This is a genomic window from Fodinibius roseus, assembly GCF_900129315.1.
GTDB classification, from domain to species: Bacteria; Bacteroidota; Rhodothermia; order Balneolales; family Balneolaceae; genus Fodinibius; species Fodinibius roseus.
The window spans coordinates 1-57,671 of the sequence record NZ_FQUS01000017.1; the positions used below are offsets into that span (position 1 = coordinate 1).

47 protein-coding genes and 1 tRNA gene are annotated in these 57,671 nt (G+C 49.5%); 17 read left to right on the plus strand and 31 right to left on the minus strand.

The genetic code is table 11. The features are described 5' to 3' along the window. The 4 genes from BUB16_RS14755 to rpsL all read right to left on the minus strand — a co-directional run. A partial coding sequence (locus BUB16_RS14755) for a GTP-binding protein (protein WP_139240183.1) occupies nt 1-95 on the minus strand: 95 nt, incomplete at its 3' end. A gap of 21 nt (nt 96-116) precedes the next feature. Beyond that, the gene (fusA, locus tag BUB16_RS14760; protein ID WP_073066104.1) at nt 117-2,261 is read right to left on the minus strand and encodes an elongation factor G; all 2,145 of its coding nucleotides are present in this window, start codon (nt 2,259-2,261) and stop codon (nt 117-119) included. A gap of 27 nt (nt 2,262-2,288) precedes the next feature. Further along, nucleotides 2,289-2,756: a 30S ribosomal protein S7 gene (gene rpsG / locus BUB16_RS14765; RefSeq protein WP_073066107.1), complete on the minus strand. Its 468-nt coding sequence runs from the start codon at nt 2,754-2,756 to the stop codon at nt 2,289-2,291. A 37-nt stretch (nt 2,757-2,793) separates the two neighbouring features. Further along, nucleotides 2,794-3,165: a 30S ribosomal protein S12 gene (gene rpsL, locus BUB16_RS14770; RefSeq protein ID WP_073066110.1), complete on the minus strand. Its 372-nt coding sequence runs from the start codon at nt 3,163-3,165 to the stop codon at nt 2,794-2,796. A gap of 195 nt (nt 3,166-3,360) precedes the next feature. On the opposite strand from rpsL, the gene recG reads away from it, so the two are divergent. Then, complete coding sequence (gene recG / locus BUB16_RS14775; RefSeq protein ID WP_084088324.1) at nt 3,361-5,430, plus strand: ATP-dependent DNA helicase RecG; 2,070 nt, start codon at nt 3,361-3,363, stop codon at nt 5,428-5,430. Between the two features lie 160 nt (nt 5,431-5,590). On the opposite strand, the gene BUB16_RS14780 is transcribed toward recG, so the two are convergent. Together BUB16_RS14780 and typA are read right to left on the minus strand one after the other, a co-directional pair. After that, nucleotides 5,591-6,061: a DUF4112 domain-containing protein gene (locus BUB16_RS14780; protein WP_073066115.1), complete on the minus strand. Its 471-nt coding sequence runs from the start codon at nt 6,059-6,061 to the stop codon at nt 5,591-5,593. 168 nt (nt 6,062-6,229) lie between these two features. Beyond that, nucleotides 6,230-8,050, minus strand: coding sequence for a translational GTPase TypA (gene typA / locus BUB16_RS14785; protein WP_073066118.1), 1,821 nt, complete (start codon nt 8,048-8,050; stop codon nt 6,230-6,232). A 589-nt stretch (nt 8,051-8,639) separates the two neighbouring features. Between typA and BUB16_RS14790 the strand changes: the two genes are divergently transcribed. The 7 genes from BUB16_RS14790 to BUB16_RS14820 all read left to right on the plus strand — a co-directional run bounded on the left by BUB16_RS14790 (nt 8,640) and on the right by BUB16_RS14820 (nt 16,434). Then, complete coding sequence (locus tag BUB16_RS14790) at nt 8,640-9,416, plus strand: SDR family oxidoreductase (protein WP_073066121.1); 777 nt, start codon at nt 8,640-8,642, stop codon at nt 9,414-9,416. Between the two features lie 89 nt (nt 9,417-9,505). After that, nucleotides 9,506-9,928, plus strand: coding sequence for a secondary thiamine-phosphate synthase enzyme YjbQ (locus BUB16_RS14795; protein ID WP_073066125.1), 423 nt, complete (start codon nt 9,506-9,508; stop codon nt 9,926-9,928). A gap of 16 nt (nt 9,929-9,944) precedes the next feature. Beyond that, nucleotides 9,945-10,607: a class I SAM-dependent methyltransferase gene (locus tag BUB16_RS14800; protein WP_084088325.1), complete on the plus strand. Its 663-nt coding sequence runs from the start codon at nt 9,945-9,947 to the stop codon at nt 10,605-10,607. A gap of 7 nt (nt 10,608-10,614) precedes the next feature. After that, entirely contained in the window at nt 10,615-12,921 is a 2,307-nt protein-coding gene (locus BUB16_RS14805; RefSeq protein ID WP_073066128.1) for an FUSC family protein, read from the plus strand. A gap of 361 nt (nt 12,922-13,282) precedes the next feature. Then, complete coding sequence (locus BUB16_RS14810) at nt 13,283-13,909, plus strand: carbonic anhydrase (RefSeq protein WP_073066131.1); 627 nt, start codon at nt 13,283-13,285, stop codon at nt 13,907-13,909. A gap of 430 nt (nt 13,910-14,339) precedes the next feature. After that, nucleotides 14,340-15,506, plus strand: coding sequence for a 3-hydroxyacyl-CoA dehydrogenase NAD-binding domain-containing protein (locus BUB16_RS14815; protein WP_073066134.1), 1,167 nt, complete (start codon nt 14,340-14,342; stop codon nt 15,504-15,506). A 166-nt stretch (nt 15,507-15,672) separates the two neighbouring features. Beyond that, a complete protein-coding gene (locus BUB16_RS14820; RefSeq protein WP_073066138.1) occupies nt 15,673-16,434 on the plus strand; it encodes an enoyl-CoA hydratase/isomerase family protein in 762 nt (253 codons plus the stop codon). Nucleotides 16,435-16,755: 321 nt separating this feature from the next. Here BUB16_RS14820 and BUB16_RS14825 read toward each other — a convergent pair. The 8 genes from BUB16_RS14825 to BUB16_RS14860 all read right to left on the minus strand — a co-directional run bounded on the left by BUB16_RS14825 (nt 16,756) and on the right by BUB16_RS14860 (nt 23,960). Next, nucleotides 16,756-16,827, minus strand: a tRNA-Gly gene (locus BUB16_RS14825). Between the two features lie 192 nt (nt 16,828-17,019). Continuing rightward, nucleotides 17,020-17,481 carry a cupin domain-containing protein gene (locus tag BUB16_RS14830; protein ID WP_073066141.1) on the minus strand — a complete coding sequence of 154 codons (462 nt, stop codon included), beginning with the start codon at nt 17,479-17,481 and terminating at the stop codon, nt 17,020-17,022. Between the two features lie 7 nt (nt 17,482-17,488). After that, nucleotides 17,489-18,598, minus strand: a complete 1,110-nt coding sequence (locus BUB16_RS14835; RefSeq protein WP_073066144.1) for a RuBisCO large subunit C-terminal-like domain-containing protein — start codon at nt 18,596-18,598, stop codon at nt 17,489-17,491. A gap of 95 nt (nt 18,599-18,693) precedes the next feature. Further along, nucleotides 18,694-19,968, minus strand: coding sequence for an adenylosuccinate synthase (locus BUB16_RS14840; RefSeq protein WP_073066147.1), 1,275 nt, complete (start codon nt 19,966-19,968; stop codon nt 18,694-18,696). Nucleotides 19,969-20,036: 68 nt separating this feature from the next. Continuing rightward, complete coding sequence (locus BUB16_RS14845) at nt 20,037-20,381, minus strand: STAS domain-containing protein (RefSeq protein WP_073066150.1); 345 nt, start codon at nt 20,379-20,381, stop codon at nt 20,037-20,039. 169 nt (nt 20,382-20,550) lie between these two features. Then, nucleotides 20,551-21,462 (minus strand): protein translocase subunit SecF, encoded by a 912-nt coding sequence (gene secF, locus BUB16_RS14850; protein WP_073066153.1) that lies wholly within the window; start codon nt 21,460-21,462, stop codon nt 20,551-20,553. 43 nt (nt 21,463-21,505) lie between these two features. Further along, nucleotides 21,506-23,332, minus strand: a complete 1,827-nt coding sequence (gene secD, locus BUB16_RS14855) for a protein translocase subunit SecD (RefSeq protein WP_073066157.1) — start codon at nt 23,330-23,332, stop codon at nt 21,506-21,508. Nucleotides 23,333-23,411: 79 nt separating this feature from the next. Beyond that, a complete protein-coding gene (locus tag BUB16_RS14860; RefSeq protein ID WP_139240328.1) occupies nt 23,412-23,960 on the minus strand; it encodes a hypothetical protein in 549 nt (182 codons plus the stop codon). Between the two features lie 526 nt (nt 23,961-24,486). Between BUB16_RS14860 and dusB the strand changes: the two genes are divergently transcribed. Beyond that, on the plus strand, nt 24,487-25,479 hold the full coding sequence (gene dusB / locus BUB16_RS14865) for a tRNA dihydrouridine synthase DusB (protein ID WP_073066161.1): 993 nt from the start codon (nt 24,487-24,489) through the stop codon (nt 25,477-25,479). A 370-nt stretch (nt 25,480-25,849) separates the two neighbouring features. On the opposite strand, the gene BUB16_RS14870 is transcribed toward dusB, so the two are convergent. From BUB16_RS14870 to serS, 3 genes are all read right to left on the minus strand, one after another. Further along, entirely contained in the window at nt 25,850-26,722 is an 873-nt protein-coding gene (locus BUB16_RS14870; RefSeq protein WP_073066163.1) for a mechanosensitive ion channel family protein, read from the minus strand. Nucleotides 26,723-26,735: 13 nt separating this feature from the next. Next, nucleotides 26,736-27,518 carry a DUF432 domain-containing protein gene (locus tag BUB16_RS14875; protein WP_073066166.1) on the minus strand — a complete coding sequence of 261 codons (783 nt, stop codon included), beginning with the start codon at nt 27,516-27,518 and terminating at the stop codon, nt 26,736-26,738. A 221-nt stretch (nt 27,519-27,739) separates the two neighbouring features. After that, nucleotides 27,740-29,017: a serine--tRNA ligase gene (serS, locus tag BUB16_RS14880; protein WP_073066170.1), complete on the minus strand. Its 1,278-nt coding sequence runs from the start codon at nt 29,015-29,017 to the stop codon at nt 27,740-27,742. 203 nt (nt 29,018-29,220) lie between these two features. Here serS and BUB16_RS14885 point away from each other — a divergent pair, with 203 nt between their 5' ends. Together BUB16_RS14885 and BUB16_RS14890 are read left to right on the plus strand one after the other, a co-directional pair. Next, entirely contained in the window at nt 29,221-29,697 is a 477-nt protein-coding gene (locus tag BUB16_RS14885) for an Lrp/AsnC family transcriptional regulator (protein ID WP_073066173.1), read from the plus strand. 15 nt (nt 29,698-29,712) lie between these two features. Then, on the plus strand, nt 29,713-31,233 hold the full coding sequence (locus BUB16_RS14890) for a hypothetical protein (protein ID WP_073066177.1): 1,521 nt from the start codon (nt 29,713-29,715) through the stop codon (nt 31,231-31,233). Here the strand turns inward: BUB16_RS14890 and rpoN are convergent. The 5 genes from rpoN to accD all read right to left on the minus strand — a co-directional run bounded on the left by rpoN (nt 31,226) and on the right by accD (nt 38,317). After that, the gene (gene rpoN / locus BUB16_RS14895) at nt 31,226-32,746 is read right to left on the minus strand and encodes an RNA polymerase factor sigma-54 (protein ID WP_073066179.1); all 1,521 of its coding nucleotides are present in this window, start codon (nt 32,744-32,746) and stop codon (nt 31,226-31,228) included. The genes BUB16_RS14890 and rpoN overlap by 8 nt on opposite strands. A 275-nt stretch (nt 32,747-33,021) precedes the next feature. After that, nucleotides 33,022-34,182, minus strand: a complete 1,161-nt coding sequence (dprA, locus tag BUB16_RS14900) for a DNA-processing protein DprA (RefSeq protein ID WP_244545708.1) — start codon at nt 34,180-34,182, stop codon at nt 33,022-33,024. Next, the gene (gene obgE / locus BUB16_RS14905; protein ID WP_073066182.1) at nt 34,142-35,167 is read right to left on the minus strand and encodes a GTPase ObgE; all 1,026 of its coding nucleotides are present in this window, start codon (nt 35,165-35,167) and stop codon (nt 34,142-34,144) included. Before obgE ends, dprA begins: the two co-directional genes overlap by 41 nt. A gap of 2 nt (nt 35,168-35,169) precedes the next feature. Beyond that, nucleotides 35,170-37,356, minus strand: a complete 2,187-nt coding sequence (locus tag BUB16_RS14910) for a S9 family peptidase (protein ID WP_073066185.1) — start codon at nt 37,354-37,356, stop codon at nt 35,170-35,172. A gap of 109 nt (nt 37,357-37,465) precedes the next feature. After that, nucleotides 37,466-38,317 carry an acetyl-CoA carboxylase, carboxyltransferase subunit beta gene (gene accD, locus BUB16_RS14915; RefSeq protein WP_073066188.1) on the minus strand — a complete coding sequence of 284 codons (852 nt, stop codon included), beginning with the start codon at nt 38,315-38,317 and terminating at the stop codon, nt 37,466-37,468. 206 nt (nt 38,318-38,523) lie between these two features. On the opposite strand from accD, the gene BUB16_RS14920 reads away from it, so the two are divergent. Then, the gene (locus BUB16_RS14920; protein ID WP_073066191.1) at nt 38,524-38,712 is read left to right on the plus strand and encodes a hypothetical protein; all 189 of its coding nucleotides are present in this window, start codon (nt 38,524-38,526) and stop codon (nt 38,710-38,712) included. Here the strand turns inward: BUB16_RS14920 and tsaB are convergent. The 5 genes from tsaB to BUB16_RS14945 all read right to left on the minus strand — a co-directional run bounded on the left by tsaB (nt 38,682) and on the right by BUB16_RS14945 (nt 44,662). After that, entirely contained in the window at nt 38,682-39,347 is a 666-nt protein-coding gene (gene tsaB, locus BUB16_RS14925) for a tRNA (adenosine(37)-N6)-threonylcarbamoyltransferase complex dimerization subunit type 1 TsaB (RefSeq protein ID WP_073066352.1), read from the minus strand. The two genes, BUB16_RS14920 and tsaB, sit on opposite strands and share 31 nt — an antisense overlap. Nucleotides 39,348-39,511: 164 nt before the next feature. Then, nucleotides 39,512-41,485, minus strand: a complete 1,974-nt coding sequence (locus BUB16_RS14930; protein WP_073066195.1) for a DUF3858 domain-containing protein — start codon at nt 41,483-41,485, stop codon at nt 39,512-39,514. Nucleotides 41,486-41,549: 64 nt separating this feature from the next. Next, nucleotides 41,550-42,845, minus strand: a complete 1,296-nt coding sequence (locus BUB16_RS14935; protein ID WP_084088327.1) for a dihydroorotase — start codon at nt 42,843-42,845, stop codon at nt 41,550-41,552. A 586-nt stretch (nt 42,846-43,431) separates the two neighbouring features. After that, nucleotides 43,432-43,737, minus strand: coding sequence for a hypothetical protein (locus BUB16_RS14940; protein ID WP_073066198.1), 306 nt, complete (start codon nt 43,735-43,737; stop codon nt 43,432-43,434). A gap of 121 nt (nt 43,738-43,858) precedes the next feature. Next, entirely contained in the window at nt 43,859-44,662 is an 804-nt protein-coding gene (locus BUB16_RS14945) for an SDR family NAD(P)-dependent oxidoreductase (RefSeq protein ID WP_073066200.1), read from the minus strand. 600 nt (nt 44,663-45,262) lie between these two features. Here BUB16_RS14945 and BUB16_RS14950 point away from each other — a divergent pair. Beyond that, nucleotides 45,263-48,730 carry a PAS domain S-box protein gene (locus tag BUB16_RS14950; RefSeq protein WP_073066203.1) on the plus strand — a complete coding sequence of 1,156 codons (3,468 nt, stop codon included), beginning with the start codon at nt 45,263-45,265 and terminating at the stop codon, nt 48,728-48,730. A 12-nt stretch (nt 48,731-48,742) separates the two neighbouring features. After that, a complete protein-coding gene (locus BUB16_RS14955) occupies nt 48,743-49,123 on the plus strand; it encodes a response regulator (protein ID WP_073066205.1) in 381 nt (126 codons plus the stop codon). A gap of 32 nt (nt 49,124-49,155) precedes the next feature. Here BUB16_RS14955 and BUB16_RS14960 read toward each other — a convergent pair whose 3' ends face one another. Both BUB16_RS14960 and BUB16_RS14965 read right to left on the minus strand, forming a co-directional pair. Continuing rightward, nucleotides 49,156-50,505 carry a Gfo/Idh/MocA family protein gene (locus BUB16_RS14960; RefSeq protein ID WP_073066208.1) on the minus strand — a complete coding sequence of 450 codons (1,350 nt, stop codon included), beginning with the start codon at nt 50,503-50,505 and terminating at the stop codon, nt 49,156-49,158. A 109-nt stretch (nt 50,506-50,614) separates the two neighbouring features. Then, nucleotides 50,615-51,955, minus strand: coding sequence for a Gfo/Idh/MocA family protein (locus BUB16_RS14965; RefSeq protein ID WP_170864420.1), 1,341 nt, complete (start codon nt 51,953-51,955; stop codon nt 50,615-50,617). A gap of 455 nt (nt 51,956-52,410) precedes the next feature. Between BUB16_RS14965 and xseA the strand changes: the two genes are divergently transcribed. Together xseA and BUB16_RS14975 are read left to right on the plus strand one after the other, a co-directional pair. Further along, nucleotides 52,411-53,613 carry an exodeoxyribonuclease VII large subunit gene (gene xseA / locus BUB16_RS14970; RefSeq protein WP_073066214.1) on the plus strand — a complete coding sequence of 401 codons (1,203 nt, stop codon included), beginning with the start codon at nt 52,411-52,413 and terminating at the stop codon, nt 53,611-53,613. A 120-nt stretch (nt 53,614-53,733) separates the two neighbouring features. After that, nucleotides 53,734-54,207 (plus strand): hypothetical protein, encoded by a 474-nt coding sequence (locus tag BUB16_RS14975; RefSeq protein ID WP_073066217.1) that lies wholly within the window; start codon nt 53,734-53,736, stop codon nt 54,205-54,207. 98 nt (nt 54,208-54,305) lie between these two features. Here BUB16_RS14975 and BUB16_RS14980 read toward each other — a convergent pair whose 3' ends face one another. After that, nucleotides 54,306-55,346 (minus strand): aldo/keto reductase, encoded by a 1,041-nt coding sequence (locus BUB16_RS14980; protein ID WP_073066220.1) that lies wholly within the window; start codon nt 55,344-55,346, stop codon nt 54,306-54,308. A 293-nt stretch (nt 55,347-55,639) separates the two neighbouring features. Here BUB16_RS14980 and BUB16_RS14985 point away from each other — a divergent pair, with 293 nt between their 5' ends. Further along, nucleotides 55,640-56,599, plus strand: a complete 960-nt coding sequence (locus BUB16_RS14985) for a protein NO VEIN domain-containing protein (protein ID WP_211483197.1) — start codon at nt 55,640-55,642, stop codon at nt 56,597-56,599. A gap of 26 nt (nt 56,600-56,625) precedes the next feature. Here BUB16_RS14985 and BUB16_RS14990 read toward each other — a convergent pair whose 3' ends face one another. Next, nucleotides 56,626-57,510 (minus strand): phosphorothioated DNA-binding restriction endonuclease, encoded by an 885-nt coding sequence (locus BUB16_RS14990; RefSeq protein WP_073066223.1) that lies wholly within the window; start codon nt 57,508-57,510, stop codon nt 56,626-56,628. Nucleotides 57,511-57,671: the final 161 nt, after the last annotated feature.

Below are 57,671 nucleotides of genomic sequence, written 5' to 3' on the forward strand. Positions count from 1 at the left end.
ATCGCGGCCGTCAGCGTCGTCTTCCCGTGGTCCACGTGACCGATCGTTCCTATGTTTACATGAGGCTTATTGCGTTGAAATGTCTCTTTTGCCATAATTCTTTTTGTTAATGATGTTTATGCTCTGGATTCTATAATTTCTTTTTCGAGATTTTCGGGTACTGCCTTGTATTCAGCAAACTCCATTGAAGAAGTAGCACGGCCCTGAGTCATTGAGCGAAGGTCCGTTGTATAACCGAACATTTCGGATAATGGCACTTTAGCCCTGACTACTGAGCCCTCTTTGTTGTTATCCATCTTACCGATGATTCCACGCCGTCCATTCAGGTCACCAATCACGTCTCCCATATACTCTTCGGGAGTGATCACTTCTACATCCATAATGGGCTCCAGAATAGCCGGGCTGGCTTTTCGTGCTGAATTTCGAAACGCCAGCTTAGCACATAGCTCAAAGCTGAATGCATCCGAATCGACGTCGTGATAAGAGCCGTCAAACAAACGAACTCCGATATTCTGAACGGGATAATCAGCCTGAATTCCACCGCTCATGGCCTGTTTGAAACCCTTTTCCACGGAAGGAATGAATTCGCGGGGAATATTACCGCCAACAATCTCATCAACAAATTTAAACCCTTCACTTACAGAAACATTATTGTCTTCCTCGTCATATTCATCAAAATGATCGAGGGGACCAATTTCAAACTCCATATCAGCGAACTTACCGCGTCCACCGGACTGCTTCTTATAAATTTCGCGATGCTCTATGCTGGAGGTAATGGTTTCGCGGTACGACACCTGCGGTGCTCCCACATTAGCTTCGACCTTAAATTCACGCTTAAGCCGGTCTACAATAATTTCGAGGTGAAGCTCTCCCATACCGGCAATGGTTGTTTGCCCGGTCTCTTCATCCGTCTTTACCTCAAAAGTCGGGTCTTCCTCCGCAAGCTTAATAAGTCCCGTAGTCAGCTTTTCGGCGTCAGCCTTCGACTTGGGTTCAACGGCCAGTTTTATGACCGGCTCGGGAAAGGTAATCTCTTCGAGGAGAATAGGCTCATCAATATCGCAGAATGAATCTCCGGTGCGGACCTCCTTCACGCCAACCGCGGCCGCAATATCCCCGGCCCGGACAATGTCGAGATCCTTTTTGTCATTGGCATGCATCTCCAGGATACGGCCAATACGCTCTTTATTGCCGGTCGTGGCGTTATAGATATACGATCCTTTTTCAAGCGTTCCGGAGTAGACTCTGAAGAACGTCAGCTTCCCTACATAGGGATCCGACATAATCTTAAATGCGAGCGCCGAAAACGGCTCTTGCACGCTGGGCTTGCGCTCCAGCTTTTCATCATGATTTTCAGGATTCTTACCTACAATGGGAGGGATATCATAAGGACTCGGCATATATTTTATAACCTTGTCCAGCAGCGTCTGTACCCCCTTGTTCTTGAGTGCAGACCCACACATGACCGCCGTAATATCGCGATTCAAAGTAGCCTCACGAATGGCCTCTTCAACTTCTTCTTCACTAATTTCTTCATCCATAAGATACTTTTCCATCAAAGCATCATTATGGTCGGCAATAGCTTCAAGCATAATCTTGCGATACTCTTCAGCCTTTTCCTTCAAGTCTTCAGGAATGTCAATCTCCTCATATTCCATCCCAAGCGACTCTTCGTCCCATATAATACCGCGCATCTGGATAAGATCGACAACACCGCGGAACGTTTCCTCCACACCAATGGGAATCTGAATAGGAATAGGGTTCGCTTTCAGCTTCTCCCGCATTTCATCTACAACATTAAAAAAGTCGGCTCCCGTACGATCCATCTTGTTGACAAATGCCATACGGGGAACGTTGTATTTATTGGCCTGCCGCCAAACCGTCTCCGACTGGGGCTGTACCGCACCGACGGAATCAAAAACGCCGATTACGCCGTCAAGTACACGCAGAGAACGCTCGACCTCCACTGTAAAGTCAACGTGACCCGGGGTATCAATGATATTGATACGGTGATCCTTCCAGATACAGTGGGTGGCCGCAGAAGTAATGGTAATACCTCGTTCCTTCTCCTGCTCCATCCAGTCCATCTGAGAAGCGCCGTCGTGCGTTTCGCCTATGCGGTGGGTAATACCCGTGTAATAAAGGATGCGCTCGGTAATCGTTGTCTTACCGGCATCTACGTGTGCGGCAATCCCGATATTACGCGTCCGCTTTATCCGGTCTACAATTTCTGGATCTGTTTTCGTCTTCGTTTCAGCCATTACTATAAATTAATCTCTGTAAATCTTTTAGAATCTAAAATGGGCAAATGCCTTATTCGCTTCTGCCATGCGGTGTACCTCGTCTTTTTTTCGTACCGCGCCGCCTTCGTTATTGGAAGCATCCAACAGCTCCCGGGACAAACGCCGGGCCATTGACTTGTCATTGCGTCCCGAGGATGCATTAATAATCCATCGCATGCCCAGGGCCGTACCACGATCGGGACGCACTTCAACCGGCACCTGGTAAGTGGAACCGCCCACGCGCCGGGACCGAACCTCAACGACCGGCGATACATTGCTAAGGGCATTTTTAAATACTTCCATACCCTCTTCACCGGTCTGTTCTTCAATAATTTCAAAAGCCTGATAGAGAATTTTGCGGGCTACGTTCTTCTTGCCGTCTCTCATCAGATTATTTACAAACCGCGTGACCAGCTTGTCGCCAAAAACCGGGTCCGGCTGAACATCACGCTTATCTGCTGTTTTTCTTCTCATATTCCTATCGGTTTAATTCCCACTCAACAATAACTGCTTAATTCGGTTTTTTGGTACCATAGAGACTACGGCCCTGTTTGCGATCTTCTACGCCGGCCGTATCGAGGGTGCCGCGCACGATATGATATCGCACCCCGGGCAAATCCTTCACCCTGCCTCCGCGAACAAGCACAATACTATGCTCCTGCAGGTTATGTCCCTCTCCCGGGATATAAGCCGTTACTTCATAACCATTTGTTAACCGCACACGGGCCACCTTGCGCAAAGCCGAATTTGGCTTTTTAGGCGTAGTAGTGTAAACTCGTACACAAACCCCGCGTTTTTGCGGACAGTTTTCCAAAGCAGGAGACGTGGTTTTACTCTGCTTGGTTTTTCTACCTTTACGAATAAGTTGTTGTATTGTAGGCACTATTTAAACGCTTAATTGATTTTTCGGTCGAACAAGAGTTGCCAATGATAAGGAATTATGCGGTAATATTGCAAGAAAAAACCACCTTTTTCTTTTCTTTTTTCCGTCAGGGATTCATTTCTTTAGATGAGCGGGTCAAACCTGCTCAAGATCCCATAAATTAGTAGTATATTAATATATATCAGTATATCTATTTTGAAATTAATTGATCTGCCCGGCTTAAATACAAAACGGATAAAGGCTCTCTCTGAGAGCGGGATCCACAGCATCCTCGACCTGCTGAATTTCTTTCCCCGCAGGTATATCGACCGTACAACCGTCTCTCCCATCCAATCGCTCAGCGGCTCCGGGGAAGAGACTACGGTAGTGGGACGAATCAAGAAAATCCAACAAAAGGGCTATGGACGGAAAAAACGCCTGGAGGTTATTATTCAGGACAATACGGCTGCCCTGAAAGGCGTCTGGTTCAAGGGCGGACATTATATAAGGAAGCAGTTTTCAGAGGATCAACTGGTGGCGTTTTTCGGGAAGGCTAAACAATATGGGCGCTATCTCTCCATGGCCCATCCTGAGGTGGATACCCTTGGCGATGAATCGGAAGTAGAGAATCTCCAGCAAATTGTGCCGATTTACCCGGGAAACAAATCCTTCTCAAAGACCTATATTAACAGTAAACTGATCCACCGCTGGCAGCAGATGATTCTCAAGCACGAAAGCCCGCCGGAATTCCTGCCGGATGGCATACTCAAAGAGCATCAGCTTCCCGTCCGGCATAAAGCCTACCGCATGATTCATCTTCCTGCATCCGAGTCGGACTACAAAATGGCCTTTAAACGGTTTAAATTTGAAGAACTGTTCCTGTTTGAACTGAGCGTTGCCAAAATGAAACATGAGGTTATTGAAAAGCAACAAGGACACCTGTTCGCGGATCTCGGCAATTATACCCGTCGTTTTTTTAACGAAGAGCTGCCTTTTGAACTAACAGAGGGACAGGCTTCGGCGCTTTCGGATATCAAACAGGATGTACGGTCGGGCAAGCAGATGAACCGGCTGATCCAGGGCGATGTGGGCTCCGGGAAAACGGTCGTGGCGATCGGTGCTATCCTGATGGCCCTCGACAACGGCTTCCAGGCGGCATTCATGGCCCCTACCGAAATACTGGCGGAGCAGCATTTTCGCACGCTTTCGGAGTTCCTGGATCCGCTGGATATAACGATCCGCCTGCTGGTGGGCAAGCAAAAAAACAGCCTGCGAACCGATATACTGACCGATATTGAGGGGGGCGCCTGTAATGTGGTCGTGGGGACCCACGCCGTCATACAGCAGGAGGTCAGTTTTCACCGGCTGGGACTGGCGGTCATTGACGAGCAGCACCGGTTCGGGGTAAGGCAGCGGGCGGAAATCCTGACGAAAGGCTCTCATCCCCATGTGCTTGTGATGTCGGCGACCCCTATCCCGCGCTCATTGGCGATGACGCTGTATAGCGACCTGGATATCTCTGTTATCAAGGGACTACCCGGGGGACGAAAACCGGTGAGGACGGCCGTTCGTACCCAAAAGAAACACCAGGCTATTTACAATTTTATGGAGCAGGAGCTGGCCGACGGCGGACAGGCGTACGTGGTCTACCCGCTGGTGGAGGAATCGGAAAAGATGGATCTCAAGGACGCCACGGCCGGATATGAAAAACTCAAAAACCGTTTTGCCGATTTTAATGTGGGATTGATACACGGTCAGATGAAATCGGAAGAAAAGGATGCGGTGATGCAGCAATTTGTTGCAAACCAGATCCAGGTGCTGGTTTCTACAACGGTCATCGAGGTGGGAGTGGATGTCCCCAACGCCAGTATTATGATTGTTGAACACGCCGAGCGCTTTGGCCTCTCCCAGCTGCACCAGCTGCGGGGACGTATTGGCCGGGGCCAGCGCCAAAGCTATTGTATCCTGGTACACGGACAAAAGGTAAGCAAAGAGGGTCGATTCCGGCTGCGGAAAATGTCTGAAACGAACGACGGTTTTGAAATTGCGGAGGCCGATCTGAAGCTCAGGGGTCCCGGGGATTTCCTGGGGACCAAACAGAGCGGGCTCCCGGAATTTGAGGTGGCTGATATCATCGAAGACCAGTGGATCCTGGAGCAGGCTAAATCTGCGGCCTGGCAGCTGATGGCGGAAGATCCCGATTTAGCCCGGCCGAACCACCGGGAACTCAAAAAGGTATTTGTGCCCTACTATAAAGAGAGGAGCCGGTTTTACGGGATGGGGTAGATTTCAAAAATTTAAAATTGGGGATTGGAGGTGGCAATCAGCGCAGAAGTTTTTCAGAAATCTTTAGCTGTCGGTCTCATTTAAATAAATTCATGCAACATTGGATTGAAATTAAATCAGCGAGCAACCTTCCGCTAAAAGAGCGGCAAGGTCCCCATTTTTAAAAAATAGCTCCGAAAACAGCGGCAATCAGCCAGCCTATCAATACCAGCAAAGCGATGATCGTCCCTATCACGCCGATAGCGACAGCCCAAAGCATCCAGCGGCTGTGGCGTTCGGTGGCCGCGGCATCCTGCCGGTACTCTTCCAGGAGTTCGGCATTGCGGTTATTGGCCTTCCAGCCCACATCAAACAGGTCGCCCAGCAGTGGAATCGCCCCAATCACGACATCCAGCAATATATTAAATCCCATCCGGAGCAGTACCGGGGGCGCCAGGCGCGCATTCACGCCCATCACAATAAAGTAGGTGGAGATCATGCCGGCGATCCAATCACCCGCGCCGGGAATGAGACTGATAATCGGGTCCAAACCAAACCGGATATTGGTGCCCGGAATCGTAAAACGGCTGTCGAGCCACTCGGCGAGTTTCCGGGCATGAGGAGATTGTGATCGTTGTGTATTTTGGGCCATTTTAAAAATCCGATATAAGAATCTTTGAAAAACCAGGAGTTTTAGTCAGTATCAACCCCTGATCGTATTTAAAACCACACCATATACTGCCATATGTGAAGATTTTAAAAGCGCGAAAATGCAGAGATTGATCAAAAGTACCGTTTTGCAAAGGGCTCGATAACTTCCTTACGCAAACTCCTTCCGCTTCTCGGCCCGTTTTCGCTCATTGGGATCCAGGTACATTTTGCGGATGCGCAGGCTCTTCGGAGTAACCTCCAGCAGCTCATCGTTGTCAATAAATTCAATATGCTGCTCCAGGCTCATCTTCCGGGCCGGGGCAATCTTCACGGCATCCGCACTTTGGGTCGCCCGGTGGTTAGTAAGATTCTTTTTCTTCACCACATTCACCACCATATCATCCGACCGGTTGTTGATCCCGACCACCTGTCCCTGGTACACCGAGTCGCCCGGCTCCACCAGAAACACCCCCCGGTCCTGCAGTCCTTCAAGAGCATAGCTGGTTACCTCTCCCTTTTCCAGGGCAATAAGCACTCCGCTGTTACGGCCCGGTATTTGGCCCGCAAAAGGCTCGTAGCTGTCAAACTGCTGGTGCATGATGCCCGTGCCGCGCGTTTCTGTCAGCATCTCGCCGCGGAACCCGATAAGTCCCCGGGAAGGGACCTTGAACGTAAGACGGTTGTTTTCCCCTTCCTGGGTCATCGAGGTCATAATACCCTTGCGCTGCTGCAGGTTGTCAATCACGCGGTTGCTGTAATCCTGGTGTACATCCACCACTACCTCCTCAAAAGGTTCGTGGCGCTGTCCGTCCACTTCTTTGTACAGCACTTCGGGACGCGAAACGGCAAACTCATAGCCTTCCCGCCGCATGGTCTCTGTCAGTATCGCCAACTGAAGTTCGCCGCGACCGGAAACTTTGAATATGTCCGGATCTTCGGTCTGTTCCACCTGTATAGATACATTGGTGCGAATCTCGCGCATCAGGCGGTCTTTAATCATATTCGAGGTTACATACTCGCCCTCCAGTCCCGCAAAAGGAGAATCATTCACGCGAAAGAACATCGCCATCGTCGGCTGGTCGATATCGTAATAGTCGATGGACGTCATATCGGATACATCCGTAAGGGTATCGCCGATATCCACTTTCTCATATCCCGCCAGGGCAAAGATATCCCCCGCCACGGCTTTATCCACCGGCTCGCGTTTGAGTCCTGTGAAGGTAAACAGTTTGGTCGCGCGGGCTTTTTCCTTGAGTTCCCCGTTGCGATTCAGCAACGCAATCTGCTGGTTCACCTCGATGGTGCCCTGCTCCACACGCCCGATCGCAATACGTCCCACATAGTCGTTCCAGTCGATACTGCTGACCAGCATCTTAAAGGGAGCGTCCACATTCTGCTCGGGGGGCGGAATTCGCTCTATAATGGTTTCAAACAGCGGCACCAGGTCTTCGTTGTCATCCTCAAGCTCATACTTCGCAATGCCATTGATGCCTTCCGCATAGATGATGGGAAAATCAAGCTGCTCATTCGTAGCATCCAGCATCACAAAGAGGTCGAAAATTTCGTTTAATACGGCATCGGGACGCGCATCCTTTCGGTCAATCTTATTGATCACGACAATAGGCTCATATCCCATCTGCAGCGACTTCCGGAGCACGAATTTAGTCTGGGGCAGCGGTCCCTCTGCCGCATCAACAAGGATGATGACCCCGTTGACCATCTTCAGGATCCGCTCCACTTCCCCGCCGAAATCGGCGTGGCCGGGCGTATCCACGATATTAATTTTGGTATCATCCCATTTAACGGCCGTATTTTTGGAACTGATGGTGATGCCTTTTTCCTTCTCCAGATCCCCGGAGTCCATCACCCGTTCGGCCACTTCCTCATTTTCACGGAACGTGCCGCTCTGCCTCAGCATTTGATCGACCAGCGTCGTTTTACCATGATCAACGTGAGCAATGATGGCAATGTTTCTAAGTTCCTGATACATAAAAAATAGATATTGTTTTAATATGGCTGTATTAAGCGTCCTTTTAACCGGGATTAACCTTCAGGCGAGACGGGTATTACAGCGCACGAAAAATAGTGGTTTGATTCTCGAAGCGAAGACTTCCGTCTATAGTTTCGAGCGTGCAAAGATACGGTTTTATTTGCATAATTCATTATATCGATTGCTTCTTTTTTTATGGCACCGCGTCTGCTACGCCCGTTCCGGATGAATTCCAGCAAGTTCTGTGCTCCATTGCCTGTATTTCGGGCAGCGCGTTAACGCTAAGCCTTTTAATACTAATGAATTATGATTATTTATAGATATACGCTAACCTGATCCCCTTTATAGGGGCTTTGGGGGACCGCTGCTATAAGAAGCAACGTAATGATATGCTCGGTATTGCAGCGCCGGTCGAATCCGGCAAGTGGGCTAGCGGATAGTGCATCAGGAGGCGGAGGGTCCAGGGGATCGCTCCGGGAGGCTGACAAGGGGTTTCCTGACTCGCTAACCCGTTTTCTGGCATGAATGGCGTGGAACAGTTACCTTAATAATCTTCGCCAGAAATAAAAACTTCATTATTATCACCACCATGGATTTAGAAATTAATAACCAACGATTTATCGTATGTGGAGCCAGCAGCGGGTTCGGACGCGCTATCGCTGAACGGCTGCTCCGGGAAAATGCTTCGGTTATTGCCGTAGCCCGGCGCGAGGAAAAACTGCAGGAGTTACAAGATGATTTCGGGGACCGGGTCGTCATTGTAACAGGAAACCTGCTGCAGGAAAGCACGCATAATGATATTGAAGGCGCAATCGGCAATAATCCCCTGCATGGCGTGGTATTCAACGCCGGCGGTCCCCCGGCCCTCACCCCCCTTGAAACGGCAATGCCCGACTGGGATAAAGCATATGAGAATGTGACCCGCTGGAAAATCGAGCTCTCCCAACGACTGGTCTCTTATTTTACCAAAGAGCATTACGGCCGTATGCTTTTTGTTGAAAGCAAGTCGGTTAAGCAACCGATTCCCAGCCTTGTTCTGAGCAACGCCTTCCGTGCCGCGGTAGTGGCGTACGCAAAATCACTCTCCACTGAAATCGCCAGGCAGGGTATCACGGTCAATGTACTGGCCCCCGGCTCGCACGACACGCCCGCAATCGAACGCGTGATCCGGAAAAAAGCTGATGAATCCGATCAATCCTTTGATGAGGTCAAAGAGGCTATGGAAGCCAGTGTGCCTGTGGGACGTTTTGGCAAGGCAGAAGAAATTGCTTCTCTGGCAGCATGGCTGCTTTCTCCACACGCCGGCTACGTAACGGGGCAGACGATCAGCCACGACGGCGGCAGTATCAAAGGCATTTTCGGCTGATGCAGTTATAAGTTATCAAAACCAACTAATACTGCCTGCCTGAGACAAAATTAATTTCTAATTTTGCATTTTTAATTTTTAATTAAAAAATGTGGTTCCAACAACAGATAACGCTTTCTCCCAAATCAAGAGGATTCCATATCATTACGGATGAAATACTCGAAGAGATTCCCGAGATCAAACAGATCCGGGCGGGACTTGCGCACATTTTCATCCAGCATACCAGCGCCAGCGTGACGATTAATGAGAATGCCGACCCCTCTGTGCGGCGAGACTTTGCCTCCCATTTCAAACGGATGGTGCCGGAAGATACCTCCATGTATGAACACACCCTGGAAGGTCCCGACGACATGACCTCGCATATCAAAAGCTCACTGCTCGGCTGCTCGGTCAGTATTCCTGTCACCGGGGGGACCCTCAACCTGGGTACATGGCAGGGCATCTATCTGTGCGAACATCGTAATAACGGAGGGCCTCGAAAATTGGTGGTGACACTGCAGGGCGAATCATAATATTAAAATTTAACCGATGAAAGAATTGAGCGAAGCTGAAATACGGGAGCTTGCGGGGCAGTTACGGTCGCCGCAAGGCGAACAAGGGATTGATGTCGGCCAAAAAATGCATGAAACCAATATCAATATGACCATGGCCGGGGTCGATGCCCTTAAACTTGTCAAGGGTGATATATTGTTGGAAATCGGTCATGGCAACGCCAGCCATGTAAAGCAAACGCTCAACCGGGACCACGGACTCCACTATGCGGGGCTTGACATCTCTGAGACCATGCATGAGGAAGCCCGGCGGATCAATTCCGCACTCATTGATCGCGGACACGCTTCTTTTCACCTATATGGAGGAGAGACATTCCCCTTCCCGGATAACCTTTTCCATAAGATAATGACCGTCAACACCATCTACTTTTGGGACCGACCCAGTGCTATTTTGGAAGAAGCTCACCGTGTTCTCAAGCCGGAGGGACTCCTTAGCATCGTCTTTGCACAGAAATCGTTTATGGAAGAACTGCCCTTCGTGGAATATGGGTTCCGGCTCTATGACAATAATGATATCGAACGACTGGTGGAACAAACCTTATTTGAAATTATCCATACTCAAACGGTAACTGAACAAGTTGAAAGCAAGGACGGATCACAAGTCGAACGAACGTTTACCACTATAACACTGAAGGGATAAACCATACGTGTCTACCCCCATACCGTCCAAATTCCGACAGGCCATCGCTTATCTTCGGGAAGTTTTCCGGGATGAACAGTTTTACCTGAGCCTGCGCCATACCATAGGCGCATTTATTCCCCTCATTCTCTGTGAGTTACTCGGGTATGAAACGATCGGGCTCGAAATGATGCTCGGCGCCTTCTTCGTATCAGCGGTTGATATCGCCGGAACCTTCCGCTCCAAAGCGACGGCGCTTCTCATCACAACCGCTATTTCGATCACCATCACCTTTACTGTTCTTATGGCCGGCAGCAGCCTATTGCTCATGCTGCCCCTGCTCTTCATATTTATCTTTGGACTTGCCTATATCTCCCCGTTCAGCCTGCGCTATACGCTGATGGGCGTCATGGGCTATATTGCTATTATCCTGGCGGTCAGCATGATCGATCGTTTTAACAGTGTTGAGGAAATTCTCCGGCACTGTTTCCTGCTACTCTGCGGGTCACTCTGGTACTTCCTTTTTGCCATGGTTATCCACTGGTTTGCACGAACACGGGAAATAAACCGGCGGATTGCCGAGTGCACACGGGAAACGGCGCAGTATTTTCAGCAGCGGCTGGCCCTGCTGGAATCCGGAACCGACCATGAACAGGGGCTGCTGGAATTGGCCCGGCTTCAACAAAAGCTCAGTGAAACCCAGGAAAGTGTCCGGGAGCTGTTGTTTAGCGATACCTCCCTGCTTTCCGGCCGGAGCTCCGAACGCCGGCGGTTTTATCTGATCTTTATTGAGCTGGTCGACATGCACGAGCTGGCAATGGCCACTCCTGTCGACTACCCTAAAATCCGGAAGCTCCTGCACCGTTATCCGGAGTATGATATTATTCGATCGATTATTGGCCGCGTCCACCAGGAAATGCAAAACCTGGCGGATATACTGCTGCGTGACGCAGAGTATGCCGGACATCTCCAGCCGGATGAGGAGCTGGACCAGCTTCATAATCAGCTTTTGGAGCTGAAGGAGCAGGTATTGCAGGAAGAAAGTGAGGAGGAGGAAGCCTATCACACCCTGCGGCGCATCGAGCTGTACCTGCATCGCCAGCTCCGGAAAGTGGAAGTGATTCAAAATGCGGTCCTGAACCGGAAAACGTATGAAGAAGAGGAAGAGATAAAGCAAGCCGCCTCCACCGATGTTTCTACCGGGGATCTTCCCCGCTTTGTAACTCCGAACCCGCTCAACTGGAGCAGTTTCATCGACAATCTGAGCTTTGAATCCAGCTACTTTCGATATGCCCTGCGTACGGCTACGACGGCTGTCGCCGGGTATGCGTTGGCTGACTTTCTTCAGTTCCAGAATGCCTACTGGGTACTTCTGACCGTGCTTGTGGTGATGAAACCGGGTTATGGCGTAACGCGCGAGCGTTTTTACCACCGCATTGCCGGAACGCTGATCGGGGCCCTCATAGCCTATGGACTCTACCAGCTGGATCCCTCTCATGTGATGTCGTTAATCATTTACGGGGTCTCCCTCACGCTCGCTTTTACCTTTGTGATCCGTAATTATATTGTAGCTTCCACCTTCTTTACGATCTTTGTGATCTTTTTGTACAGCTTTCTGAACCGGGAAATTCCCTCCATGGTGGTCTTTCGCGTGGTCGACACGCTTTTGGGGGCCGGACTGGTCATTTTAGCTATCCGGTACCTCTGGCCCTACTGGGAACACCAGCAGTTTCCGGTTCTGTTGCGCAAGTCCCTGCAGGCCAACAAAGTCTATCTGCAAAAAGTGCTTAACCATCTGTTTGAAGGCACGTTCCGGGAGACGGATTACCGGCTGGCCCGCAAAAAAGCATATGTGGATATGGCCAATCTGGTCTCCTCTTATTACCGGCTGATGGGCGATCCCGAGTCTAAACGACAAAATGCCGAATTTTCATATGATCTGGCCCTGCTGAGCTATATGATGCTCTCCACGACCACTTCGCTGGGGATTTTTGTGCAACAACACCGGCAGCAGTCCTTTGACTACCGGGAATTTCGGGTTATCGGAGAAGGAATTATCACCAATCTGGACTTTTCCATCAGTGGACTCGAGCAAGCAACAGAATTACAGCAGTCAGCGTCGGCAATATCCAAATCCGAAAATATAGAACAGGCTGGTAATGATCTGACGCGGCAGCTCCGGCAGCTCAAACAACAGATCAGCAAACAGCCACCCGACCGGCGGAACCAGACCTATATAAAATATGCTCAACTCAACTATCTGAGCCGGCAGCTGGGATGGATGCTTGAGCTCAGCCGCACGGTAGCCAAACATGCCAGACAGCCCGACGAATGAGCTCACCACCATTTTCTCTTGCTAAAAAGCGCTAAAATTAGTAGGCTTTTAGCCGAATATATCAGCGTGGATAGTGGATATAAGTTTTAGCCTGGATTATTCACAAAGAAATTTGATTGTGGGCAAGGCGGAGTGGAAATGGAGTCGGCAAGGTACTTTCCTGCCTGGAGTATCCTGAGCATCTATTTCAACTCCAACCCGGCACAGGAGCAAATATTGTAGTCGTTACTTTAATTATTCAAAAAGAAAACTTAGCTATATGCCAAGGCTTTAAAAAATAATAGGAAAATGAATGGCTCCTTATTATTCATGAATAATTCAGGTTAGCAGTAAACAAAAAGCACAAAAGAATAACATTACCATGGATATTGATCAAATTTTTGATAATAATCGCCAGTGGGTTTCGGAAAAACTGGAACGGGACGAACAGTATTTTAAAAATCTGTCTAAGGGACAAAATCCGGATATCCTGTACATTGGCTGCTCTGACAGCCGGGTGACTGCGGAACAGCTCATGGGCGCTCATCCCGGGGACGTTTTTGTACACCGGAATATTGCCAATATGGTGCCCAATACCGACCTGAGTGCCATGTCAGTCATAGATTATGCCGTTACCCACCTTGAAGTCGGTCACGTGGTAGTATGCGGACATTATTACTGCGGCGGGGTGAAGGCGGCTATGCAGCCCGATGATCTGGGTCCCCTGAATCCATGGCTGCGGAATATCAGGGACGTGTATCGCCTCCATAAGGAGGAACTTGACGGCATGGCCGAGGAGGAGGAACGGTACAAGCGGCTGGTTGAGCTCAATGTACAGGAGCAGTGTATTAATGTGCTGAAAACTGCTGAGGTTCAAAAAGCATATGACGAACAATCCATCCAGGTCCACGGCTGGGTGTTTGATATACACAGCGGCAAGCTCATTGATCTCGAGGTGGACACTGACGAAATATTGGAGGACATCGGGGAGATATACCGGCTTTCCTGATCAGCGGCGTAAACTATCTCCTGCTTTTCTATTGCTTTAGCTGCGTAGATCGCATCATTCAAGGTAATGGGTAAGGAAACAGACAATTCAAGCGCCAACTTTGAAATGTCTGCATATTCAACAATCCTATACAGGAGCTTATGTCTTTTTTTGTTTTCTGCTGATGCCTCATCTTTTAATGGGTATCTGTTTTGTTGGTTTTCGGATTGAAACCGTTATTTTGCAGCCAAATTTTAAAGAAGTCTTTGTAAAATTGTGCTTTTGGTCAATGTCGGAGTTATCGGCCGGTTGAAATTCTCGCATATGGGCGATATGCTGCAACGGCAATCTTCCGCTGGCCTCGATCCTGAACAAACCCTTTGGTTTTTCAAAGACTTCTTAAAAAGAAAATAAACTTCATATAGCAACATATAATATAATAGTAACTAGTATGGACAGGGAAATCATCGGAGTTGTGGGAGCCGGAACTATGGGACAGGGTATTGCACAGGTTGCAGCCGGTTGCCGTCATAAGGTATATCTCTACGATGCCTATCCCGATCAACTGGGAAAAGCCAGGCACGCGCTGCGAACAACGCTGCAGCGGCAGGTTAAGAAAGATCGCATGCTCCAACAAGAAGTGGACGACATTATGGATCGCATCCATTTTGTAGAAGACCTGACAGGCTACGGCCAGTGCAACCTGGTGGTTGAAGCTGTTGTGGAAGACCTGAAAATCAAGCAGGATACCTTTCGACGCCTGGAAGGTATTGTATCCCATGATTGTATCCTTGCCACAAATACCTCTTCCCTCTCCATTGCGTCCCTTTCATCGGTCCTGAAAAAACCGACCCGGTTCCTGGGCACGCACTTCTTTAACCCCGCCCCCCGTATTCCGCTTGTGGAAATTGTGCCCGGCTTGTCCACCACAGCCATGACCGTTAAAAAAGCCCGTACGGTGGTTGACGGTTGGGACAAATGCACCGTTTTGGCTAAAGATACGCCCGGATTTATTGTCAACCGGGTGGCACGGCCCTTTTACGGCGAAGCCCTGCGCCAGCTTGAAGAGGGAGTGGCCGATGTGCCTACCATCGACTGGGCAATGAAGGAGATCGGCGGCTTTAAAATGGGTCCCTTCCAGCTGATGGATTTGATTGGGAACGATATTAATTACAAGGTTAGCAAGACTATCTTCGAGGAGTTTTTTTACGACCCGCGCTTCAAGCCCTCTTTTACGCAAAAACGGATGGTTGAAGCCGGCCACCTGGGCAGGAAATCGGGCAAGGGATTTTATGAGTACGGCGACAACGCAATAAAGCGGGATCCCATTAAAGATCAGGACGTTGGCCAACAGGTCGTGAACCGCATCCTCGCCATGCTCATCAATGAAGCGGCAGATGCCGTTTTTATGAATATTGCCACCGTGGAAGAGGTGGACTTAGCCATGACCAAAGGCGTACAATATCCCAAAGGTCCGCTCGAATGGGCCGATGAACTCGGGCTCAGGAATGTGCTGGATCGCCTTACCGGCCTGCAGACAGAATACCGCGAGGACCGGTACCGTCCGAATCCGTTGTTGAAAAGAATGGTCAGGAATAATGAGCCGTTTTATGGATGAAATACCGGAATGCGGGAGTGCAGGAGTGTAGAATTTTGTAGTTTGAATCCGGACTTCTGCATTCAACATACCTAAATCGTTATATTATTGTTTCACGAAGAACCCCAAAAGATCACGGAAACACACCCTGTCATGTGTAACCTGTGGCCGATCATTCCATAAAACTATGCCTGAAACCGGAGAAATAACGACCCGCATTAAAAACAACATCGCAACCATTGCGTTTTACCATCCCAAAGGGAACGCTCTGCCCGGGAAGATGCTTCGAAACCTGGCAGAGGCCATTCGTCAAATGGAAGAAAAACCCGGCGCCCGGGTTTTGGTGCTTAAGAGCCGCGGCGAAGGAGCTTTCTGCGGCGGCGCCTCGTTTGAGGAACTGATGGCCATCGGCGACTACGAGGAAGGCAAGCGCTTTTTTATGGGATTTGCAAACCTCCTTAATGCTATGCGTACGTGCCCGAAATTGATTATTGTACGCGTACAGGGCAAAACTGTCGGGGGCGGGGTTGGTATTGCGGCGGCCGGTGACTATGTGGTGGCCCACCAATCAGCCTCTGTTAAACTGAGTGAACTGGCCCTGGGGATCGGACCCTTCGTAGTGGGACCTGCGGTCGAGCGGAAAATCGGGACCTCCGCATTCAGTACCCTTTCCGTGGATGCAGCCAGCTGGAATAGCGCCGGTTGGGCCGAGACGAAAGGACTTTTCTCCAGGGTTTGCGCAACATATGATCAGCTTGATGACAAGGTGGAAACGCTGGCCGGGCAGCTGTCGAAGTATAGTCCCGAAGCCATGAAAGAGCTCAAAACAATGCTTTGGGAAGGCACCGATGACTGGGAGCTGCTGCTGGAAGAACGGGCGGAAATAAGCGGACGACTGGTCCTCTCCGACTTTACCAGGGAATTTATCAAACAATTCAAAAACTCATAACCGGATCTATCCTCAAAATCTGACTGTGAGCATGACGAACCACAACAATGTCCATGAAATGCCAAGAACAATGCTCCGGTATGCCATCGAAAAGTTTCCTGACGACAAGCGCCGATATTATTTAAAGCGGTAGCAACCCTAAAAGAGGATATCACAAAACCATTCTTTGCTCCAGGGTCGGCGTTTCTCAGCTGAAATCATCACCTATGGCCATGTTGCAACTCCAACATCTCTTTGGCCTCAATCTTGAAAAATCCCTGATTTTGTAAAACTCTAATAGAAAAAGTCTTTGCAAACGAACCGGCTGCAAAAACTTTTTTGAGCGGGAAACCGGATTCGAACCGGCGACCCCAACCTTGGCAAGGTTGTGCTCTACCACTGAGCTATTCCCGCTTGGCACATTCCAAATCGTCTCATGGTTGGCTATAGCTTTTGCGGACCCCAACCCTGGTCCCCGGAATGCTTCTGCTTCCAGACTGCCCCCGTTTGCCAAAGAGTTCCAAATATAAGGCGATTAACCTATATATATCAACTCTATTTTTTAAAAAGAAGGAAGCGCAGAGCTCAGCTGCTTGGGCTGCTAATTCAGCGTTTGATCTTCCTCAACACTTCCCCCGAATGAATCACATCGGAAATATCTTCCTGTTCTGGCAGTGTTGGCCGGTCGCGATAGCGATCCACAATACAGATGAACCCGAGCGGCTCTCCCTTATCAGCGTGAAACTGGTGAAGCGTACCCGGTGAGATATAGATCACATCGTGCAGACTTATCTCATAAAGTTCATTTCCCAGGATAACGGATCCGTGTCCCCGCAGGATAATTACGGAATGCGGGTGCCGGTGATATTCAAAAGAGGTATAGCCGTCCGCTTCCACCTCAAAATAGCGTGTTTGAAAATTCAACTGCTGTTCATCCTCTTTTTCCCCGAGCAGCGAGTACCGGTGAACCCCTTTGTAGCAACGGTCCTCATTCTTGTACTCCCTGCGTTGGAGGCCCTCCCATGCGTAACCATCAGCTTTTATCACCTTCGAGTTATTTTTCTCCATGATAGTATTACCCCTTCTGGATCCGGGTTGCAAAGATTTTGGCTGCAGCTTCAATGCCGCCGGTATACCGGTACAAACTTCCTCCGATTAAAAAACACGTATCCGCTCCGTATTCATTCATCCACCGGCTTACATGTTCGACTTTTATACCTCCCCCCGGCATCGGAAGCGATGCTTTAAAAGGAGCATCGGAACGACGTGCTGCTTTGTTAATCGACCGGCACTGGGGAAGAGTAAACGAAAAACGTCCCCCTGTATTGGGATAAATCACAAAATCGGCTCCCAGGGCCCGCCATAGCTGTCCGTATAGAAAATCAGGTGCAAAACCCTGCGATTCATCCATTGTCAGTGATCCTGCAAAAGCCGGATGGGCGATAATCGGCAGTTCCCCCTCCATCCGGGCCAACCGGTGCATCACCGTCAGTCCGGCAATATGAGGGCTGAGCAGCACCCCGTCAGCTCCTGATTCCTCAGCCAGACGGTACCGGCTCTCAATTTCCCCGGCATCAGCCGTGATATTCGGGAAGTAATACGACCTTCGCCCCGTCCGCTGGGCAGCCTTTCGGACAGCCCCGACACAAGCGCGGACACGCTCTTCAAAAGGAGCATACATTTGGTTGGCGAGGCCGTGGTCGTCTTTAATAAGATCAATGCCGCCCGCTGCAAATTGAAAAGCCAGCTCAGCCAACGCCTTCGAAGAGCAGCCCAGCGGCTTAAGAGCCGTGGCGCTGAGTGGACGGGCAGTGATGTTATACCGTCTTCGAACTCCTTCTATTCCAACCCGGGGTCCTTTAAAAAGATTACCGGCCAGGGATGACCAATCGACCTTTGTGATTTTTATTCCCGGCTTCAGGGATATATTTCCGTAGAGGAGATTCAAGAACTGGGATATATCACTGCCCACATCCGCCAGCGGCCATGCTATGGTCACTTCATAGGCATGATCGCCTACCTGCTTCTTTTTGCGGGGACGACCAACTACTTGGTCGCGAATCCTTTTATCCAGCACCTCGGCCGGAAGCTCAACAGACTGCTCCAGGCACAAATTCCCGATCTTTTCATCGACCGCCTCTCCATCCGAAAGCGTTAGCTGATATGTAACCGTAAAGCTACTCATGAAGGATCGGTAAGGTAAAGGTATGTGTATTGGCTACAGGATGACTTCCAACGTGGCGGAGGCAAATTCCCGGGGAACGCTCCCGCCGTCGGCATCTAAATGACTATGGTCTCGCTGCGATCGGGTCCCTTGGACAAGATCGTCAAATCCACATTCAGGTACTCCTGGATGAAATCAAGATATTCTATGGCTTCAGCCGGCAGGTCTTCCATGCTCTCGCACTCCTCAAGGGATTGCTGCCAGCCCGGCATGGTGGTATACCGGGGTTCCAGTTCCTCTATATCCGGAAGATCTACCGGAAAAACATCTGTTTGCTCGCCATCAACCACGTAGCTCGTACACAGTTTTATTTCCTCAAAGTCATCGAGGATATCAAGCTTGGTGAGGGTCAGTTCATTTATGCCATTCACCCGAACGGCGTATTTCAGCGCAACAAGATCCACCCAGCCACAGCGTCTGGGACGTCCGGTGGTAGCCCCGAATTCCTGACCCGCCTCCCGCAGCTGCTTCCCGGCATCGTCCTGCAGCTCAGTCGGAAACGGTCCGTTTCCCACCCGCGTGCAATAGGCCTTGGAGATACCCATCACCTTGTCTATGGCCGTAGGCGGTATGCCGGATCCCGTACAGGCTCCGCCTGCAGTGGGACAAGAAGAGGTCACAAAGGGATAGGTGCCGTGATCCACATCCAACAGGCTTCCCTGGGCGCCTTCCAGTAAAATTTCCTCCCCGTTTTCAATAGCCTCATGCAACAGCGCACTGGTATTGGTTATGTAGGGACACAGCGCATCCGCCGCTGCCAGCAGTTCTTCAACGATAGGCTCCGCTTCAATGGCATCGTGCTTGTATACATGCTCCAATGCATCGTTTATGTCGGCTATATTGGACGTAACCTTCTGGCGCAGTTGCCGGGGATGAAAAAGATCCGACATGCGAATGCCCACCCGGGAAACCTTGCTTACATAAGCGGGGCCGATTCCGCGTCCCGTTGTGCCTATGGCATCATCCCCCCGGCGTTCTTCCTTGACCTGATCCAGGAGCTGGTGATAGGGCAGAATGACGTGAGCAGCGCTACTGATCTTCAGGCGATCCTCAAGATTACCGCCCAGAGCCTCCACCTCTTCAATCTCTTCCAGCAGGGCCAGCGGATCTATGACAACACCATTGCCTATCACACACGTGGCATCACCATTGAAAATTCCGGAGGGAATCAGGTGTAACACAATCTTCTTGCCGTCGAACTCCAGCGTATGCCCGGCATTGGCCCCTCCCTGATACCGGACGACGTAATCAGCCTCTTTACTGAGCAAGTCAACAATTTTACCTTTTCCTTCATCACCCCACTGGGCACCTACCACAACACGAATTGACATAGTATTGTATTAATTAGACATAAAAAAAGGGGTGAAGTCACCCCTCTTTCATAAAAGTTAAAATGAGTTTACTCCTCTGAATAAGACTTAACCGCTTCATCAAGCGATTTAAAATGCTTGAAAACCGTTATAAGCTTGGTAATAACCAGCAGGCTTTCAATCTTGTCGGTCGCATTGGCAATGCGAAGATCTCCCCCGGCTTTGCGCATGGTTGTCAATCCCCCGATAAGCATCCCGAGTCCAGAGGAATTCATAAATTTCACCTTTGCCAAATCGGCCACGACATTGGTCTTGTCCTCCTCAATAAGTTCATGCAACTTTTCGTTCAGGCTCACCGCATCCGGCCCACCCATCACATTACCTTTAAACTCGATTACCACACAATTATAACGTTCTGATACATTAAAATTCATATCTAAAATCTCCTGTTCATTTTTTTGGGAATTTATATTTATAGAAGGTCCTTAGCAACGGCCTCCTGTCGAGACCGTTATGCCCTGTTTAATTATTACGATTCCGACGCAACGTTGTTACAATCTCTTTGCAATATAATTCTTTGCAACAGGAAATTCCTCCGGAATTTTATGCATTTTTCTTCCTCTTATGAAGTTCAACAACCACAGAGCTGGCAATAAACAAGGAACTATAGGTACCAATAATGACGCCCAGCATCAAGGCAAAAGAGAAGCCCTTTAGCACTTCACCGCCAAAGATAAAGAGTATCGTCACCACAAAAAAGGTAGTAACCGAAGTGATAACGGTGCGACTAAGGGTATCATTGAGGCTTTTGTTGACCATTTCATCATGATCCATCGTTTTGTATAACAGGCTGTTTTCCCGGATACGGTCGAAAACCACCACCGTGTCGTTCAGCGAATAACCGACAATCGTCAGAAAAGCGGCGATAATCGCCTGGTCGATCTGCATGCTGAAAGGAGCAACTTCAGCAAACAGCGTAAAGATCCCCAGAACAATCAGCACGTCGTGAAACAGGGCCGCCACCGCACCGGCCGAATAAGTCCAGTTCTTAAAACGGATGAGGATATAGAGAAAAACGACAATCAGGGCAAAAATAACCGCGTTAAGCGCCCCGCGCTTCAGGTCTTCGGCAAAACGCGGTCCCACTATGTTGGTTTTAATAACCGTCGCCGAATTACCGGAGTACAGCTGTCCCACGGTCTCCATAATGGTAGACTGCACTGCCGAAATATCATCGGGGTTATCCGTTCGGATGAGGATTTCCTGCGGCGATCCAAAAAGCTTTACTTCCGGGGCTCCATCCAGCGGACCTGCAAGCTCGCTTCTCACTTCCGTTACGTCGACGGGCTCTTCGAACTCAAGGACGAATTCTTTACCGCCCCTGAAATCGATGCCGTACTGCAACCCGGTCGTTAGAATTCCGATGACAGCAGCCACTAATAAAATGCCGGAAACGACCTGGCCAATTTTATGGGCTTTCAAAAAGTTAAAGTCGGGTGTTTCAAACCATCTCATGGTAATAAATCCTTAAATTAATGTTAAAAGCTGTTCTAATGGATTAACCGAAGCTGAGTTCAGCGGACTTGTCGCGGGTAAGGTAATCGATGATGACGCGCGTAATTACGATTGCGCTGAACAGGGAGGCCACAATACCGGCCATCAGGGTAACCGCGAATCCCTTAATGGGTCCCACCCCAAAGCTGTAGAGGATAATGCCCACAAAAAAGGTCGTCACATTGGCATCCACAATAGCGCTCATAGCGTTGGAATAACCGCCCTCAATAGCGGCCCGCAGCGTTTTTCCGGTTCGCTGCTCCTCCCTTATCCGGTCAAATATCAGCACATTCGCATCTACCGCCATACCGATGGTCAGGACAATACCCGCGATACCCGGCAAGGTAAGCGTAGCCTTGAAAGCGGCCAGGATGCCGAGTATAAATATGATATTCAGCACCAGGGCCAGATCGGCAATGGCGCCTCCGGCATGGTAGTAAACAATCATAAAGATGGCCACAATAATCAAACCGATGAGCGTAGAATAGAAGCCCGCCTGGATGGAGGCCTCTCCCAGGGTAGCCCCCACCGTTCGCTCTTCGATAATATCAAGCGGGGCCGGCAGTGCACCGGAAAGCAGAATGTTCACCAGGTCTTCGGCCTCGGCAACGCTTTCCAACCCTGAAATAGATGAACGGCCGTTCGCTATTTTCGTTTCAACATTGGGATAGGAGTAGACATAGCCATCAAGGACAATCGCTATCGGCTTGCCGATATTCGCCCCGGTAATACGCGACCACTGTCGGGCCCCCTCTGCATCCATATTCATCGAAACCCGGGGCTGGTTGGTGGTCTGGTCAAAATTCACGCTGGCTTCTTCAATAACTTCTCCGGTCATTTCAACATCCGGTCGGACCCCGACCAGCTCATAAAACTCTTGTCCCTCGGGCGTTGTCTGGAACGGGCTGGCCCCCCACATGAGCTGCACGTTGCGCGGAATCAGTTCCTGCACTTCCGGATTTTGCAATAATTCATTAACGCGAGCCGTATCCCTTCCGGCCGCATAGCCAAACGCATACGCATTCCGCGTCTGAGTGCCCAATACTTCCGCCAGCGGATTTTGTCCGCCGCCCTGCTGCTGTTGCAGCGTGTCGGAGGTATCAGACGAAGCTTGCATACGGTAATAGTTCATGATTTTCTCGCGCGCGCCGTTGATCTGATTGGGTTCGGCGGCCAAACGAAATTCAAGACGGGCCGTACCTTTCAACAAACTGCGAATCCGTTCCTTATTCGACACGCCCGGCAGCTCAACAACCACCCGGTTATTTCCCTGAACAAAGATAGCCGGCTCCGTAACGCCGTAGCGATCGACCCGCGTTCGGATAATTTCCATTGCACGATCAACAGCGCTGTCTCGCTGCTGCTGCAGGTATGCTTCGACCTCTTCATTGGAAGAGCGGCGTGTAATATTTTCCGTATCCGACCGGAAATAGCGGCTCAGGCGCGCATCGGCATTGCCCTCCTCGAACTCCTCTACCATTTCACTTATGAAATCGGTGCCGTTTTCGATGGCCTGCTGTTCGGCTGTGTCTATAATGTTCAACAACGTCGAATCAGCGTATTCTCCGGCCAGTTCCCGGACAAGCTGGGGCGTTCCCACTTCCAGCGTCACGTGCATACCGCCCTGCAGGTCAAGTCCCAGTGACAGGGAGTTTTCACGCAGGTTTTGCAGCCGCTGTGCATTTTCCTCGACATACTCAGCGCGTTCGGCTTCGGGCAGGTTTTCAATGTAATTTTGCTCGAGCGTATTTGCGACTGTCGGCCATAAATAGTAGATGGACATCGCCAGAAAGGCTACAATAAATCCAATTTTTGTTCCATTACCTTTCATAATAAATCGTTTTGAAAATTTAGAGTTGTGTTTCAATAGCAGATTGTAGCTGAAAAAAAATACAAGAGAAAGGTCTGTCCTACGGAGCTCCAATGGCCACGCCGCCACTCATCGGTTCTGTCAAAATCCTTGTGGCCAGGCGTGAGACTGGTGCAATCCAATTCTTATCGACGTGCAATGCTCGAAGATACGGCCCGGCGGTTGTGGATGCCAGGCTTCCCGTTTTATTCACCTGCAGCATCAGAAGAGGCTTGACCGTCTGCTGCACGGGAAGACCGTCCATGGCGTTGCCGGTCTGAAATTGGTTCCATTCGATCAGCAACAACCGGTATAGGTCGGGGGAAGCCTCCTCCGTTGCAAAGGGAAAATCAAATTCGTCATTATTTTGCGTGACAATCTGCGAGGCCTGTTCAAGCATCTCCGCCAGCTGTCCCCCCGAAGCCTTCAAATCCTGCAGCTCTTTTTTCAGGCCGGGAGCATTCGAAGCCTCCGCCATCATACCCAGCCACCGTGCAAATTCATGTGATCTCTGTCCCGCCTGCGCAGGCTGAACCACATACAGGCTAAAGCCCGAACAGACCAGGAGCGTCACCAGCAATCGTGCAATATATGAACGGAGTCGTTTCATCAGTGGCTGAAAATAGTCAGAAACAGGCAACGGGACAAACACTTTTTATGGATTGGTATGATTTAACATGACACTGTTGACCAGCAGAGCTGTAACTGCCCGAACGCAAAATTGAATCTCCGGTCATTAAGCTCTCCACCGGTAAAAAAAGAAGTTGCCACGGGGCAGTTAAACAATCGACGTTCTGCAGGATTCTCCTTATATTTCAGGATGAGAGGTATTTGGAAAACAATAATTTTGGCCACTGTGTAAATTCACAACCACAACATATGCTATACAGGCCTGTGTGAGGATAGTGAATAAGCGAAATGAAGCAATTGGTGTAAAAAACGGTTTTGCAAAACTCTCTATGAGTGAACAAGATAGGCCTTTGGAAAACCAGGAGTTTTGTTCAATACCAACCCCTGGGTGATTTTTAAAACCGCAGTGCATGGACGATACATGAGAATGTTGCAATCGCAAACATGTAGCGATTGTAAAACAACGGTTTTATAAAGGCCTTCAAGAATAACAAAAATGTATCAGCGTGAACATAGCAAACATTGACTTGGGACATAAGCCGCTTCTGCTGGCTCCGATGGAGGATGTTACCGATTCTCCATTCCGAACCATCTGCCGCCGAAAAGGTGCCAATATTGTGTATACGGAATTTATCAGCTCAGAAGCGATTGTCCGGGACTCCGACCAGGCCTTGCACAAGATGGATTTTAACGAAGAAGAACGGCCCTTTGGTGTTCAAATATTCGGCGGACGCGAGGTTGCCATGGGAGGAGCTGCTCAGATAGCGGAATCAAACAATCCCGATGTTGTGGATATCAACTTCGGATGTCCGGTCTACAAAATTGTCAAAAAAGGGGCCGGTTGTGCCTGCCTCAAAGATATGGAACTTATGGAGCGGATGGCCGGCTCGGTCATCGATGCCGTTGAAAATAAGCCTGTTACGGTCAAAACACGGCTCGGATGGGACGACCGCACCATCCGCATCCGGGAAGTGGCTCTTATGCTGCAGGATCTGGGCGTAAAAGCGCTGACCGTCCATGCCCGCACGCGCAACCAAAAATACAAGGGAAACGCCCGGTGGGAATGGCTCAAAAAGCTAAAGAACACCCCCGGGCTCGAAATCCCGATCATCGGTAACGGGGATGTCACTTCGCCGGAGGATGCCAAACGGATGTTCGCCGAAACGGGCGTCGACGGTGTTATGATCGGCCGGGGAGCTATCGGAAACCCCTGGATATTTGAACGATCCCACCATTATATCGAGACCGGCGAGCTGCTGCCCGAGCCTACCGTGGAAGACCGCATCGACTTGTGTTGTGAACAGCTGCGCCGGTCGGTTCGGCACCACGGGGAGCATTACGGGGTGATCATTATGAAGAAGCATTATGCCCAGTACCTGAAAGGGGTCCGCAACAGCCGGCAGCTTCGGGCCGCCATCATGGAGGAAAAAGAGATGCAGCCTATTCTGGATCTGCTCTTCCGGTTTAAAGATCAAAAAATGTATGCCGTGGCTTCCTGATATCAGGTGTCAGAGACAGAAGCAGCCGATGCCCAAGCCCATGCCAAGGTTACCTGAGTTTTTTAATGGTTTCTTATTCGTTACTGGCTATTTGGTCCACGCTCTCTCCAGGGGATATTTCCTTAAAAGGCTTTAAAAAACCGGGAATTTGAGTCAATCCAATATCAACCCCGGGTAAATTCATAACCATAACATATGCTATGTAGGCCTGTGTCAGAATTTTGAACGCGCGAAGAGGCAGAAATTGACCAAAGAACGGTTTTTCTAAGAATTCCCTAAGTCTTAATCAGGTAGGTTCATACATTCTTTTATACATAATACTCCCTGCTTCTCACTAACACGCTGTGATCACCGTATAATGCTCACTGTCTTAATCCGCGGTCTCATCCGCCTCTTTTTGGAGAGTTGCTGCCTTTGTTACCATCTCAATAGGCAGCGGCTTGGATTCAGACCCGGCGTATAGAGAAACATGCGGGAAGGGAATCTCAATATCCTCCTCATCAAATCTCTTTTTTATCTCCTCCTGGATGGTGTTTTTAAGATGGATCCATTCATTAACCTGAGCCCATATTCGAAAATCCAGGTCGATGGATGACGTACCGAAAGCCTCAAAAATAATTTGCGGCTCCGGTTCACTGAGGGAGTACTTGTTTTTCTGGGCGACCTCCATCAGAATTTCACGGACTTTACCGATATCCTCCCGGTAGGCGACCGAAACTTTGGCATTAAACCGGCGAATCGGAAAGCGTGTCAGGTTAATCACCTCTGTTTTGATAATCATTTCGTTGGGAATGCGAACAAACATATTGTCAAAGGTCCGAAGTTTGACCGAAAGTACGTCAATAGACATGACTATACCGATCGTGCCGTTAACATTGATGATATCATCGACTTTGAAAGGCTGTTCGGCAATCAGAAAGAGCCCGCTTATAATATTGGACACGCTGGTCTGAGAGGCAAAGCCAAGGGCGACTCCCACGATACCGGCACCGGCCAGCAGGGGAGCCAAACTTATGCCCAGCTGACCCATAATCGTTATCAATAGTATGATAATACCGGAATAGAAAACCACTTTCCCGGCCAGCATCCCGTAGTGAGTGGAATATTTTTTTGTAAAAAGGGAACGAGCCCAGTTACGCAACATAAAAATAACAGGGATCGTAATTGCGATTATCAGAGCAACTCTGATAATCTGAAAAACGACTTCTTCCGATACGTAATTATAAATATTAAATAAATCCATAACGCTTCTGTGCTTAACTTCCTAAAATGGCTGCGTCCTCGAACAGACGCTTGAATGTGCGGGTGGTCAGGCTTGCATGGATCTGCCTCCGGGGTTTCGTCAGCTGCATCTGCTTGTTAATGCCTTCCGGCAGCTTTCCCGTCATGATCACATCACTGTGATGCTCCTCTCCGTGATAGGTAATCTGCGTCTCATCGGCCCATAATGTTCCATCATGTTTGTATATGCCCAGCCGTTCCACCCGGAAGCAAAAGCTTTCGAAATCAAGGGCCTCCGGTGATTTATTCGATATGGTGATGGGACAGCTCACCAGGTACGGTTCCGGTTTTAGCTTTGAAAGATCCCGTCGCGCCTTGGTCGTAGTATGATAACAGAGTTCCCCCTCGATTGGCGTCCCAAACCAGGTCTTGGACATTTTCAATACGGGCAGTTCAAGCAGCAGATAATCGTCGTGCGCAAGCGCTATCGTAATCCAGATCGGGATGCGACTAAAAACCTGTATGGTGGTATGGGGACTTACCTTCAGGGAGTATTCCGACTGGACGATAAGCGGCAGATCGGCAAAAGCAGGGAGTATACGCACACGGTCATGGCCGTTTTTATGGGCCCATCGTACCCACTGAACCGCATTCGGCGGCTCCTGTTTATCTATATCACCGCTTACCTCGTCCCTGTAACTGTAAGCGATACGAATCTCGTTGTCCTCGTATTTTATCCACAGGCAGAGATCTCCGATATCGATGAAGTGAATATTTTTGTCTTTCAGAGAAATCGTTCCCCAAATGTCATCTTCCATAATCGTCTGTATTTAAACTATATCAATATCAACATCAATCAAATACCCGGTAACGTATTCTGATAGCAACATCTGATTTTGCCACTCTTCATCCGCCCCACCTTCCACAAGATCGAACGGGCCCGCTCTTCACTCGGGTAGATCCGATCCCGGGGAAAAACCGCGGTGTTATTACCCTGAGCTATAAAGAGCGACCAACATACAGAATATAATACGATTTATCAGGGCTGAATCACTTCCGAGCCCATAAAAGGCTGCAGGACGTCGGGGACGACCACACTTCCGTCCTCCTGCTGGTATATCTCCAGTATGGCAGCCACAACCCGCGGCAGAGCCAACCCCGAACCGTTGAGCGTATGTAATATTTCGGTATCCTCCTCATCATTTCTAAACCGGAGCATCATCCGTCGCGCCTGGAAGCTCCCGAAATTGGAACAGGAGCTGACTTCCAGCCACCGCTTTTGTGCAGGACTCCAAACCTCGAGGTCATATTTCTTGGATTGAGTAAAGCCCATATCGCCGGTGCACATCAGCAGCGTACGATATGGGATATCCAGCTCCTCCAGCAGCGACTCCGCATAGAGGCGCAAGCTCTCAAGCTCCTCGTAGGCCGTATCAGGATGCACCATCTTTACCAGCTCTACCTTGTCAAACTGATGCAGGCGGTTAAGCCCCCGTACATCTTTGCCGTAAGAACCGGCCTCGCGGCGCCAGCAGGGGGTATAGGCCACATAATAAAGCGGCAACTGACCCCGGCTGATAATTTCATCGCGGTGGAAATTCGTTACAGGCACCTCTGCCGTTGGAATGGCAAACAGCTCATCCCGCGGAATTTCATACATCATATCTTCCTTGTCGGGTATTTGTCCTGTCCCCCTGGCAGAATCTTCATTTACAAAATAGGGAGCCTGGATTTCGGTATATCCCCGCTCCCCGGCCCTGTTCAGAAAATAGTTCACAAGCGCCCGCTGCAGCTTTGCAACAGGACCAATATAAAAAGGGAACCCTGCGCCCGTTACTTTTGCACCCCGCTCAAAGTCGATCCATCCCTGTTCTTTCACGAGCTCCCAGTGCGGGCGCTGCCATTCCGCAGCTTCAGCGAGCGTCCCCCATGTTTTAAACAGTTCGTTATCTTCCTCGGAATGCCCCACCGGTACCGAATCGTGAGGAACATTGGGGATCCGCAGCAGCAGCTCCTTTCGCTGCTCTTTTAAGAACTCCAGTTGTTCTTCCTTCTCTTTAATCTCCTCCTTCAGCGTGCTGGTATGTTTGATGATTTCCCGGGCTTCTTCCTTTCTGCCCTCTCCCATCAGCCGGCCGATCTTTTGAGCTTTCATGTTGCTGTCGTTTCGAAGATCGTCGGTCTGCTTCACCATCGAACGCCACTTTTCATCGACTTCCAGCAGTTGATCTACAATTTCGGGATGGTCCTCTCCCTTATTGCGCATTCCTTCTTTTACACGCTCAGTATTATCACGAATATAGGTGACGTCTAACATCTGTTTTGTTGCATTTTCCTTAATTAATCATTTTGCTAAAGATAAAAGAGTTTTACCAACCTATTGAACCTATTTTTTACTCCTTCAGGCAAATAAAATCAACCGAAATAAAGAAGCATTTACGGACTTATATTTCTTGATCTCCTTATTATTTTAGCTTATTTTTTATAAATCATAGAAAATTTAGGAAGTGGAGGATTATTATGGCTAAAGGATTGGACGAGATAGACATTAAGATTTTGAAACACCTGCAAAAAGAAGGGCGTGCACAGCGGAACCAGCTTGCCGAAATCGTGCATCTGTCCGTACCGTCGGTATCCGAACGCATGCGCAAGTTAGAAGAAAAAAAGCTTATTACAGACTATCGCGCCATCCTGGATGGCAAACTGTTTAACTTCGACATCACGGCCTTCGTTTTTGTAGAAGTGGACGGCTCGGATAACTACCCCAAATTCATCGAACGTACTACAAATGAACCGGAAGTGCTCGAATGTCACTCCATTACCGGCGACGGATCTCATATTCTCAAGATCCGCACCGAAAACACCGATTCTTTCGAGAAGCTTCTTTCGCGTATTCAATCGTGGGATGGCGTCAGCAAAAGCCGGTCAAACGTGGTGTTGAGCAGTTTTAAAGAGACAACAGAACTGCCTATTGAAAAAACGATCGACCCCAAGTAATATAACTGACCAATAGTGAGTAATCCGCTCCGGTTTGTGCTTCTGAGTACCTTTCTGCTTTCCATGGCATCCGGTACCGCTCAAGCGCAGCGCGTGCTTGGTGTGGTATGGGAACTTCCGGATGACGACACTCGGGCTGTTCAACAGCTTCAGCAATTCCAGGATCTGGGTATTACCGTCCTGGAACTGCAGCAGGTCCCTTCCGAGCGGCTGTGGAGCGAAATCAACCAGCGCAACCTGACCGTGTATGGGGACCTGCATATCCTGTTTCCCACAGCGCATACTTTTACAGGCGCCGACTCTACTTTCTTTAGACGGCTCGGAAAAAAAATAAGGGCTTTTGCTGCACAACCTTCGGTAAAAGTACTCAACCTGTTTGCCTACGGAGCTATTCACCGGGTATCATTCAATAAGGCCGCTTCTTCTTTCTTCAATGATTTTCGCGCCCTACAGTCGATCCGTACCACCTATACCGACAACAGAACAATCCAGAGCCCGGATACACCGGCCGATTTTTTCAGCTATGATATCCATCTGACTCCACAGAACATCCCATCCCCATCCTCATCCATTCCCGGCTCCTCACATATAGATAGCTACCGGTACAGCCCCTCCGCTGAGCTCCGGGAACGGTTCCTGCCGTTCAAACGGGTTATTCAAGCCACGGCAGCCCACCCTCAAAAACCATTTTTTTTGGAAAGCCGCTGGCTGTTATCGATGATGGAAAAATATCCCGAGTTAGAAACCATCTTGTCTTCCCTTGCTTCAGAATCCGATCCCGTTTTCCCGGTCCCCGATGAATCTCTGCCGTCGCCCGGCCCCTCCCCGCTCCCGATCGTAACGCTGCTGGTGGTCTGGGCCATACTGGCTTTCCATTACAATATGAGTCCCCTCTACAGAAAATCCCTCTTCCGCTATTTCAGCGGGCATAAATTCTTTCTCAATGATATTTTCAGGCAACACATTCGCTCTCCCTTCCCGTCATTTATTATTATCATTCAAAATGCCCTGTTGACATCAGCCGCTCTGTTTACCATGCTCATTAATTACTGGTCTGAAACCGGCCTGAAAAGCCTGTACTATCATTTTCCGGACTTGTTTTTTTTCACCGGAGAAGTCCATGATATTTTTATCGCCTCCGTTGGAATAATCCTTATCTTTTCCATGATCAGCATTTTTGGGCTCTACTTCCCCCACAAGTCGCTGCGTTCGATCACACAGATCATGACCCTTTTTGCATGGCCGCTGCAGATCAATATTGTGCTCGGCACGGTGGCAATCGGGCTGCACGTTTCGGGCGGGAGTGAAAATGCTGCGATGATAGCCCTGTTAACAGGCCTGATGCTGGTGGTATGCCTGGGAAGCTTTATGGTAACTTCCCTGGATGCCATGCAATCACTGAGCGGCAAGCGGCTGCGGTATATAAGCTCGACCGCCGGACTGTATCTGCTTTTACTTGCCGGGCTGGCCTTCTGGCTGGCCGCATTCAACGATCCCCTGTGGCAGGCCGTTGAGCTGAGCCTGAGCCTCAAATAATCTGCTTTCTGAGACGAGCAACCGGTATATTCAACTTCTCCCGGTATTTGCTGACTGTCCGGCGGGCTACTTTATACCCCTGCTCCTTCAGCAGGTCAGCTATGGCCTGATCACTCAGCGGTTTTTTCTTGTTTTCGTTATCAACAATTTCCTGAACCGCATTTTTAACTTCCCGGCTCGACACCTCCTCTCCGCTCTCTGTTTCCAGTCCCTCGCTGAAGAAATATTTCAGTTCAAAAACGCCAAAATGAGTTTGTACATACTTGCCGTTGACCACCCGCGAGATCGTTGAAATATCCAAATTCACCCGCTCGGCAATATCTTTCAGAATCATCGGCTTTAGTCCTTCGCCGTGTTTAAAAAAATCTTCCTGCAGCGCTACAATCGTTTTCATCGTATTCATCAGGGTATTCTGGCGCTGTCGAATCGAATCAATAAACCACTGCGCCGATTCTATTTTACTCTTGATAAACGATTTTGTCTCTTTGGTCTGTTTATTTTTGGTCTTTTTCTTCTTCAGGTCATCCCACATTTTTTTATACCGGGGAGAAATATGCAGCGGCGGTACATTGCTGTTATTCAGCGAAATTACAAAATCACCGGCTTCTTCCTCTCCATTTTCCTGGTTTTCGGCAGGCTGGTAGTAGACCTCAAAATCGGGTTCAATATAATTCTGGGTGTCATCCACCGCGCTGCCGTCCCCCCCCGGCTTGGGATCCAGTCCCGTTATACAATTGAAAGCAGCTTTCAGCTCCTCATTGTCGATATCAAGCTTTTTCTTAAGCTTGCTGAAATGCTTTTTTTCAAAAAGGTCCCAGTAGTCGCGCAGCATCTCTATCGCCGTAGACCTCCCCTCCGCATCGTAATCCATCATATCCAGCTGTGTCAACAGGCAATCCCGAAGATCACGCGAAGCAATGCCCGGGGGATCGAGCTGCTGAATCTTTTTACGAACCGCTTCTACCTCTTCGCGGTCGGTCAGCACTCCCTCATTGAAAGCAATGTTATCGACGACGGCTTCAATCTCACGGCGGAAATAGCCATCCTGGTCGAGGGAGCCCAATATTTGATCGGCTATCAGCTTTTCCTTTTCAGTCAGGTCGAGGAGTCCCACCTGCTGTTCCAGCTCCTCCAGGAACGACTCGTGATACGGATCGGGCAGATCGCGCCACTCTTCATTGCCTGCATAACCGGAGCCTCCACTGTAGTTATCCCCATCATACTCGGTATTATTCATGAACTCTTCCCAGTCCACCTCTTCATTCTGATCAACCGGTTCCAGCTCATCTTCCCGCTCGGGCTTTTCCTCCTCCCACTCCTGCGATTCAAATTCATCAAGCTCATCCGCAGGCTCCCCCTCCTCTAAGACGGGATTCACTTCCAGCTCCTCCTTAATACGCTGTTCCAGCGCAATGGTGGGAAGCTGCAGCAATTTGATATACTGAATCTGCTGTGGCGACAGACGCTGTTGCTGCGTCTGCTTCTGGTTCATCTGTTGGCCGGTTTTAAGCATATTTCAGTACTCCTTGTTCCTGGTTTTAACTTCCTTCAAAAAACAAATTATGACAGCTGACCCGTATTGCGTGCCCCGAAAGATCTATTCTCATACCTGTCAACACCCAGGGTTACAGGGACTGTATGCGGGCTGCCACCGCGGTATCACAGCATTCCAAAGCTCTCATAGATTCATCAAGATACTATTTCTTACAACGAATCGAAACGGCCGGATTTCGTACCCCGTAAAAAGCCAATCGCGATGATAACGGCTGACCAAGCCTTTTGGCAACATCAGAATCCAAGCTCAAAATTTTTGCCCGACATCTGACGAACGCACTCCTGCAGTTCCAGCTCCAGTAATGTCGGCAACAGCTTATGCGGTTCAACGCCCAACCGCTCAGCCAGATCATCAATATGAAGCGGGTTGCCCTGCAGTGTTTTACAAATATCCGCAGATAATTCATCCAATTCAAGGGATCTCCACCGGGGCGTGTCGTCAAGGTCCTCCCCCGGCTCCTCTTCTCTGCCCTCACTGTCTCTTTTGGAGATGTGCACCTCAATTTCCTCCAGGATATCCTCCACATCCTGTACTAACTTGCCCATGCCCCGCTGTATAAGATTATTGCATCCGATCGCATTGGGCGTGCCAATCGGGTGCGGCACCACAAACACCTCCCTGTTCTGGTCCAGCGCCAGCTTTGCGGTAATCATACTGCCCCCGGCAATACCGGAAGCTACGACCAGCGTTCCCAGGCTCAAACCGCTGACGATCCGGTTGCGTACCGGGAAATTACCCGCATCGGGATCGGTGCCCACCGGAAATTCTGAAATAATAGCGCCGCCGGTATCAATAATATCGGCGGCCAGCTTTTTATGCGCGGCGGGATAAATAATATCGATCCCGGAACCCAGGACCCCGACCGTGCACCCGCCGGCCGCTACCGTTGCCCGATGAGCCGCGCCGTCAATACCGTAGGCCAGCCCGCTGGTGATGGTAAGTCCCCGTTTCGATAACTCCCGGGCAAAAAGCCGGGCGGCATCCCTGCCGTACCGGCCCGCCTTGCGCGTCCCCACAATCGCCACGCTGTCGGTTTGCAGGGCCCGGCGGTTTCCCTTAATCCACAGCAACAGGGGTGAATCATAGATCTCGCGAAGCAGAGGAGGATAATCCTCATCCCATAGCGTCATAAGCACGGCGCCAATCCGCTCTGTCTTCTGCAGGATGCGATCGACTTCGGACCAGCCATCAAATGAAACGATCTGCTCTGCGGTCTTGGGACCGATGCCGTGAATAGACTGTAGTTCGCGCCGGTTCATCCGAAAGATATCCTGCGGGTGACCGGCCGCCTGAATAAGCATTCGAATACGCCGGGCCCCCAGGTTGGATATCAGGTGAAGGGCAATAAGTTCTCTAACCAGTGTTTTTTTCGGGGTCTTCTCTTGATGATTCAACGGTTTGTATCTGCTCCCAGATGATTTCTTTCAGTTCATCTATATGGTAATTGGTTGCAGCGGAAATTTCAACTGTGGGAATATCCAAATCGACCTTTTTTTCCGGGTCGAGCTCATAATTCTCCTGCAGATCCATCTTCGTGACGGCCAGAATGCGCGGTTTATCGAGCAAGTCGGAACGATACGCTCTGAGCTCATCCAGCAGGGCCTCGTACTCGTAGGCGATATCCTGCTGAGAGCTTATCATGAACAGCAGCACATTATTGCGTTCAATATGCCGCAGGAACTGTATACCCAGTCCGCGTCCCTCGTGGGCCTCTTCAATGATGCCGGGGATATCGGCCATCACAAAGGTCCGGTAATCGGGCATGGAAACAACCCCCAGGTTGGGCTGAAGCGTCGTAAACGGGTAGGAATCGATTTTGGGTTCAGCTCCTGACATAGCGGAAAGCAGCGTGCTCTTGCCCGCATTGGGAAACCCCACCAGTCCCACATCGGCAATCAGCTTCAGCTCAATTTCGATGGCCCGGCTTTCTCCTTCCTCGCCATCCTGCGCATGGTGCGGTGTCTGATTGGTGGAACTCCGGAAGTGCCAGTTTCCCAGTCCCCCTTTGCCCCCTTCCGCCACGACTATTTCCTGCTCATGTTCGGTAATTTCGCCCAGTCGTTCTTTGGTTTCAGCATCGTAGATCACGCAGCCCAGGGGGGTTTCCAGGACTTCATCCTCCCCGTCTTTTCCCTTGCGCTTACTCGATTCGCCGCGCTGTCCCTCCCCGGCATTCACATATTTCCGGTAGCGAAGATCCAGGAGCGTGTTCAGCTGCTGGTTACCACGGAGGATGACATCGCCCCCCGCTCCCCCGTCGCCGCCGTCGGGACCACCCCTGGGCACATATTTTTCCCGCCGGAAGTGCACCGCGCCGGCTCCCCCGTTTCCTCCCGCTACATAGACTTTGGCGTAATCCGCAAACTGAACTCGACCCATAATTATAGATGCTCTAAAATAAAATCATTTAACATGTTAAAAAGATGCTCGCGCGTATTCCCGCCGTAAATACCATGATTTCGGTTTGGATAGTACATCGTTTCAAAGGAAACCCCCGCCTCCACCATCCGGTTCACCATTTCTACCGTATTCTGAAAGTGAACATTGTCGTCGCCCGTGCCGTGAACCAGTAAATAATCGCCCTCGATTTGATCGGCATAGGTCAATACTGATCCCCTGCGATACCCTTCGGGATTCATCTGCGGGGTCTGCATAAACCGTTCGGTATAAATTGTATCGTAGAAGCGCCAGCTGGTCACGGGTGCGACGGCCATAGCAGCATCAAACAGATCACTGCCCCGGGCAAGCACCAGGCTCGACATGTATCCCCCGTAACTCCAGCCCCAGATCCCGAGCCGATCCTCATCAATAAAATCGTATTCACGGATTAAGTACTCAGCGGCATCGATTTGGTCTTCCACCTCGTACTGACCCAGTTTCTTGTATACCTGCTTTTCAAAAGCACGGCCGCGTCCCCCGGTCCCCCGGTTGTCAATACTTGCCACGATATAACCCTGAGCTGTCAGGTACCGGTGCCAATTGGAGCGATGACTCGATGTATAATTCTTCTTGACACTTTGGCTGCCGGGTCCCCCGTACACGTAAAACAACACGGGATATTTTTTGGACGGATCAAAATCATGCGGCTTCAACAGGTAGCCATTGAGAGTTGCCTGCTGCAGCGGGATCTTGATAAACTCTTTTTCCGGCAGCTGAAACTCGCTGAGATCCTGTTGCAGCCCGGCATTGTCCTCGAGCATTCGCAGCTGCTTTCCATTTATTTCGTGCAGGGTATACTGCGGCGGCAGCGTCGGCGTAGAAAAGATTTCGATATAGTACTTGTAATCGGGACTCATTTTAATCTCGTTCCATCCGTTCCCCTCCGTCAACTTCTTCTTGCCGGTGCCATCCCGTTTAATGCTGTACAAGTGACGCTGAAGCGGCGACTCTTCGGTACTCACATAGTAAAACCGGCCCGTATCCTCATTGAATCCGAGATAATTGGTTACCTCCCAGCTGCCCCTCGTCACCTGACGAATTTGCTCGCCTTCCATATCATACAGGTAGATATGATTGTATCCCGACTCCTCGCTGGTATAGACAAATTCCCGGCCGTTTTCGAGGAATTTCAGATCATCGTTCACATCAATCCAGGCATCGCTTCGCTCTGTTTTAATAATTTCGGTCTGCCCGGTCGTTACATTCGCCAGCATCAGGTCCTGTTTATTCTGCAGCCGGTTCATCCGCCGGATCGCCAGCATTTCCGGATCCTGTGTCCAGTTAATCCGCGGGATATACTGGTCATTTACGGAGCCGATATCCATCCACCTTGTCTGATCCTTCTCAAGATCGTAAACCCCGATTTTTACCGTCGAATTCTCTTCGCCGGCTTTGGGATACTTGAAGCGGGTAAGACCGGGATACAAATCCTTCCACTCCGTCATAAAGAATTCCTTCACGTCGGACTCATCGAACCGGTAAAAAGCTATTTTACGGCCGTCGGGGGACCAGTACCAGGCCCTGGCAATGCCGAATTCTTCTTCATAGACCCAATCGGTCGTGCCGTTGATGATGTTATTCAGCGACCCGTCGGTCGTAATAGCCGTTTCCTCGCCCGTCTCCAAGTCCACCCAATAGAGGTTGTTATCCTGCACAAAAGCCGCTTTTTCGCCCGATGGAGACAGTTGCGCATACTGCTGTTTCTGTTCGGACTGGGTTAGTTTTTGGGTTTTTCCCGTTTCAAAATTATAGATAAAATAGTTTTCGCGGGTGCTGCGCCTCCAGATGGCCTCAATATCGGTTTTCACCAGGAGCTTGCTTTCATCGGCCGAAAATTGATAATCCTGAATGATAATCGGCTTGTCGCGGTCCGGCACCTTCAGGTCGGAAGTAGACAGCAGCACTTCATAATCACCGGTTAAAATATCGTACTTCCGTATTTCGATATCTCCGTTAACCCGCTTCAGTGTGGTATAGTACTGGCTGTCTTTCATCCAGTTTACATTTTGGATACCTTCCGGCCGGAAGGTATCATCGAAGATATGCTCGAAGGCGAGCGCTTTATCCTGGGCCCGGACAGGCTGAACAATCCACCCCAAGACAAAAAGAAGTAAGAATAGTCTGTTCATAGATCCGAAGTCGTTACAACATTATTCCCCCATAGCTACCGCAGAGGTATATACAAAAACGCAAAACTTTTGTAAGAATTGCGGAAAGAATTTGCGCCTTAGTTGCTGATCATTCCTCAAACTTATGCAGCAGTATCTTAAGCAGCTTTGTCAGCTCCCCCTTCATCTGGTTTCTCGGGGTTATAAAATCCAAAAAACCATGTTCCAGCAGGTATTCCGACCGCTGAAATCCTTCCGGCAGGTCACGTCCGATCGTTTGCCGGATGACACGGGGACCCGCAAAGCCGATCAAGGCCTCCGGTTCGGCAATATTAAAATCACCCAGCATTGCAAAGCTGGCCGTGACCCCCCCGGTCGTGGGATTGGTCATCACCGAGATATAGGGAACCCCCTCTTCCTCCAGCTGAGCCAGCTTGGCCGAAGTTTTGGCCATCTGCATCAGGCTGAGCACGCTTTCCATCATGCGTGCGCCGCCCGATTGAGAAATGATAATAAGCGGGATTTTATGTTCCCGGGCGTGGTCGATAGCCATTGCCAGCCGCTCTCCGACCACCGATCCCATGCTGCCGCCAATGAAGTCGAAATCCATACAGCCAATAACGACATCCAGCTCATTCATTGTTCCGACACCCACCCGCACCGCATCCGAATGACCCGTTTTTTCCTGGTATTCCTCCAGGCGGTCGCTATATTTTTTACGGTCTTCGAAATTCAGCGGATCGGTCGGCACAATCTCCTGCCCGATCTCTTCAAACACGCCGTCATCAAACAGGAAAGAAAAGTACTTTTCACTGCCAATGCGAAAGTGGTACCCGCTCAGCGGATCCACCCACAGGTTATCCTCCACCTCCCGCCGGTGTACGGTCTCCCCCGTCTTGGGGACCTTTATCCATACCCCTTCCGGCATCTCTTTGCGCTGATCAGTTTGAATATTTTTATCCTTTCGCTTAAACCAATCCATGATAATGCTCTTTGTTTAAATGAATCTCAAAATAATGATTCTCCGGTGAAGCTAAAATCTTTTATTTTTTTGCCTCTTGTCCCAAGACAGGCCCCTGTAAACAACAAAGTACCTAATATGTTTCCCGTCTTCCCTTTCAACTGGTACCCTGATCACTGTCGTATTGTTCGATTTCAATAGGGTTTCAGGACCAGATAAAAATTCGCATGCTGCCCGGGCTGCTCCTCTTAACCGCCGGCTTTGTTGCCCTTGGCATGTACCGGACCCGCTCCCTCCCCTCCTGCAATGCTACGCTAAAACAGGCGGAATCCCGGCAGCCCGTCACTATCTACCGGGATATCTACGGCCGGCCGGAACCCGCCCGTCACCCGCCGTTCACCTGGTTCGACGTATAATATTTCGGCTCGAAAGCAGGAGGGGAGGCCGGATGAAAGAACGCCTCATATCCATGCCGGTAGAGTTTTACCAGCGATCTGGCCGTTATGGCCCCTGGTCCGCGGGTCACGGTTTTCGCTTTAATATCCTCACTGATACGATTCAGTCCGGTACCGGTAATGAGATCACCGCTCGCAACCATCGACTCAAACCTGTCAATCGGGAGCACCTCGACTTCGCTGCCAGCTGCCAGGGCGGTTCCGGAAACGTGAAACTGCTGGTGGTATACGTGCACGCGCCGGGCGTCGATAATGGCGTGAATCGTGCCCGCAGGGGAGGCATCGTCCACTGACCCCACAGCAAAAGAGGCCAGCGTATTCACACCATACAGCGGCACCTCCGTCTGGAAAAGCAGTCCCTTTACCGCACTGGCGCCGATGCGCAATCCCGTATAGGAACCGGGTCCCTCGCTGACCAGCAATGCCGACAACTCCGTAATCCGGAAATCATGCTCCTCCATCAGCTCCGCGATAAACAGAAATAGTTGCTCGGAGTGCGCCCCCCGTTTTTCAATCCTTTTTTCAAACAGGTCGCCATCATTGTCACAAAAAGCGACGGAACAGACGTCAGTTGCGGTTTCGAGAGCCAGAAGCATGGAATTCAAGGTTACGTCAAGGTTAATATTCAGGGTGAAGCCTGCTGTCTTTGCGCCAGCCGTTACGCCCCCGGTGGTAAGACTCTGCTATGATTGAAAGTGAAGCCATGGGCAAAGTATAGATTGAAATTCAGCGTGTAAGTGAAAATGAGGCAGCCTGTGGGTTAGGATTCAATGAGCCAATAACTGTTGCTGAGTTCCACCCAGCGTTCATACACGCGGTACAGCTGATCGAACTGCTCCACCGGAAAATGCTGCCGGCCGATATCAATGGTATATTCGTAGTTGAGCTTCCCCGTCTGCATGTCATACGACTCCTCGAAGACGGCCCCCGGCAGATCCAGGGTATGGCTTTCCCTCCCGCTTGCCGCGGCAAATCCCCGCGGCAGGGCAATGTCGTAGGATACCTGTACATGTTCAGGCGCATTCAGCGTAACGGGCAGGTCACGGTCGGAATCCTCAAAAGGATTTTCCATCTGATACCCCACCAGCATGGGACGAAACCGGAGTCCGTCGGTATAACTGGTTGCGTACCGCTCAATCTCAAAGCCTGCCCGTATTTCCACCGGCTCCTCATAGCTGTTCAGGTTCGTTATACGCACATCACTTACGCTCACCTGCGAGTAGCCGTCAAAAATGGTCTGCCTGAGCACTTCCGCATCCGACTGCCCGTCGGCTTTCTGCTGCCGGATAATCTGTGCGGGATACCCCCGCTGGTGCGAGACAATCGCTCCGCTCAGCGTACCGTTCGCCTGTAATTGTCCCTCTACTCCCACCTGTATCCCAACCATATTTTCCCCGGCCTGCATCGGCACCCAGCTAAACGAGTCATCGCGCAGCAGCAATCCCTCCCCGTTGTTCATCTCCACCGGGATCAGGTTTGGCTGTCCGTAGGGAAAACTGGCATCCATTATATGCGCCTCCCCTTCAATTTCGCTCCGCACCGCCAGGGCGTTAAACTGGTAGAACGAGGGAAACGCCCTGTTAATGGTGCCCGAGGAGCGTGTAGACGCCAGCAGCGGGTGAGCCTCAATGCCGGCCCCTCGCAGCATAGCCAGCAACGTCTGGTTGATGGCCGCCTGATCGGTGGCTGTCCCCGCAAGCACCGCCGAATCGGGGGTCGTGCTGTAGGGCGCATACGCCCCCGAAAAGCGGACCCGCTCGTTTAAATAGCGGTAAATACGCGCCTGGAGCGCCCGCCGGGAGTCCTCAGGATGCTCGCTGGAAAGAGAATCGCCCAGCGCCCGGGCCCGCCGGTAGGTCCGGATCTGTTCGAGGGGATTGGTATTGCGTCGCAGTTTGGCAACCACCACGTCCCATCCGGTGTCGAGCTGCTGGCGCGGGAGGCCAAACGCTTTGAGGATAAACTTGATCTTTCCCCGGTAGTCATCCAGCGAAGAGATGAACGGTTCCTCCTTCACCGGGGGGATATCCGAAGCGATCCACCGCTCGGTAATCACCGGATCCGGTCGCGGCAGGGTAAAAATTTTGGGCACCGAACTGGTATCTCTGTACGCAAAATCGTGATGAAGCGGACCCTCATACTGCTCGACCACGCTCTCATACCGCAGGTAGGGGGGATAGGTGATCGTCATCTTGGCATGCGCCGTGGGGACCCTCTGCGACAGGTGAAAATCCGGCAGCTCCTCGATATAACGGCGCCGGATCACATAGCTGTATTCCAGCACCGCACCATCCTCCACAGCCGGCATCGCAAACTCTTTCACTTTGTAGCGCCCGTTGATATCAATGGTTTTGATCTCCGCGTTATCCAGCGGCACCTGCTCGCCGGGCGAACGGTGGGTTGTCCCGCGGATATCGGAAATCTGCTCCATATTGTCAGCAAAGTAATACGGGATGGTCACCGTGGATGCTTCCGGCGATGAGGCGTCAAACACCTTGAGCCGCATATGGTGGCGGAGGACCGCAATGATGCTGCCGCCCGTTTCCTGAAAGGAGACATCCACTTCCTTGTTGGTGATGGTATAGGGGGTTTCCGACTTGTCAGCTGGTTCCTGCATGCGGAACAGGGAATCCGGAATGACGCCGTACTGTGCGTCGATCACATCATCCTGTGCTCCGGCAAATCCGGAGCTTATGCAGCAAAAAAAGGTAATAAGCGTGATAAATCGAACCAAAAGGAGAACCTAAGATTACGAAGTTAGAGTATCATAACGCTCAAGGGGCGGATTCATTCTGCGGCTAAATCTTATTCACCACAAAATGTCCCCCGTTATAAATGGCTTCCGCCCGTCCGGTCATCTCCTCTCCGAGATAGGGTGAATTGGTGGACTTGGTTTTCACCCGCTGCTCCTCGTAGGTCCATTGCTCATCGGTATTGAACAGCGTCAGGTTGGCTTTCGACCCTTCCTTAATTTTGGGAATCTCCAGGTTCAGGATACGACGGGGATTCTCAACAAACTTTTCGAGCAGTGCCGGCAGGTCCAGTACCCCGGGCTGCAGCAGCTGCCGTACGCTTACGCTCCAGGCCGTTTCCAGCCCGGTAATGCCATTGGGCGCATAGATAAACTCTACCTCCTTCTCTTCCACAGCGTGCGGGGCATGATCGGTGCAAATAGCATCGATCGTCCCGTCCGCCAGTCCCTCTGCCATCGCATCCACGTCCTCCTGCGAACGCAGCGGGGGATGCATCTTTACATTCGTGTCGAAGTCACGGCGCTCGATCTCCTCGTCGGTAAGATCAAAGTGGTGGGGACACACTTCCGCCGTAATATGAATACCGTCAGCCTTGGCGCGGCGCACCAGCTCCACCGCCTTCGCCGTGCTGATATGCGCCACGTGAATGTGTCCCCCGGTAAATTCCGCCAGCAGGATATCACGGGCAATCATCGTCTCCTCCGCAATGCCCGGCGTGCCGTCCAGTCCCAGCCGCGCCGACACTCTTCCCTCGTGCATATGACCCGGACGCGAGAGTTTCAGATCCTCCTCATGGTTAATGACGGGCACCTCCAGCATGGAGGAATACTCCAGGGCTACGCGCATCAGCTGCGAGTTGAAAACGGGATCGCCGTCATCGCTGAACGCAACCGCTCCGCCCGCTTTCATATCTGCCATCTCTACAATGGAGGTACCTTTTCGCTCCTTGGATACGCAGCCGATGGGATGGACGGAAACGGGCAGGTCCCTGGACGAATTGACGATAAACTCCACCACATCCCGCGAGTCGATAGCCGGGTTCGTGTTCGGCATGCAGGCCACTTCCGTAAACCCGCCGAAAGCCGCCGCCGCGCAGCCCGTCTCAATCGTTTCCTTGTGTTCATAGCCCGGCTCGCGCAGGTGCACGTGCATATCCATCCAGCCCCCGGAGAGATAACTCCCGCCGGCGTCGTGGCTCTCCTCCTGACCGCCGGCTTCCAGTCCCGCTGCGATTTCCGTTATCTTTCCGGCCGAAATCCGCAGGTCCACTGTTTCCGAGCCGTCGAAACCGCTGCCGACCGGTTTCACATTTTTGAGCAGTAAATCAGGTGTGTAACTCATACAAACTTTTACGTTATTTTTGCAGGTAAAAAATCATGTGCCATATATGGCCCTTAGAGACCCATCAGGTGATTTTACCCGGCATGGTGATCATCCGTGTTTTTATACAGGGCAACATGGTTTTACCCTGCTTTTAGAATGGCTCAACTTACAAAAAAAGTGTCATAAATAAATCCCTATAAATAAAAACCCCTGTGAGCCCATCCCATAATTCACTCACCCAAAAGCAGCCTGTCGGCGATACTGACAATAGCTTGTGAAGGCATTTATAATTTAATATCAGCAACCGAGGCTTCTTTTTCCCGCTTGGCCGGCTGTTGATGTCGAAAGGTGGCTTGAAACTTGAACTGAATGACAGGAATTGCTTAACCCGAACCCGCTGTATTTTCTTACAAAACGTTAAGATCTATCCTCAGGTAAAGGTGGAAGGTCGGAAACGTCCGAGGCAATATGACAATAGCGCCAAAACCGTTCCGGTTCCGGAGTACTTAACCAGTCAAAGGCGAACAGGAGAGAGTTAGCTTTGGGGTTTATCCCATATTCAGTCTTCCTTTCGTTAGCTAATGTTTTATACTTCTCCGGGAGTTCAGGTATTTGCATTATTTAGAGCAAGCTTGCAATTTAGTTGATGATTATTAGGGTTAGAGAAATAGTGCTGTACATATTCCACCAGATCATTCCAGTATTCATCCTGTTTTCTATCAGCAAGCTCGAAATTAATATCAACCGTCACAGATTTATTTTTTTTATAATTTATAAAGGTAATTGAACCGTTTCCTTCCTTTGGATATGATACCTGAATTTCATTAACACCTACTGCCAATTGAAATAACTGTTTCATTTCTTTAGGGGGATTTAGGATTGAAGTCATTCCGTCGCTGGTTTTGGGCATGAATCATATATACCCGGTTTTGGGTTACGATGTTCCTTCGTTACGCAAGAGGTCGGAGATTGCGGATACTTATGTCTTCAAAACCCTGACTTCGTGAAAGCTAATTTGTTCAATAGTCATCTTATTTTTTTATAAACGAATAATTACTCATCAAACTGGTGGTCCCATTATCAACATGCAGCGTCTGACCCGTTATGGCCCGGCTCAAATCGGACAGCAAAAAGGCAACAGCATTCCCGCAGTCGTCGGGTTCAATCTCAAAAGACAACGCCTGGTAATCATCGATATAACGTTCAACCCATTGTTCGGGATTATCCGACCAGCTGGAGATCAAATCATAGTTTTGCTCGGAATGAACATAGCCGGGGGCTACCGCATTCACCCGAATATTCTTGGGGCCCAATTCAACGGCCATCCCCCGGGTCAGGCCTTCAACTGCCGACTTTACGCTGGAATATATCGCATAACCCGACCAGGTAGCACGGGCATGAACCGAAGAAATGTTAACAATATTTCCCTCGCCTCCCGATTGAATCAGATGATTTGCAAATGCCTTGGAAACATGCCAAACCCCCTTCATATCCGTATCATAAATTCGGTTAACCTCTTCTTCCGTTGCCTTATGTGCCATTTTATGGAGGCCGACACCCGCATTGTTAACCAGTCCGTGAATGCCATCAACCTGTTTCAGAATATGTTCAAACATCCGTTTGATTTCATCCTCTTTTCTGATGTCGGCTGCTACCGGGACGGCCGATGAATATCTTTGAGCTGCTCTTTGGGCATCCCCCACCTTGCGTTCATTGATAATCAAAGTAGCACCAAAACGAGCCAGAACGTTACACACTCCGGCTCCCACACCGGCGCCGCCTCCACCGGTAACCAAAATGTTTTTCCCGGAAAAATCCAAGCTATTCATATCCATAAGAAGAATCCTTTGTAAAACTGTCGTTTTTGCCCAATCTCTGCCTTTTCGGGGTTTCAACATCCTCACCTGAAGACTATATATACCCTGCAGGTTTGAAATCACTCAGGGGTTGGTATGGAACAAAACCCCTGGTTTTTCAAAGCCCTCTTTTATCCAATTGCTGCACCCTCGCGCATTCAGAATCCTTATATTTTCCTTATTTGGGGTGGCATAGAATACGCACGGGTTTTGATATTGACTAAAATTTCTGGTTTTTCAAAGCCTTTTGTATATACTATAACTATATATGTATGTAAGATAAATCAACTATACGTGTAGCAAATTAGATTTCGTTAATAGTAACACATATATTACATTTCGTCAGCAAGAAAAAATATATAATTAATTTTTCTCCTGGCTGTTCAATTTTATAAGGGGGCTGTCAGTATAATTATTCGATTTTAGATGTCTCCCGGCCACAGACGTACAGCGATAGAAGAGCAGGCCTTTATATGGGGTATCAATAATATGGGGAGTTCAAATATTAATAAGTTAAGTACGGGCTAAATAAACTAATTACATACAGGATTGAGTTCTAAATTAATATGCACGATCCCTATGGGTAGCGTATATCACATTTTACTGATTGGTAATAATGAGAGCTATATCGATCTCATTGAGGCGGAGCTGAACAAACAGGATATTGAGGCTCACATCGATATTATTCAGAATGAAGAGCAGTTGATTGACCGACTCGATAATAATCCCCCCGATTTGGTTATCAGCGATTATAATTTGCCCGCGCTATCAGGCAACAGCGCCCTCAGGATTGTTCGAGATCGGTATCCTCACCTGCCCTTTATTATGGTTGCCGGCGCTATAGGCGAAGAGAAGGCTGTTGATATTATGTTGGAAGGTGCTTCTGACTATGCCATGAAGGACAACCTTGAACGGCTGGGAGCAGCCGTAAAACAGGAGCTTCAAAATTATGAGCAACACCGGCAAAAGCAGCAAGAACCTGAACAGGCCAAAAGGCGAGAACAAAAAAGTGCTGAGAGGCAACGCGACAAGGCATATAAAATAGCTAACATTGGTCATTGGGAGATTGATTTCTCTAAAAATAAGAACGGGACTGTTTACTGGTCGGACACCACCCGGGAAATACTTGAAGTAGATGAGGATTTTCAACCGACCGTAGAAGACAGCATTTCTTTCATCGTCCCCCGGAGTCGAGAGCAAGTGAAAAACGCTTTTAAGGAAGCAGTTACCGAAGGAACCTCTTACGACCATGAAATAGTAATTCGAACAGGCAAAGGGAATAAGCGCTGGGTTCGCAATATCGGGCAAGCGGAGTTTAAAAACGGGCAATGTGTGCGCGTATACGGGAGCTTCCAGGATATCACCGATCGCAAAGTTTCCGAAAAAAAATATCGGGATATTTTCAACCTCTCCCCCCAGCCTATGTGGGTGTATGATCCTGAAACACTGAAGTTTTTGGATGTCAACCGGGTAGCGATCAACCATTACGGCTACAGTTATGAAGAATTCATGAATATGACGCTAAAAGATATTCGTCCGGAAGAGGATATCCCAAGCCTTATGGAAACGGTAAAAAAGAAGCATAGTAAAAAAGACAGCTATTATGAAGGGCTGGTCCGCCATAAAACAAAAGATGAATCTGTTATACATGTAAATATCAAACGAAACAGTATTGATTATGAAGGGCGAAAAGCTGCGATGGTACTTGCCGAGGATGTCACCGAAAAGCTGGAGGCGGAACGCGCACTGCAATTAAGCGAACAAAAGTTTAAATCGCTTGTACGATCAGGTGCCAGCACGATTGCGGTATTGAATGAAGAGGGAATTTACACTTATGCAAGCGAAAACCACAAACAGGTTACCGGTTGGTCCTCGCAAGAGCTGACAGACAAAGATGCCTTTGAATTTATACATCCGGACGACAGGGACCGGGTACGGAAACGCTTTCGCAAATTACAAGCGGAAAAGGAGAACCAATATTCCACCCCCTTCCGAGTCAAGCACAAAGAAGGTCACTGGATTTGGCAGGAAAGCATAGGGTCGGACCTTTCCCATAATTCGGTTCTCAACGGATATGTAATCAACAGCCACGATGTCACCGAACGCAGATATTACAGGGAATTGGAAAAAATTGAACGTGATATTCTTGAAGAGAGTATCACCGGCAACAGCCGCTTATCAGTTCTTGCAGAAAAGCTTTTACTCAAGCTTGAGAACTTGCATTCCTGCATGACCTGCTCCATTCAGAAAATTGTGGACGGGAAACTTCGAAACCTGGCGGCCCCCAGTTTGCCCTCAGCATATTTGACTGAAATTGAGGGTATCTCTATTGGCGATAACATTTGTTCTTGTGGCACGGCGGCATATCTCAAGGAACCTGTTATTGCAGAAAATATTTATGAAAATCCACGCTGGGAGGGATATCGACACCTTGGTGATAAATATGACTTCAGCGCCTGCTGGTCCAAACCGATATTGGACAGCAACCAAGAGGTGGTGGCTACTTTTGCCATTTATTATAAAACACCACAGGCACCCTCTGATCGCGAAAAAAATACTATTGACCGCGTTGTCCATCTTCTCCGGCTGCTTTTTGACAGCTTTGAAAAGGAGAAAGCAGAACAGAAGCTTGCCTTGCGCGAACAACGATTTAAATCATTGGTTCAGGATGGATCGGATTTAATTGCCATTCTGGACCAAGACGGGAACTATAAATACGTTGCTCCCACCTCGGAATCTGTTTTGGGAATATCTCCTGAAGAGTTTATAGGAAATAACGCCCTCGACTATATTCATGGCAAGCATAAGGACCGCATACAACAAGTTTTAGCAACCTTGCCGGAAACAAAGAGAATCAAAGTTAAGCCTTTTTTATTTAAAGATGGCAAAGGAGAATGGCGATGGATCGAAACGATTATCACAAATCTGTTAGATAACCCCGCCGTTGAAGGCTTTATAGCAAATTCGCGGGATGTAACAGCTCAAATTGAGCGTGAGCAGAAACTAAGAGAAAACCTGGAATTTTATGAATATGTCACAAAAGCAACCGATGATCTTGTCTATGACTGGGATATTGCAAATGATATCCTGCGATGGGATGACAGTTTCCGGGAAAAGTTCCCCTGTCACATCGAGGAACAATATACTATCAGGCACTGGATTCAAAACATTCATCCTGGGGACCTTCCTGAAATCAGGGAAAGTCTAAATCACATTTTAGAGAACACAGAAAAATCAAAGTGGGAACAGGAATATCGCTTCCGAAAAAACGACGATTCTTATGCTACCGTTTCGGAACGCGGCTTTATCATTCGGGACGACCATGGAAAAGCGATTCGTATGATTGGCTCCCTGCAGGATATCACGGAACGGAAACAGCATGAAAAAGAATTAGAAGCGTCTTTAAAAGAAAAAGAAACCCTGCTGAGAGAGATACATCATCGGGTAAAGAATAACCTGGCGGTCGTTTCTGGGATGATGCAGCTGCAGGCATTCAGTGAAGAAGATGAAAGTTTAAAAGACAAATTGTTTGGCAGTGTCGTACGCATCAAAACAATGGCGTCCATTCATGAACTCCTGTATCAGTCCAACAGCTATTCCCAGCTGCAGCTGGGCCAAAATTTTAAAAAGCTGATATCAAATGTTGTAGGGGCTTTTCAGAAGGACGTAAATATTACGTTAAATTTCGATCTTGAACCCGTAGCAGTAAATATAAACCAAGCCATTCCCTGCTCTTTAATTGTCAACGAAGTTGTAACCAATGTGTACAAACATGCTTTTGACCAAGAACAAGAGGGCATATTACATATTGAGATATTTGAAAGAAATAATCACGTTCATGTTCGAATACAAGATAACGGCCAGGGTCTGCCCGATAACTTTGACAATGTATCCGGAGCTAATACTCTTGGATTACAATTAATTGATATGTTGGCCATCCAGCTTGATGCTGAATATGGCTATGAATCATCAGACCAGGGGACCCTATTTACCCTTAACTTTGAAAAGGCAGATATTAAAGGAATCGGCAATGCTCAGTTGTATTAAAACCAGACAGCCATGCAAAGAGATCAATCAAAAAAAGTGCTCATCGTAGAAGATGATATGATCATCTCTATGGTTTTAGAACGCATGATAAACAAAATGGGCTTTGATACTGTTGAAAAAGCTGTAACCGGCAAAAAAGCAATAAGCCTGGCACAAGAACACGAACCGGATATCATTTTGATGGACATACAGCTCAAAGATGATATTGACGGAATTACAGCTATGCAGAAAATACGTGAATCATCAGATGTTCCGGTAATCTACATTACCGGCAACTCGGACCAGTATTATAAAGAAAGGGCCCGGGAAACCAATTATATAGATTACCTGATAAAACCTATAGAAATGGACGATCTCAAAACATCCATTGATAAAGCATTCGGCGGCAATTAGGGCTTCCTCAAAAGAGAGAACCTGAACTACACTCAGGCTTCCATAAAGATTGGAGTTCTTACTTTCCATTGTCCCTTAGTAAAATCCGGAAAATCGACCGGAAGTCCTTTATTTGCTACGGAAGCCTCGGTAACAGGAGATACCGCACTGCTGGTAACGGAGTCATAGGTATCGATGTAAGGCTCGATGCCTTCGTTAATCGCCGTTATCAGGTTGTGCCAGTTTATCGGTGTTTGATTCATCTGAGCTCCGTGACCTTCGATAGCACCGCCCATGCGCGGCGGAGGATTGTAGTTCTTGAGCATGGGATGTTCGTACTTTTCAAGATAGGGTTCGGCGGATTCCCATTCATGTGATTCCGGACTGGGCCCTTCAAGGTAGATCGTTTCCATATCGGCCCCATCCTGATAAACGCCTTTCGTCCCCTGAAGACGGAATGACTCCCGCGGATGCGGTGTATTGGTATCAAAATTGAGCGTAATCATTTTACCGTTCACCGTTCGAATAAGGGAAGCGTTATAATCGCCCTGGTTCATGTCTCGGGAGGCATCGGGGTGATCCGGGCCAAACTGCTCTGCCGCATACCGGTTCAGCATGACTGCTTTCGAGCTCATCGACACCAAAAAATCGATTCGGTCGCCGTGATTAATATCCATCGACGGCATGATCGTTCTCATGGGGTGATCGGGATAAAGATTGCCATTCCGATCGATAGAGTGCTGGAGTCTCCACGGTTCCCGTTCGCGATTATTTTTAACAAATCGAAGATCATGAACGTATCCGTCCTCAATGTGCAGGACCTCTCCAAACACTCCCCTGCGGATCATATTCAACAGGGTCACATCCGGGAAGCCCCCTAATACGGTACTGGCCCATTTTCCTGTCTTCTCATACGTTTCCACTATTTCCCAGGCATCTTCAAGCGTCAGCATCAACGGAACCTCGCAAGCCGCATGCTTATCGTTGTTCATTGCCGCCAGGCAGATAGGAGCATGCCATTTCCAGGAGGTAGCACAGATTACCGCATCCAGATCTTCCTCTTCACACATACGCTTAAAATCAGTTTCCCCATCCGGTCCCTGTCCATACAGTGTGGGGGTCGGCCTTCCGGACGCTTCAATCATGTTCTTTGCGTTTTCGAGCCGGTCTTCCCGGATTTCACTAATGGCAGGCACTTGAACCCCTTCAATACCAAGCGCTGCACTTAAATGCCAGGTCCCCCGGCCACCGATTCCAACGAATCCGAGACGAATCGGCTGCGGTTGCGTCGTTCTCTTTTTGGCAACGACCGGCCTGGATAAACTCATGCCGGCAAGAAGGGATGTACTTAGACCGGCGGTGGATATCTTCAGGAAATCTTTTCTGTTTATTTTATTACTCATAGTAAAAACCCATTTATTATTTAAACTGTTTGAGTCAACTTATCCTTTGAACTGCTCCAACATTTCTTCTGTTATCATTGTCTGATTTTCCTACTTGTACATGCACCGTTTATACATCTGAAAAAATGGGTGCCCTGTTTTTCCATTTCCCTCTTGTAAAGTCAGGGAAATCGACCGGCCTGCAACCCTCCGCAATTGATTTTTCAGTGACCGCAGAAACAGCACTGCTGGTTACAGAATCATAGGTATCTATGTATGGCTGGGTACCATTTCGGATCGCTTCAACCAGGTTGGTCCAGTTGATGGATGTCTGCCTGTTGGAGCCTCCGTGGCCCCGAATCTCAACCACTCGTTCCGGTGGGTTGTAATTTTTTAGGATGGGAGATTCATACTCTTCCCTGTATGTTTCAGCGGGTTCCCATTCGTGTGATTCCGGGCTTTGCCCATCGATGTAAATACGATTGGTCCCCCGGTCCCTCAGGTAAACGCCTTTCGTCCCCTGGAAGCGATAATTGCCCCTGGGGTGCGGGGTATTCGTGTCAAAATTCAACGTAATCATCTTGCCGTCAACAGTGCGAATCAGCGAGGCATTATAATCTCCCTGCTTCATCTCTTTTGTAGCATACGGGTGTTCTTCGCCATACTGATCCGCAGCATAATCGTTCAACATTACCGACTTTGTACCCATTGAGATCAAGTAGTCGATACGATCCCCATGGTTAATATCCAGTGCCGGCATAATGGTTCTCATGGGGTGATCGGGATAGAGGTTCCCGTTTCTGTAGATAGAGTGCCAGAGTCTCCAGGGTTCTTCATCCGGGGCATGTTTTACAAATCTGAGATCATGGATATATCCGCCTTCGGCATGAATCATATCCCCCAAAAGTCCCTGGCGAATCATATTCAAAAGCGTTACATCGGGGAAGCCGCCCAATACGGTACTGGCCCAATGACCCGTGCTTTCAAATGTTTCAATGAGCTCCCAACCCTCCTCAAGAGTCAACACGAGAGGAACCTCACAAGCGGCATGTTTGTCGTTTCTCATCGCAGCAAGGCAAACCGGCGCATGCCATTTCCAGGAGGTAGCACAGATTACCGCATCCAAATCCTCTTCTCCGCACATTCTCTCAAAAGCCGTCTTATCCTCATCTTCCCCATACAGCGTGGGAGTTGGCTGGCCCGCCTCCTCAACCCATCGCTTGGCTGTATATAAGCGTTCCGGTTTGATTTCGCACACAGCCGGAACCTGAACACCGGGAATTCCAAGAGCTGAACTTAAATGCCATTGCCCGCGTCCCCCGATACCGACAAACCCAAGACGAATGGGATTGTCCCGGCCTGATTTTTTTGCGAACGACATTTTTGGCAAACCCGCCGATGTTAGCATTGCCCCACTCATTGCCGCCGATGAAATTTTCAGAAAATCTTTTCTGTCATATTTGTTGCTCATGCCGATTGCCTTTTGATTTAATTTGTATTGGTTTGATTTATCTTTGAACCTGCCAAATCCTTCGGGCGGCGCTGCCAAAAGTTTCCTCAAGCCGATAAAAAATGACCATCCGGCTGCTGCCATACCAAAAATACAGATAACTTTTGGGACCCCATTCAACACTATGAATGTATTGCAGCCCTGTCAACCTCCGCAGTTCTTAAAATCAGTTAATTAATTATTATTACAATGCTTGCATACCCTTTTTTCATTACGTAATGGAAGGATAAAAAATTAAAAATGCAAATAAAGAAAGGGTATTATGTTTCAAATTATTATTTTTTGCAACATTTTTTCCTTTAAAAAATATTCACGTATGGATCGGTTGAATTAGAACGGTTAAAAACTGAACCCACTCTGCACTGAACGTGTTATAACGGCAAAATGCGGATCAACTATTAACTGAATACGTACTCATGTCGCAATCGGATCTTTTTACCCCCGAAACGCTTTCTGTTTCCGACCTCACCGAAGATATAAAACTGCTCCTCGAAGGCAACTTCATGGATATCAAGGTGGAAGGGGAGGTCAGCAACGCCTCCACCAGCCGGAGCGGGCACACCTACTTTACGCTCAAAGATGAAGATGCCCAGCTCTCCTGCGTGATCTGGAGCGGCATCAACCGGCGGCTGAAGGTGGAACTCACCGACGGACAGCAGATCATCGCCGGCGGCGACATCCAGGTCTATCCCCCGCACGGAAAATACCAGCTGATCGTGCGTTCGGTGGAGCAGGCCGGGATCGGGGCCCTGCAGGAAGCCTTCGAGAAACTGAAGAGCCGCCTCAAAGAAGAGGGCCTTTTTGACGACGTGTACAAGAAGCCGCTGCCCCGGTTTCCCTTCGACATCGGGGTCATCACCTCGGCCACCGGGGCCGCCTTCCACGACATCCGCGACACGCTGGAGCGCCGCTGGCCCCTGGCGACCGTCCACCTCCATCACGCCAGCGTACAGGGCACCAACGCCGCCCCGGAGCTGGTCCGGGCCATCGACTGGTTTTCCGGCGCCAGCAACCCTGTCGATCTTTTGATCGTGGGACGCGGCGGCGGTTCGCTGGAAGATCTCTGGCCCTTCAACGAAGAAGCCGTGGCCCGAGCGCTGCACCGCTGCTCCATTCCCACCATCAGCGCGGTGGGACACGAGGTGGATTTCAGTATTTCCGATTTTGTGGCCGATGCCCGCGCCGCCACGCCCACGCAGGCAGCCATTTTAGCGACCCCCGACATCAACGAGGTGCGCATGTTCGCCGACGACCTGTCCACGCGCCTGCACACCGCCGTGGAAGAGCGGGTGGCGGACCAGAAAGAGCACGTGCGTCAGCTGGTGCAGTCGCACGCCCTGCAGGCGATCCGGCAGAAAGTGGCCAACCTCGGCGAGCGGATAGGGGGACTGAAGGAAAAGCTGCACCATCGGCAGCAGATGCGCCTGCTGCAGCAGCGGGAGCAGGTCAGCAACCTGCGGCACCGACTGGAAATCCGCAATCCCAACGCCCCCCTGGAGCAGGGATACACGCGCGTCCGCCAGGATAAGGCGTGGATCAAAACGCTGGAGTCCTTCGACCGGGATACTCCCGCGACCATCGAGTGGCGGGACGGGGAGCTTGAAGTGGGAAGTAAATAGGATTACGTACCAAACAGCCTCAAAAGAGAAAACTTTTCCTCCTTTTATTATAACTGCACATCCCTTAGATTTATTCCATTGTCTTCAGTGCAGGCATCATCCCAATAAATTTTCGAGCCCATGTTTACCCAGTACCGGATACAGCTTCAGTACAGAAACCGCCAGCGGCAAATATTAAACGCCCTGCTGGCGCTGGCCACGGGCCTGCTTACCCTCGCCTATCCCAACTTCCTGTACCTTATTGCAGCGGGCTACCTGGTTGCGCTGGGCCTCCTGTTTATTGTTTTTCGCATTCCGTCGACCCTGGCGGCCCTTCCCATCGTCGCGGGCGTCATCATCTTCATCTTTCCGGAACTTATTCCCGTGACCTTCGCCGTCTTCCTGGGGCTGTTCGGCCTGATCCTGCTGATGGGATTTCAGTTTGCTCTTATCGGCGTGCTCACGCTCATTATCGCCATTCTCATTTTTATGAATCCCGACTCGGTGGCCTACCTGATCGCCACCTTCCTGCTGCTGTATTCCATTTCCAACCTGATTCGCTTCTATCAACACCGGAAAGGCGGTCCCGATGACGAACCTGTGAGCATTCAGTAACGCCAGATCCGGCGACCGGAAGCTGCTGATGCACAAGGTGGTCGACCACGGCTACCTGCCGCGGTCCGACGATCCTGCCGTCCCGCAGCGCCCTGTCCCTACTCCTTGGCGTCGGCTTCCGGGAAGCGCTCTTCGCCCTGGCGATCGACCATCCAGAACGGGTACCGCTCGGGAATGGCGGATACCTCGTCCAGCTCCTCCAGCTCTTCGTCGCTGAGCTGCAGATCGGCAGAGCGGAGGTCCGACTCTAACTGCTCCATATTCTTGGCCCCGATGATCGTGCTGGTGACGCCCGGCTGCAGGCGGACCCAGGCCAGCGCCACTTCCGCCACCGTGGCGTTGTGCTCGGTGGCGATAGTCTCCATAACCTCCACGATATCGTAGGCCTGCTCCTTATCGATAGGCGGGAAGTCGAACTCATCGCGGCGGGCACCGCCCCCGGCCGTTTTATTTTCCCGGGTGTACTTGCCGCTCAGGAATCCTCCGGCCAGCGGGCTCCACGGCATGAAGCCCAGCTCCTCCGACTGGCTCAGCGGCAGCAGGGCGTCCTCTGCATCGCGCGCCGACAGCGAATAGAAATACTGCATCGCCTTGAACTCATGCCAGCCCTCCCGGCGGGCGATCCCCTGCGCCTTCATGACCATCCAGGCCGGCCAGTTGCACACGCCGATATAGCGGACCATCCCCGAGTCGACGATGTCATTCAGGTTGCGCATAATTTCGCGGACGGGCGTAGCCTGATCCACCCCGTGGACATACAGGATATCGACGTGATCGAGCTGCAGCCGCTCGAGGCTGTTTTCTACGGAATTGAAGATATGAAAGCGTGAAAGTCCCCGGTTGTTGGGATCCTCCCCCATCGTCCCGTACACTTTCGTTGCGATCACCAGCTCCTGCCGGTTCAGCTCCAGGTTCCTGATACTGTTGCCAAGAATAGCCTCCGACTGTCCGAACGAATAGATATTCGCCGTGTCAATAAAATTGATACCCGACTCCACGGATTTTTTGATCAGCGCATCCGCTTCGTCCTGTGTCTGCTGGCCGATCGCCTCCCACCGACCCTCCCCGCCGAAGGTCATGGTGCCAAAACAGAGTTCAGAAACCAACAATCCCGTATTACCTAATAAGTTGTATTTCATGATGAAGAAAATAGTGTCTGTTTAAGTTTTAAGAGTTGGTCAATCTCAACAGCAAACCCCGGTGTACCATTCCTTTGGGGGGGGACAGCTGTTTTTGTCGCTTTCGAAGAGAATAAAAAAGATCCCTTGGTCTTCATCCTCTTGATCTGCCTTTTGGAAGCCAGTACTTAACAAATTTTGAGGGGAAGGATTTTTTTAATTGGGATAGCACTATGTAGAAGCTACGCTGACACTATTGTTTCTTTATTGTAATACTATATTTTATAGTGGCTTTAATACTTATCAAGAATTTTATGGGTGCTAAAGAAAATTCGAATCAATTATCTGCAGTAGATTTCTTTTGCGGCGCGGGTGGTATCACCTGTGGATTTCGAGAAGCTGGGATAACTGTTTGGGGGGGGGTATTGATATTGATGATGGCTAAAAACTGGTCAATAAAAGAAGTAGCACTGATTGTCGGCGACTATTTTGATATGCTCATTAAAGAGCTCTCCGGTCAGTCTTATAACAAGTCTGAACATCGTAGGAATCTGCAAAATATTTTAAATAACCGTTCTGAGGGTTCCATAGAATTCAAGCATCAAAATATAAGCGCTGTACTTATTGAGTTGGGTTTACCTTATATCTCCGGCTATAAACCCAGATCCAATTATCAGCATTTGCTTAAAGCAGCTGTGGAAGATTACTTAGCAGCTAATGCCGAACTTGAAGAAACTATAAACCAATTGCTATCCGAAGATATAAAACCTCCTGAATCAGATAATTTTTTAAATAGTAAAGTCGAAGTACCTGAGTTCACACTATCCGTAAATGAACCGTCAACAAGTAATCGCTATCAAGCCAAGCGCAATTATTATAGGGAAGAACTACGGAATAGGAAACTCGGTTTATTGGGAGAAGAATTTGTTATTTCATATGAGAAACAAAAACTAATCACCTTAGGCAAGGAATCTCTAGCCGATAAAGTTGAACACATATCCCAAACAAAAGGTGACTCTGCAGGTTTTGATGTTTTGTCATTTAACAAAGATGGCAATGAACAATTTATTGAGGTTAAAACAACACAGATGGGTAAGGAGTCCCCTTTCTACTTTACCCGAAATGAACTTGGAGTATCACAACAGAAAAACGATAAATATAATCTTTACCGGGTATTTAATTTTAAGAAGCAGCCAAAATTCTATCAGCTAAAAGGAGCTTTGGATGAATCATGCGAATCGGTATCAACCCAATATATGGGCTGGCCTAAGTAATATCAGTTTAGGAAATCTATATAGACTCACAATTCTCTCTCTGGCATTTTAAACACCTCGCTCCTGTTCCATGCGATATATTCCACGCTCGGTTCATACACAGCACGAATTGGTTTTGTAATGACATTTCCATGATACCGCGCCAGCCATAAGTCAAATCCGTTATTACCGGTCACTCTTTCCGATACCAAAAACTGCCTGTTTTTATCCAGCGTAAAGGCGCCGAGATCAAATAGCTTATGATGCATAGTACAAAGTGCAATACCATTCGATATGTCATCCGGTCCGCCCGCACTATGCCACTTGATATGGGCTGCTTCAATACATAACGTCTTGGCTCCTATCCGCACATCAAAATCACAAACAGCACACCGGTGCTCATATGCCCGTAGCACTTCACGCCTGAAATTCGGATCACGCTGTTTTGATAGGCTTTGCCCTTCCGGACTGAAACCCGTTTCATGAATAATATCCTCATGTATGGTTTCCGGAAAATGCGCCTGCAGTATCTTCCATCCCACCTCAGCAACCAATTCAGGATTTTTTTTCAAAAGGTTATAGACTTCTTCCGTAAATCCGGCCCTGATGTTTTTCTGTCTAAGTTCTGTTTTCCTCACATCCCCGCTGCTGTTTACCAATAACTCATCCGACCGCTCTATCTCCCAAATGCGCTCGTTCTGCAACCTCCAAAAAGGATAATGTGTATTGGATGCATTTCGGATGGTGCCAAACTCCGTAAGTAATGCTTCGAGTTTCTTTTCGACTTCCGGATATGGTAGCAACCGGCGGTCTTCATTCTGTAGATAGCCAAGGGCAAGAAGTACCAGCAGCGGTTTGTGTGGTGCCCGGCGGTCACCGTTTTTCCACACGGTCAGTGAATCAAAACGGTCGGTAATCTCTTGTCGGTTCATCCAGATTATTTATCTTTTGCTATTGCTTCTGCTATATACAAAGCACATAAACCAGTGTAAATAATCAATTAAATTGGTTTAACAATTTTATTTCTGCACGCAGAATGGCCTCCCCCCTGTATCCCCTATCCCAATTACCAAATTTGAAGGAGTTGGTACAG

Bases quoted from the DNA above. Each gene is read 5' to 3' on its own strand.
- BUB16_RS14780 (WP_073066115.1), bottom strand. From the start codon at position 6,061: ATGGCCCAAAATACACAACGATCACAATCTCCTCATGCCCGGAAACTC.
- BUB16_RS14885 (WP_073066173.1), top strand. From the start codon at position 29,221: ATGGCTAAAGGATTGGACGAGATAGACATTAAGATTTTGAAACACCTG.
- BUB16_RS14820 (WP_073066138.1), top strand. From the start codon at position 15,673: ATGCCTGAAACCGGAGAAATAACGACCCGCATTAAAAACAACATCGCA.
- BUB16_RS14985 (WP_211483197.1), top strand. From the start codon at position 55,640: ATGGGTGCTAAAGAAAATTCGAATCAATTATCTGCAGTAGATTTCTTT.
- BUB16_RS14965 (WP_170864420.1), bottom strand. From the start codon at position 51,955: ATGAGCAACAAATATGACAGAAAAGATTTTCTGAAAATTTCATCGGCG.
- BUB16_RS14960 (WP_073066208.1), bottom strand. From the start codon at position 50,505: ATGAGTAATAAAATAAACAGAAAAGATTTCCTGAAGATATCCACCGCC.
- secD (WP_073066157.1), bottom strand. From the start codon at position 23,332: ATGAAAGGTAATGGAACAAAAATTGGATTTATTGTAGCCTTTCTGGCG.
- BUB16_RS14790 (WP_073066121.1), top strand. From the start codon at position 8,640: ATGGATTTAGAAATTAATAACCAACGATTTATCGTATGTGGAGCCAGC.
- BUB16_RS14815 (WP_073066134.1), top strand. From the start codon at position 14,340: ATGGACAGGGAAATCATCGGAGTTGTGGGAGCCGGAACTATGGGACAG.
- BUB16_RS14845 (WP_073066150.1), bottom strand. From the start codon at position 20,381: ATGAATTTTAATGTATCAGAACGTTATAATTGTGTGGTAATCGAGTTT.
- BUB16_RS14910 (WP_073066185.1), bottom strand. From the start codon at position 37,356: ATGAACAGACTATTCTTACTTCTTTTTGTCTTGGGGTGGATTGTTCAG.
- BUB16_RS14860 (WP_139240328.1), bottom strand. From the start codon at position 23,960: ATGAAACGACTCCGTTCATATATTGCACGATTGCTGGTGACGCTCCTG.
- rpoN (WP_073066179.1), bottom strand. From the start codon at position 32,746: ATGCTTAAAACCGGCCAACAGATGAACCAGAAGCAGACGCAGCAACAG.
- BUB16_RS14800 (WP_084088325.1), top strand. From the start codon at position 9,945: ATGAAAGAATTGAGCGAAGCTGAAATACGGGAGCTTGCGGGGCAGTTA.
- BUB16_RS14935 (WP_084088327.1), bottom strand. From the start codon at position 42,845: ATGAGTTACACACCTGATTTACTGCTCAAAAATGTGAAACCGGTCGGC.
- BUB16_RS14870 (WP_073066163.1), bottom strand. From the start codon at position 26,722: ATGGATTTATTTAATATTTATAATTACGTATCGGAAGAAGTCGTTTTT.
- secF (WP_073066153.1), bottom strand. From the start codon at position 21,462: ATGAGATGGTTTGAAACACCCGACTTTAACTTTTTGAAAGCCCATAAA.
- BUB16_RS14875 (WP_073066166.1), bottom strand. From the start codon at position 27,518: ATGGAAGATGACATTTGGGGAACGATTTCTCTGAAAGACAAAAATATT.
- BUB16_RS14840 (WP_073066147.1), bottom strand. From the start codon at position 19,968: ATGTCAATTCGTGTTGTGGTAGGTGCCCAGTGGGGTGATGAAGGAAAA.
- serS (WP_073066170.1), bottom strand. From the start codon at position 29,017: ATGTTAGACGTCACCTATATTCGTGATAATACTGAGCGTGTAAAAGAA.
- BUB16_RS14990 (WP_073066223.1), bottom strand. From the start codon at position 57,510: ATGAACCGACAAGAGATTACCGACCGTTTTGATTCACTGACCGTGTGG.
- BUB16_RS14975 (WP_073066217.1), top strand. From the start codon at position 53,734: ATGTTTACCCAGTACCGGATACAGCTTCAGTACAGAAACCGCCAGCGG.
- tsaB (WP_073066352.1), bottom strand. From the start codon at position 39,347: ATGCTTCTGGCTCTCGAAACCGCAACTGACGTCTGTTCCGTCGCTTTT.
- typA (WP_073066118.1), bottom strand. From the start codon at position 8,050: ATGTATCAGGAACTTAGAAACATTGCCATCATTGCTCACGTTGATCAT.
- BUB16_RS14945 (WP_073066200.1), bottom strand. From the start codon at position 44,662: ATGGATATGAATAGCTTGGATTTTTCCGGGAAAAACATTTTGGTTACC.
- BUB16_RS14955 (WP_073066205.1), top strand. From the start codon at position 48,743: ATGCAAAGAGATCAATCAAAAAAAGTGCTCATCGTAGAAGATGATATG.
- xseA (WP_073066214.1), top strand. From the start codon at position 52,411: ATGTCGCAATCGGATCTTTTTACCCCCGAAACGCTTTCTGTTTCCGAC.
- BUB16_RS14830 (WP_073066141.1), bottom strand. From the start codon at position 17,481: ATGGAGAAAAATAACTCGAAGGTGATAAAAGCTGATGGTTACGCATGG.
- BUB16_RS14920 (WP_073066191.1), top strand. From the start codon at position 38,524: ATGCTGCCCGGGCTGCTCCTCTTAACCGCCGGCTTTGTTGCCCTTGGC.
- BUB16_RS14835 (WP_073066144.1), bottom strand. From the start codon at position 18,598: ATGAGTAGCTTTACGGTTACATATCAGCTAACGCTTTCGGATGGAGAG.
- fusA (WP_073066104.1), bottom strand. From the start codon at position 2,261: ATGGCTGAAACGAAGACGAAAACAGATCCAGAAATTGTAGACCGGATA.
- BUB16_RS14795 (WP_073066125.1), top strand. From the start codon at position 9,506: ATGTGGTTCCAACAACAGATAACGCTTTCTCCCAAATCAAGAGGATTC.
- rpsG (WP_073066107.1), bottom strand. From the start codon at position 2,756: ATGAGAAGAAAAACAGCAGATAAGCGTGATGTTCAGCCGGACCCGGTT.
- BUB16_RS14950 (WP_073066203.1), top strand. From the start codon at position 45,263: ATGGGTAGCGTATATCACATTTTACTGATTGGTAATAATGAGAGCTAT.
- BUB16_RS14980 (WP_073066220.1), bottom strand. From the start codon at position 55,346: ATGAAATACAACTTATTAGGTAATACGGGATTGTTGGTTTCTGAACTC.
- BUB16_RS14810 (WP_073066131.1), top strand. From the start codon at position 13,283: ATGGATATTGATCAAATTTTTGATAATAATCGCCAGTGGGTTTCGGAA.
- BUB16_RS14940 (WP_073066198.1), bottom strand. From the start codon at position 43,737: ATGCCCAAAACCAGCGACGGAATGACTTCAATCCTAAATCCCCCTAAA.
- obgE (WP_073066182.1), bottom strand. From the start codon at position 35,167: ATGGGTCGAGTTCAGTTTGCGGATTACGCCAAAGTCTATGTAGCGGGA.
- accD (WP_073066188.1), bottom strand. From the start codon at position 38,317: ATGGATTGGTTTAAGCGAAAGGATAAAAATATTCAAACTGATCAGCGC.